Source organism: Couchioplanes azureus (genome assembly GCF_014648355.1).
Lineage (GTDB): Bacteria > Actinomycetota > Actinomycetes > Mycobacteriales > Micromonosporaceae > Actinoplanes > Actinoplanes azureus.
The window spans coordinates 57672-113502 of the sequence record NZ_BMQY01000007.1; the positions used below are offsets into that span (position 1 = coordinate 57672).

54 protein-coding genes (2 of these 54 only partly in view) are annotated in these 55831 nt (G+C 73.5%); 23 read left to right on the forward strand and 31 right to left on the reverse strand.

Annotation, left to right across the window (positions count from 1 at the left end):
- Positions 1-549, reverse strand: partial view of a 3-ketosteroid-9-alpha-monooxygenase, oxygenase component gene (locus IEY99_RS23880; RefSeq protein ID WP_189206297.1) — the 5' end (the start) only. The gene continues 588 nt to the left of window position 1, outside the view; the window shows 549 of its 1137 coding nt (coding positions 1-549); it begins with the start codon at positions 547-549; the stop codon falls past the left edge of the window.
- A 95-nt stretch (positions 550-644) separates the two neighbouring features.
- Between IEY99_RS23880 and hsaA the strand changes: the two genes are divergently transcribed.
- From hsaA to IEY99_RS23905, 5 genes are all read left to right on the forward strand, one after another.
- The gene (gene hsaA / locus IEY99_RS23885; protein ID WP_189206298.1) at positions 645-1826 is read left to right on the forward strand and encodes a 3-hydroxy-9,10-secoandrosta-1,3,5(10)-triene-9,17-dione monooxygenase oxygenase subunit; all 1182 of its coding nucleotides are present in this window, start codon (positions 645-647) and stop codon (positions 1824-1826) included.
- A 7-nt stretch (positions 1827-1833) separates the two neighbouring features.
- Positions 1834-2691 (forward strand): 4,5:9,10-diseco-3-hydroxy-5,9,17-trioxoandrosta-1(10),2-diene-4-oate hydrolase, encoded by an 858-nt coding sequence (hsaD, locus tag IEY99_RS23890; RefSeq protein WP_189206299.1) that lies wholly within the window; start codon positions 1834-1836, stop codon positions 2689-2691.
- Positions 2688-3590 (forward strand): iron-dependent extradiol dioxygenase HsaC, encoded by a 903-nt coding sequence (hsaC, locus tag IEY99_RS23895; RefSeq protein ID WP_189206300.1) that lies wholly within the window; start codon positions 2688-2690, stop codon positions 3588-3590. The genes hsaD and hsaC overlap by 4 nt, the downstream gene beginning before the upstream one ends.
- A gap of 25 nt (positions 3591-3615) precedes the next feature.
- On the forward strand, positions 3616-4167 hold the full coding sequence (gene hsaB, locus IEY99_RS23900; protein ID WP_189206529.1) for a 3-hydroxy-9,10-secoandrosta-1,3,5(10)-triene-9,17-dione monooxygenase reductase subunit: 552 nt from the start codon (positions 3616-3618) through the stop codon (positions 4165-4167).
- A 61-nt stretch (positions 4168-4228) separates the two neighbouring features.
- Positions 4229-4885: a class I SAM-dependent methyltransferase gene (locus tag IEY99_RS23905; RefSeq protein WP_189206301.1), complete on the forward strand. Its 657-nt coding sequence runs from the start codon at positions 4229-4231 to the stop codon at positions 4883-4885.
- A gap of 10 nt (positions 4886-4895) precedes the next feature.
- Here IEY99_RS23905 and IEY99_RS23910 read toward each other — a convergent pair whose 3' ends face one another.
- Entirely contained in the window at positions 4896-5864 is a 969-nt protein-coding gene (locus tag IEY99_RS23910; RefSeq protein ID WP_189206302.1) for a zinc-binding dehydrogenase, read from the reverse strand.
- A 177-nt stretch (positions 5865-6041) separates the two neighbouring features.
- Here IEY99_RS23910 and IEY99_RS23915 point away from each other — a divergent pair, with 177 nt between their 5' ends.
- The 4 genes from IEY99_RS23915 to IEY99_RS23930 all read left to right on the forward strand — a co-directional run bounded on the left by IEY99_RS23915 (position 6042) and on the right by IEY99_RS23930 (position 8780).
- On the forward strand, positions 6042-6677 hold the full coding sequence (locus tag IEY99_RS23915; protein WP_189206303.1) for an RICIN domain-containing protein: 636 nt from the start codon (positions 6042-6044) through the stop codon (positions 6675-6677).
- Positions 6678-6788: 111 nt separating this feature from the next.
- A complete protein-coding gene (locus tag IEY99_RS23920) occupies positions 6789-7475 on the forward strand; it encodes a hypothetical protein (RefSeq protein ID WP_229799183.1) in 687 nt (228 codons plus the stop codon).
- Positions 7472-8143, forward strand: a complete 672-nt coding sequence (locus IEY99_RS23925) for a DUF4166 domain-containing protein (protein ID WP_189206305.1) — start codon at positions 7472-7474, stop codon at positions 8141-8143. The genes IEY99_RS23920 and IEY99_RS23925 overlap by 4 nt, the downstream gene beginning before the upstream one ends.
- Before the next feature lie 10 nt (positions 8144-8153).
- Positions 8154-8780: a TetR/AcrR family transcriptional regulator gene (locus tag IEY99_RS23930; protein ID WP_189206306.1), complete on the forward strand. Its 627-nt coding sequence runs from the start codon at positions 8154-8156 to the stop codon at positions 8778-8780.
- 88 nt (positions 8781-8868) lie between these two features.
- On the opposite strand, the gene IEY99_RS23935 is transcribed toward IEY99_RS23930, so the two are convergent.
- The 5 genes from IEY99_RS23935 to IEY99_RS23955 are packed head-to-tail and all read right to left on the reverse strand — an operon-like array spanning position 8869 to position 14467.
- Complete coding sequence (locus IEY99_RS23935) at positions 8869-9960, reverse strand: acyl-CoA dehydrogenase family protein (RefSeq protein ID WP_189206530.1); 1092 nt, start codon at positions 9958-9960, stop codon at positions 8869-8871.
- A gap of 8 nt (positions 9961-9968) precedes the next feature.
- Complete coding sequence (locus tag IEY99_RS23940; RefSeq protein ID WP_189206307.1) at positions 9969-10961, reverse strand: acyl-CoA dehydrogenase family protein; 993 nt, start codon at positions 10959-10961, stop codon at positions 9969-9971.
- Positions 10958-12085: an acyl-CoA dehydrogenase family protein gene (locus tag IEY99_RS23945; RefSeq protein WP_189206308.1), complete on the reverse strand. Its 1128-nt coding sequence runs from the start codon at positions 12083-12085 to the stop codon at positions 10958-10960. The genes IEY99_RS23940 and IEY99_RS23945 overlap by 4 nt, the downstream gene beginning before the upstream one ends.
- The gene (locus IEY99_RS23950; protein ID WP_189206309.1) at positions 12082-12918 is read right to left on the reverse strand and encodes an enoyl-CoA hydratase; all 837 of its coding nucleotides are present in this window, start codon (positions 12916-12918) and stop codon (positions 12082-12084) included. Before IEY99_RS23950 ends, IEY99_RS23945 begins: the two co-directional genes overlap by 4 nt.
- Positions 12911-14467 (reverse strand): FadD3 family acyl-CoA ligase, encoded by a 1557-nt coding sequence (locus tag IEY99_RS23955; protein WP_189206310.1) that lies wholly within the window; start codon positions 14465-14467, stop codon positions 12911-12913. Before IEY99_RS23955 ends, IEY99_RS23950 begins: the two co-directional genes overlap by 8 nt.
- 90 nt (positions 14468-14557) lie before the next feature.
- Between IEY99_RS23955 and IEY99_RS23960 the strand changes: the two genes are divergently transcribed.
- Together IEY99_RS23960 and IEY99_RS23965 are read left to right on the forward strand one after the other, a co-directional pair.
- The gene (locus tag IEY99_RS23960) at positions 14558-15715 is read left to right on the forward strand and encodes an acyl-CoA dehydrogenase family protein (RefSeq protein WP_373293427.1); all 1158 of its coding nucleotides are present in this window, start codon (positions 14558-14560) and stop codon (positions 15713-15715) included.
- Positions 15712-16506 (forward strand): SDR family oxidoreductase, encoded by a 795-nt coding sequence (locus tag IEY99_RS23965; protein WP_189206312.1) that lies wholly within the window; start codon positions 15712-15714, stop codon positions 16504-16506. Before IEY99_RS23960 ends, IEY99_RS23965 begins: the two co-directional genes overlap by 4 nt.
- Positions 16507-16543: 37 nt before the next feature.
- Here the strand turns inward: IEY99_RS23965 and IEY99_RS23970 are convergent, their stop codons facing one another.
- Together IEY99_RS23970 and IEY99_RS23975 are read right to left on the reverse strand one after the other, a co-directional pair.
- Positions 16544-17254: a GAP family protein gene (locus IEY99_RS23970; RefSeq protein WP_189206313.1), complete on the reverse strand. Its 711-nt coding sequence runs from the start codon at positions 17252-17254 to the stop codon at positions 16544-16546.
- Positions 17255-17305: 51 nt separating this feature from the next.
- Positions 17306-17830: a GNAT family N-acetyltransferase gene (locus IEY99_RS23975; protein WP_189206314.1), complete on the reverse strand. Its 525-nt coding sequence runs from the start codon at positions 17828-17830 to the stop codon at positions 17306-17308.
- A 6-nt stretch (positions 17831-17836) separates the two neighbouring features.
- Between IEY99_RS23975 and IEY99_RS23980 the strand changes: the two genes are divergently transcribed.
- Positions 17837-18436: a GNAT family N-acetyltransferase gene (locus IEY99_RS23980; protein ID WP_229799185.1), complete on the forward strand. Its 600-nt coding sequence runs from the start codon at positions 17837-17839 to the stop codon at positions 18434-18436.
- Positions 18437-18450: 14 nt separating this feature from the next.
- On the opposite strand, the gene IEY99_RS23985 is transcribed toward IEY99_RS23980, so the two are convergent.
- From IEY99_RS23985 to IEY99_RS24010, 6 genes are all read right to left on the reverse strand, one after another.
- Positions 18451-19245, reverse strand: a complete 795-nt coding sequence (locus IEY99_RS23985) for a hypothetical protein (protein ID WP_189206315.1) — start codon at positions 19243-19245, stop codon at positions 18451-18453.
- Positions 19246-19340: 95 nt separating this feature from the next.
- Positions 19341-20315: a hypothetical protein gene (locus IEY99_RS23990; RefSeq protein ID WP_189206316.1), complete on the reverse strand. Its 975-nt coding sequence runs from the start codon at positions 20313-20315 to the stop codon at positions 19341-19343.
- Positions 20316-20685: 370 nt separating this feature from the next.
- A complete protein-coding gene (locus IEY99_RS23995) occupies positions 20686-21537 on the reverse strand; it encodes a substrate-binding domain-containing protein (RefSeq protein ID WP_229799187.1) in 852 nt (283 codons plus the stop codon).
- A 173-nt stretch (positions 21538-21710) separates the two neighbouring features.
- A complete protein-coding gene (locus tag IEY99_RS24000) occupies positions 21711-22835 on the reverse strand; it encodes an ABC transporter permease (protein ID WP_229799189.1) in 1125 nt (374 codons plus the stop codon).
- A gap of 297 nt (positions 22836-23132) precedes the next feature.
- On the reverse strand, positions 23133-23861 hold the full coding sequence (gene pyrF, locus IEY99_RS24005) for an orotidine-5'-phosphate decarboxylase (RefSeq protein ID WP_229799191.1): 729 nt from the start codon (positions 23859-23861) through the stop codon (positions 23133-23135).
- 113 nt (positions 23862-23974) lie between these two features.
- The gene (locus IEY99_RS24010; RefSeq protein WP_189206319.1) at positions 23975-25138 is read right to left on the reverse strand and encodes a steroid 3-ketoacyl-CoA thiolase; all 1164 of its coding nucleotides are present in this window, start codon (positions 25136-25138) and stop codon (positions 23975-23977) included.
- A gap of 109 nt (positions 25139-25247) precedes the next feature.
- On the opposite strand from IEY99_RS24010, the gene IEY99_RS24015 reads away from it, so the two are divergent.
- A complete protein-coding gene (locus IEY99_RS24015) occupies positions 25248-26480 on the forward strand; it encodes a cytochrome P450 (protein WP_189206320.1) in 1233 nt (410 codons plus the stop codon).
- Between the two features lie 6 nt (positions 26481-26486).
- Here the strand turns inward: IEY99_RS24015 and IEY99_RS24020 are convergent, their stop codons facing one another.
- The 3 genes from IEY99_RS24020 to IEY99_RS24030 are packed head-to-tail and all read right to left on the reverse strand — an operon-like array spanning position 26487 to position 29649.
- Positions 26487-27638: a thiolase family protein gene (locus IEY99_RS24020; RefSeq protein WP_189206321.1), complete on the reverse strand. Its 1152-nt coding sequence runs from the start codon at positions 27636-27638 to the stop codon at positions 26487-26489.
- Complete coding sequence (locus IEY99_RS24025) at positions 27635-28693, reverse strand: thiolase family protein (protein WP_189206322.1); 1059 nt, start codon at positions 28691-28693, stop codon at positions 27635-27637. Before IEY99_RS24025 ends, IEY99_RS24020 begins: the two co-directional genes overlap by 4 nt.
- Positions 28690-29649 carry a Zn-ribbon domain-containing OB-fold protein gene (locus tag IEY99_RS24030; RefSeq protein ID WP_189206323.1) on the reverse strand — a complete coding sequence of 320 codons (960 nt, stop codon included), beginning with the start codon at positions 29647-29649 and terminating at the stop codon, positions 28690-28692. Before IEY99_RS24030 ends, IEY99_RS24025 begins: the two co-directional genes overlap by 4 nt.
- A gap of 87 nt (positions 29650-29736) precedes the next feature.
- Between IEY99_RS24030 and IEY99_RS24035 the strand changes: the two genes are divergently transcribed.
- Positions 29737-31284, forward strand: a complete 1548-nt coding sequence (locus tag IEY99_RS24035; protein WP_189206324.1) for an acyl-CoA synthetase — start codon at positions 29737-29739, stop codon at positions 31282-31284.
- Here the strand turns inward: IEY99_RS24035 and IEY99_RS24040 are convergent, their stop codons facing one another.
- Positions 31285-32085, reverse strand: a complete 801-nt coding sequence (locus tag IEY99_RS24040) for a crotonase/enoyl-CoA hydratase family protein (protein WP_189206325.1) — start codon at positions 32083-32085, stop codon at positions 31285-31287. It lies immediately after the preceding gene.
- 65 nt (positions 32086-32150) lie between these two features.
- Here IEY99_RS24040 and IEY99_RS24045 point away from each other — a divergent pair, with 65 nt between their 5' ends.
- The 3 genes from IEY99_RS24045 (at position 32151) to IEY99_RS24055 (ending at position 35418) form a co-directional block, all read left to right on the forward strand.
- Complete coding sequence (locus IEY99_RS24045) at positions 32151-33770, forward strand: acyl-CoA synthetase (RefSeq protein ID WP_189206326.1); 1620 nt, start codon at positions 32151-32153, stop codon at positions 33768-33770.
- Positions 33760-34854, forward strand: coding sequence for an NAD(P)H-dependent flavin oxidoreductase (locus tag IEY99_RS24050; RefSeq protein ID WP_189206327.1), 1095 nt, complete (start codon positions 33760-33762; stop codon positions 34852-34854). Before IEY99_RS24045 ends, IEY99_RS24050 begins: the two co-directional genes overlap by 11 nt.
- A gap of 81 nt (positions 34855-34935) precedes the next feature.
- Positions 34936-35418, forward strand: coding sequence for an SRPBCC family protein (locus IEY99_RS24055; protein WP_229799192.1), 483 nt, complete (start codon positions 34936-34938; stop codon positions 35416-35418).
- Between the two features lie 69 nt (positions 35419-35487).
- On the opposite strand, the gene IEY99_RS24060 is transcribed toward IEY99_RS24055, so the two are convergent.
- Entirely contained in the window at positions 35488-37323 is a 1836-nt protein-coding gene (locus IEY99_RS24060; RefSeq protein ID WP_189206329.1) for a hypothetical protein, read from the reverse strand.
- A gap of 70 nt (positions 37324-37393) precedes the next feature.
- Entirely contained in the window at positions 37394-38509 is a 1116-nt protein-coding gene (locus tag IEY99_RS24065) for an alcohol dehydrogenase catalytic domain-containing protein (RefSeq protein ID WP_229799193.1), read from the reverse strand.
- 89 nt (positions 38510-38598) lie between these two features.
- Between IEY99_RS24065 and IEY99_RS24070 the strand changes: the two genes are divergently transcribed.
- The 3 genes from IEY99_RS24070 to IEY99_RS24080 are packed head-to-tail and all read left to right on the forward strand — an operon-like array spanning position 38599 to position 41729.
- Positions 38599-39756 (forward strand): hypothetical protein, encoded by a 1158-nt coding sequence (locus IEY99_RS24070; RefSeq protein WP_189206330.1) that lies wholly within the window; start codon positions 38599-38601, stop codon positions 39754-39756.
- Between the two features lie 5 nt (positions 39757-39761).
- Positions 39762-40535, forward strand: a complete 774-nt coding sequence (locus tag IEY99_RS24075) for an SDR family oxidoreductase (RefSeq protein WP_189206534.1) — start codon at positions 39762-39764, stop codon at positions 40533-40535.
- A gap of 15 nt (positions 40536-40550) precedes the next feature.
- Entirely contained in the window at positions 40551-41729 is a 1179-nt protein-coding gene (locus IEY99_RS24080) for a sulfotransferase family protein (RefSeq protein ID WP_189206331.1), read from the forward strand.
- Here IEY99_RS24080 and IEY99_RS24085 read toward each other — a convergent pair.
- Genes IEY99_RS24085 through IEY99_RS24095 form a run of 3 tightly spaced genes read right to left on the reverse strand, consistent with a single transcriptional unit; the run spans position 41710 to position 44802 of the window.
- A complete protein-coding gene (locus tag IEY99_RS24085; RefSeq protein ID WP_189206332.1) occupies positions 41710-42582 on the reverse strand; it encodes a TIGR03619 family F420-dependent LLM class oxidoreductase in 873 nt (290 codons plus the stop codon). The genes IEY99_RS24080 and IEY99_RS24085 overlap by 20 nt on opposite strands.
- On the reverse strand, positions 42579-43613 hold the full coding sequence (locus IEY99_RS24090; protein WP_189206333.1) for an acyl-CoA dehydrogenase family protein: 1035 nt from the start codon (positions 43611-43613) through the stop codon (positions 42579-42581). Before IEY99_RS24090 ends, IEY99_RS24085 begins: the two co-directional genes overlap by 4 nt.
- A 10-nt stretch (positions 43614-43623) precedes the next feature.
- Entirely contained in the window at positions 43624-44802 is a 1179-nt protein-coding gene (locus IEY99_RS24095) for an acyl-CoA dehydrogenase family protein (protein WP_189206334.1), read from the reverse strand.
- 45 nt (positions 44803-44847) lie between these two features.
- Between IEY99_RS24095 and IEY99_RS24100 the strand changes: the two genes are divergently transcribed.
- Positions 44848-45999: an acetyl-CoA C-acetyltransferase gene (locus tag IEY99_RS24100; RefSeq protein WP_189206335.1), complete on the forward strand. Its 1152-nt coding sequence runs from the start codon at positions 44848-44850 to the stop codon at positions 45997-45999.
- Positions 46000-46101: 102 nt separating this feature from the next.
- On the opposite strand, the gene IEY99_RS24105 is transcribed toward IEY99_RS24100, so the two are convergent.
- Positions 46102-48582, reverse strand: coding sequence for a sensor histidine kinase (locus tag IEY99_RS24105; RefSeq protein ID WP_189206336.1), 2481 nt, complete (start codon positions 48580-48582; stop codon positions 46102-46104).
- Between the two features lie 264 nt (positions 48583-48846).
- On the opposite strand from IEY99_RS24105, the gene IEY99_RS24110 reads away from it, so the two are divergent.
- Complete coding sequence (locus tag IEY99_RS24110) at positions 48847-49287, forward strand: response regulator (protein ID WP_189206337.1); 441 nt, start codon at positions 48847-48849, stop codon at positions 49285-49287.
- A gap of 47 nt (positions 49288-49334) precedes the next feature.
- Here the strand turns inward: IEY99_RS24110 and IEY99_RS24115 are convergent, their stop codons facing one another.
- The 6 genes from IEY99_RS24115 to IEY99_RS24140 form a co-directional block, all read right to left on the reverse strand.
- Positions 49335-50510: a zinc-dependent alcohol dehydrogenase gene (locus tag IEY99_RS24115; RefSeq protein ID WP_189206338.1), complete on the reverse strand. Its 1176-nt coding sequence runs from the start codon at positions 50508-50510 to the stop codon at positions 49335-49337.
- Positions 50507-51493: an SRPBCC family protein gene (locus IEY99_RS24120; RefSeq protein ID WP_229799194.1), complete on the reverse strand. Its 987-nt coding sequence runs from the start codon at positions 51491-51493 to the stop codon at positions 50507-50509. The genes IEY99_RS24115 and IEY99_RS24120 overlap by 4 nt, the downstream gene beginning before the upstream one ends.
- 144 nt (positions 51494-51637) lie before the next feature.
- On the reverse strand, positions 51638-52738 hold the full coding sequence (locus IEY99_RS24125) for an NAD(P)H-dependent flavin oxidoreductase (protein ID WP_189206339.1): 1101 nt from the start codon (positions 52736-52738) through the stop codon (positions 51638-51640).
- On the reverse strand, positions 52735-53460 hold the full coding sequence (locus tag IEY99_RS24130) for a CoA-transferase subunit beta (RefSeq protein ID WP_189206340.1): 726 nt from the start codon (positions 53458-53460) through the stop codon (positions 52735-52737). The genes IEY99_RS24125 and IEY99_RS24130 overlap by 4 nt, the downstream gene beginning before the upstream one ends.
- Positions 53457-54290, reverse strand: a complete 834-nt coding sequence (locus tag IEY99_RS24135) for a CoA transferase subunit A (RefSeq protein WP_189206341.1) — start codon at positions 54288-54290, stop codon at positions 53457-53459. Before IEY99_RS24135 ends, IEY99_RS24130 begins: the two co-directional genes overlap by 4 nt.
- Before the next feature lie 15 nt (positions 54291-54305).
- Positions 54306-55043 carry an enoyl-CoA hydratase family protein gene (locus IEY99_RS24140; protein WP_189206342.1) on the reverse strand — a complete coding sequence of 246 codons (738 nt, stop codon included), beginning with the start codon at positions 55041-55043 and terminating at the stop codon, positions 54306-54308.
- Positions 55044-55089: 46 nt separating this feature from the next.
- On the opposite strand from IEY99_RS24140, the gene IEY99_RS24145 reads away from it, so the two are divergent.
- A protein-coding gene (locus IEY99_RS24145) for an SDR family oxidoreductase (RefSeq protein WP_189206343.1) crosses the window boundary here: on the forward strand, positions 55090-55831 show its 5' portion. 35 nt of this gene lie beyond the right edge of the window; 742 of the gene's 777 nt are visible here — the first part of the coding sequence; it begins with the start codon at positions 55090-55092; its stop codon lies beyond the right edge, outside the window.

The window sequence follows — 55831 nt, forward strand, 5'->3', positions numbered from 1 at the left end:
GTGGATGTAGAAGAAGTGCGCCATGTCGACCACGTTGTCGATGACCTCGCGGCAGTTGGCGCCGTCGATGCGGATCGAGTCCCAGGTCCAGGGGCTCCAATCGGCGGAGAACGCGCCCTCGACGCGCGGGATGGTGACCTCCGGCGGGGGAGCGGCGCCCTGGGGGTCGTTCCAGACGAAGAGCTGGCGGTTCTCCTCCAGGGTGGTCCAGGAGCGGGTGCGGGCACGCATCGGCACCCGGTGGGCGTAGGGCACCGCGTCGCACCGGCCGTCGCCGCGCCAGCGCCAGTCGTGGAACGGGCAGGCGACCGTGTCTCCCTTGATCGTGCCCATGGTGAGGTCGCCGCCCATGTGCCGGCAGTATCCGTCGAGGACGTGCAGCGCGCCGCCGGAGTCGGCGAACACCACCAGCTTCGTGCCGAACGCCTCGACGGCGTGCGGCCGGCCGTCGCGGAACGAGTCGGCCAGCCCGAGGCAGTGCCAGCCGCGGGCGAATCTCGTCGGCGGCGCGCCGGCGTCGATCGTTCGTGCCCCGTCGCCGTTGCGCATGAGCCGCACCCCATTTCCGATGGTGGCCGCCAAGGTAGAACGTGTTCTAGTATAGGGACCGTCGAGTTCGTCGGCCAACCCGCTGGAGGGATCCCATGGAGGCAAGCGCCGGCGCGGCGGTGCTGACCGCGGTGCGCGACCTGGTGCCGGCCCTGCGCGAGCGGGCCCAGGAGACGGAGGACCGCCGGGCGCTCTCCGCCGAGACCGTCAAGGCGCTCGCCGAGACCGGCTTCTTCCGGCTGCTGCAGCCGGCCCGGTTCGGCGGGTACGAAGCACACCCGCTGACCTTCCTGCGGGGCGTGCGCGAGCTCGCCGCCGCCTGCGGGTCCACCGGCTGGGTCGCCTCGGTGATCGGCGTGCACAACTGGCAGCTCGCCCTCTTCCCGGAGCAGGCCCAGCACGACGTGTGGGGTGACGACCCGGGCACCCGGATGTCCTCCTCCTACGCCCCGACCGGCACGATCCGTGCGGTCGGCGGCGGCTACCTGGTGAACGGCCGGTGGAGCTTCTCCTCCGGGTGCGACCACGCCGGCTGGGCGCTGCTCGGCGGCATCATCCCGCCCGGCGACGGCGGGACCCCGGCCGACTTCCGCACCTTCCTGCTGCCCGCCACCGACTACACCATCGAGGACGTCTGGCACACCGTCGGGCTGCGCGGCACCGGCAGCAACGACATCGTGGTGTCCGACGCCTTCGTCCCGGAGCACCGCACGCTCAGCTTCAACGACACCGCCCGGTGCCTGTGCCCCGGCCAGCAGGTGAACACCGCGCCGCTCTACCGCATCCCGTACGCGTCGATCTTCTCCTATGCCATCACCACCCCGATCATCGGCATGGCGACCGGGGCTTACCACGCGCACGTCAGCTACCTGCAGAAACGGGTGCGCGCCTCGTACGTCGGGGTGAAGGCCGCCGAGGATCCGTACTCGCAGGTGCGGGTCGCGAACGCGGCCGCCGACCTGGACGCGGCCTGGCTGGCCCTGGAGGCCGACCTCACCGAGCTGATGGAGCTGGCCGCGGCCGGCGACAAGCTGCCGATGCGGCTGCGCCTGCGCACCCGCCGCGACCAGGTGCGCGGCACCGAGCTGGCGATCGGCGCGGTGGACCGGCTGTTCGAGAACTCCGGCGGCCGGGCGCTGGCCACCGGCACCCCCATCCAGCGGTTCTGGCGCGACGCGCACGCCGGCCGGGTGCACGCGATCAACGACCCCGAGCGGGCGCTGTCGCTCTTCGGCCGCGGCGAGTTCGGCCTGCCGATCACGGACGCGATGGTGTGAGGCGGCCATGACGACCAGCAGCGTCTCCGTCGACTTCGCCGGCAGCAGCGCGCAGGCCGCGGGCCTGCACTTCCACCGCGCCGGCCCGTCCGGCGCCGCGCCGGTCGTCCTGCTGCACGGCGGCGGGCCCGGCGCCTCGGCCTGGAGCAACTTCGCCCGGACGCTTGCGGCCTTCGCGGAGCGCTACGACACTCTCGCCGTCGACCAGCCGGGCTACGGCGGCTCGGTGGGCGTACCGATCACCGGGCAGTACTTCACCGCCTCCGCCGGCGCGTTGCTCGGCCTGCTCGACGAGCTCGGCCTCGACCGGGTCGACCTGATCGGCAACTCGCTGGGCGGCGGCACGGCGGTCCGGTTCGCCCTCGACCACCCGCACCGGGCCGGGCGACTGCTGCTCATGGGTCCGGGCGGGCTCAGCCTCAACGTCTTCGCCGCGGATCCGACCGAGGGTGTCAGGCGGCTGTCCTCGTTCGGCGCCGGTCCGAGCCGGGAGAAGATGGCCGCTTTCCTGCGTACCCTCGTCTTCGATCCGAAGCTGGTCACCGACGAGCTGGTCGACGAACGCTTCCGGGCCGCCACCGACGCGGCGGCGATGCGCGCCATGCGCGCGATGGGCGCTTCCTTCGCCGATCACGTCGACGAAGGACTGCTCTGGCGCGACGCGCACCGGCTGCGCCACGAGGTGCTGCTGGTGTGGGGCCGCGAGGACCGGGTCAACCCCCTGGACGGCGCCCTGGTGGCGCTCAAGCTGATCCGCCGGGCCCGGCTGCACGTCTTCGGCGGCTGCGGGCACTGGGCGCACCTGGAGAAGTTCGACGAGTTCAACCGCCTGGCGTTCGACTTCCTGGAAGGTGACACACCGTGAGTCTCATTCGATCGCTCGGATACCTCCGCGTCGAGGCCACCGACGTGGGCGCCTGGCGGGAGTTCGGCGTCGGCGTGCTCGGCATGGTGGAGGGGCGCGGTCCCGACCCGGACAGCGCCTACCTGCGCATGGACGACCTGGCCGCGCGCATCGTGGTGGTGCCCGGCGAGCGGGACCGGCTGACCGCCACCGGCTGGGAGGTCGCCGACCCGGCGGCGCTGGGCCGGCTCACCGCGGTCCTGGAGGAGGCCGGCGCCGCGGTCAAGCCGGCCGCCGCCGACGAGCTCGCCGACCGCCGGGTGGCGCAGCTCGTCGCCGCCGACGACCCGTTCGGCAACCGCCTCGAGTTCTTCTGCGGCGCCGCGCTGGACAACCGTCCCGCGCTGAGCCGCTACGGGACCAGGTTCGTCACCGGCGAGCAGGGCATGGGCCACGTGGTGCTGCCGGCCGGCGACGACGCGGCGGCCCTGCGGTTCTACACCGAGGTGCTCGGCTTCCGGCTGCGCGACTCGATGCGGCTCGTCCCCGAGACCGTCGGCCTGCCGCCCAGCGACCAGCCGCTGTGGATGCGCTTCCTCGGCTGCGGTCCACGTCACCACAGCGTCGCGCTCGCCCCGATGCCGGCACCCAGCGGTCTCGTGCACCTCATGGTGGAGACCGAGACCATCGACGACGTGGGCCTGGCGATGGACCGCTGCGCCAAGCGCGGCGCGCCGCTCGTCTCGACGCTCGGCCGGCACGCCAACGACCGGATGATCTCGTTCTACGTGCGCACGCCGAGCGGCTTCGACATCGAGTACGGCACCGGAGGCTGCACCGTGGACGACCGGACCTGGGTGGCCCGGCAGACCACCGCGCACAGCGTCTGGGGCCACCGCTTCCTGCGCGGCGCGCACTGAGGCCCCGGTGACGATCCTCCCCGCCGTGACGACCGAGGTGGACGGCCCGCGCTTCCGCCGGGCGTTCGGGCACTTCTGCACGGGCGTCGTCGTCGTCACCACGGCCGACGGCGACGGACCGGCCGGCTTCGCCTGTCAGGCCTTCGTCCCGCTGTCGCTGGATCCGCCGCTGGTGCTGTTCTGCCCCCAGTCGGGCTCGGACACCTGGCGGCGCATCCGCGGCACCGGCGTGTTCGGCATCAACGTGCTGGCCGTCGAGCATCGCGAGGTGTCGCGCGTCTTCGGCACCCGGCGCGCCGACAAGTTCGCCGGGATCGCCTGGGCACCCTCCCCGGCCGGCGCGCCCATCCTGACGGACGCGCTGACCTGGGCGGAATGCCGGGTGGAGGCGATTCACCCGGGCGGCGACCACGCCATCGTGGTGGGCCGGGTGACGGCGCTGGGGGAGTGCCGCGACGGTGCGCCGCTGCTGTTCCACCGGGGGCGCTACACGGGGACGGCGGCGGTGTCGCCGTACGAGTCGCCCGAGGTGGTCGACACCCTGCTCGCCTGGCCCCGGCACACCGACTGGATCTGACGCTGTTGCCGGAACGGCAAGATAGTTTGTCATCCTCCCCGGCATTGCGGACGCTGGTGGCATGAGCGAACACAGCCACCAGACCACCGAGGAAGAAGCGGCCCGCATGTTCGAGCCGGAAGGCTGGGACGAGCGGTACTCGGGCGAGGAGAAGGTCTGGAGCGGGGACCCCAACCCGCAGCTCGTGGCGGAGGCGTCCGGGCTGGCCCCGGGCACCGCGCTCGACGTCGGCTGCGGCGAGGGCGGCGACGTGATCTGGCTGGCCCGCCGGGGCTGGACGGTGACCGGCGCCGACTTCTCCGCGAACGGGCTGGCCCGCGCCGCCCGGCACGCCGAGCAGGCCGGGGTCGCCGAGCGTACCGACTGGTGGCAGGTCGACGCCCGGGCGTTCGAGGCCGGCGGCCGCTCCTACGACCTGGTCACCAGCCACTTCCTGCACGCACCGGACGGCGGGATGGTGGAGGTGACCCGCCGGCTGGCCGGCGCCGTCGCGCCCGGCGGGCACCTGCTCGTCGTCGGCCACGCGCCCTCGGAGGTGTTCGCCCACCTCACCGCCGCCCAGCACAAGGCGATGTTCGTCGCCGAGGAGCTGCTGCCCGGCCTGCCGGAGGACTTCGAGGTCCTCGTCGCCGAGCAGCGCCCGCGCACGATCACCCGCGGCGAGCGGACCATGGACGTGGAGGACGCCACGCTCTTCGCCCGCCGGGCCGGTCGCTGAGCACCGGCGTTCAGCCGCCGAGCAGAAGCAGGGACTTGCCGACCGACGTCCGCGAGGCCAGCGCCCGGTGGGCGTCGGCGGCTCGCTCCAGCGGATAGGTGGCGGTGACCGCCGGTCGCAGCCGTCCCTGTGCCGCTCGGTGCAGCACCAGGCCGAGCAGCTCCCGCACGGTCGTCCGGTCGGGGCGGCCGTCCCGCAGGGGCGTGAACACCCGGACGCCCCGGCGCGCGGTGGCGGTGGCGTCCGGGGCGGCGAAGCCCTCGGCGGTTCCGTAGGTGACATACCGGCCGCCGTCGGCCACCGCGTCCACGGCGGCGGTGCCGAGCGCGCCACCCGCCCCGTCGTAGACCAGGGCGGCGCCGCCACCGGTGGCCGCACGGACCCGGCCGATCCAGTCCGGGCGCGTGTAGTCGACGGTGATCTCGGCGCCCAGCTCGCGGGCGAGTGCGCGCTTGGCGTCGCTGGACGCGGCGGCCACGACCCGCGCTCCGGCGTCGGCGGCCAGCTGCACCAGCAGTGTCCCGGCTCCACCGGCGGCCGCCAGGACCAGCACCCACTCGCCCTTGTCGGGCGCACCCAGCCGGTCGAACCGCAACGCGGTGACGCCGTCGTGCACCAGCGCCGCGGCCGCCTCGACGTCCAGCCCGTCCGGCACCGGTACGACCTCCTCGACGTCCGCGACGATCCGTTCGGCGTAGCCGGTGCCGGCGCGTGCGGCCACGCGCCGGCCGATCCACGCCGGATCCACGCCGTCGCCCACCTGCACCACGGTGCCCGCCCCGCCGCCACCCGGCACGTACGGCAAGGTCCGCGGGAAGAAGTCCTGACCCCAGCCGCCGCGCAGCAGGGTGTCCAGGAAGATGACGTCCGCCGCGGCCACATCCACCACCACCTGACCCGGCCCGGCCACGGGCTCGGGCAGCTCCGCGAGGGACAGCACCTCCGGACCGCCGAACGAGGCCACCTCGATTGCGCGCATGTGCAGACACCTTTCCGCTGGGAACGCCGTCCCCGCAGTGTCCGAACTCAACCATGGTTGAGGTCAAGCGGCCTCCGGCGGCCGCTCGAAGTGTTTCGACGCTGCTCGAATGTCTCTGTCCCGGCGGCCGCCCGGCACCGAGGCTGACGGGAGTCGACAGAGAAGGGGTTGGTCAATGTGAATCGCAAGGGCTCACTCAAGCTGGCCGCGGGGGCCGTCGCCGCGTTCCTCGTGGCATCGCTCGCCGTGGCGACGCCCGCCGCGGCGGCGCCGGGCGCGGAGAAGGTCACCCAGGTCTCCAGCCTCGCCGACTACGTGCGGGCCCGCGCCGCCGGCACCGCGGCCCAACGCGTGGCGCTGGTGTACGGCTCCGTGCACAGCCGCGGCCCCAACGGGCAGGAGACCCACGTCCTCGACGTCAAGAACTGGGGTACCGCGGACCGCTCCGTCGTGCACCTGTGGGAGTACCGGACCTCCGGCAACGTCGACAACCAGCGGTGGGACCTCCTCGACGCCGGGACCTGGGGCGGTTACCCGCTCGTCGCGCTGTCCGACCGCAACTCCACGAACAAGTGTCTCGACGAGTCACGCGACCACCAGGCGGGCAACGGCACGGCCGTGTACATCTACGGATGCCACTTCGAGGCGAACCAGTTGTGGCGCCTGCAGCCGCATCCGCTCGGCGGGGGCTACGTCCGGATCGCGAACCATTACGACGGGCGGTGCCTGGACGTGCGGCAGTACAACTACTCCAACGGCGCCACCATCCAGGTGTGGGACTGCCACGGTGGCTGGAACCAGGCCTGGGCCTGACGGCCCGGTCGGCCGGCGCGAACGCGCCTGATCCTCCTCGATATTGAGCAGTCGCTCAACAGGGGCGTAGGCTCCTGGTTGAGCGACTGCTCAATGCGGGGAGGACGAATAGTGCGTGCCATCTACGTCGAGACCGTGATCGACGCACCGCTGGCGGCGATCTGGCAGGCCACGCAGGACCCGGCGGTCCACTGCCGCTGGGATGCGCGGTTCGGCCGCATCGAGCCCGTGCCCGGCACCACGCCCGCCCAGTTCCGGTATGCCACCGCGATCCTGCCCGGCCTCGAGATAGACGGATTCGGCATCCACGCCGGGCAACGCGATCGGCCCGACGGCACCCGCACCTCGGCGCTGCGCTTCGGCTCGGCCGACCGGCGCTCGTTGATCGCCGCCGGCCGCGGCTACTGGCGCTACCTGCCGGGTCCGCACGGCGTGCGGTTCCTGACCGGTTACACGTACACGCCGCGGTGGGGTCTCCTGGGCCGGATGATCGACGCCGTGTTCCGGCCGCTGTTCGGCTGGGCGACCGCGTGGTCGTTCGACCGGCTCCGGCTGTGGCTCGAACGCGGCATCCCGCCGGAGCGGGCGCTGCGCCACGCCTGGGGCCAGGTGGCCGTGCGCGCCGCGGCGGTGGCGATCGTCGCCGCCCTCGGCGCCGGCGCGGCGGCCGTCGTGCTCACCTCGTTGGTCCTGCTCGTCCTGCCGCCCGGGCGGAACACGCCGGCCGCGCGCCGGTGCCGCCGTCAACCGCTCGACCGCCTGGCGGCCCGGGCGCCTTCCCTTCTGGAGACGCTGTGAACTCGATCTTCGAGCGTGCACTCGGCGACGACTTCGGCCTCCTGCACCCGCGGCTGCAGGACCGCTTCGGCGTGACGGCGGGCGCGCGCCGCGGCTGCGTGGGCACCGGGGTGATGGACCGCATCTGGCGCGGCCCCGCGTACGTGAAGCCGTTCCTGCACCTGGGCACCGCGCGGCACGTCCTGTTCCCGGAGACCGGCACGGCGGTCCCGTTCACCATCGAGAACTATGCCTACACCGACTCGTACGGCCGCCCGACGCTCACCTTCGTCCGCACGTTCGAGGTCGGCGGGGCCCGCCGGCGCCGGTTCGACGCCACGATGGTCTGGAGCGAGAAGCGGCAGGTCCTCGTCGACTTCCTCGGCACCCACCAGCACATCGCCGTGGACCTGCACCTGTCCGTCGACGCGGCCGGCGGCCTGCACATCCGCAGCGGAACCCAGCGCTTCCGCGGCGGTGTCCGCTGCCCGCGACCGCTCAGCGGCGATGCCCGGCTGCACGAATGGTACGACGACGCGACCGGCCGCTTCCGGATCGAGGTGGCCGTCGAGAACCGCCACTTCGGGCCGATCTTCGGATATTCCGGCAGCTTCACCACCCGGTACGTCGACGACACCGCCCCGGTGCCGGCCGCCGTCCGCCCGCTGCGGGAGAATCCCCGCGAGTGAGGGAGGGCTGGTGAGCGCCGACACCCGCGCGAAGCTGATCGACGGAAGCCTGCAGGCGCTGCGCGCCCACGGCATCGCCGGCGTGTCCGCACGCACCATCGCCGCGGCGGCGGGCGTCAACCAGGCGCTCGTCTTCTACCACTTCGGCACGGTCGACCAGCTGCTCGCCGCGGCGTGCCGCTCGGCGACGGAGGCGCGCATCGCGGCGTACCGCGAACGCTTCGCCGCGGTCCGCTCGCTGCGGGAGCTGCTCGACCTGGGCCGCGACCTGCACCGGGAGGAGCGGGCGGAGGGCAACGTGACCGTCCTCGCCCAGCTGCTCGCGGGCGCCCAGGCCGAGCCGCGCCTCGCACCGGCGGTCGCGGGCGCCCTCGCCCTGTGGACCGCGGAGATCGAGCGGGTCCTCACCCGGCTCCTCGCGCAGTCCCCGGTCGCGGAGCTCGCCGACCCGGCCGGTCTGGCCCGCGCCGTCTCCGCCGCCTTCGTCGGCCTCGAACTGTTCGAGGGTGTCGACGAGCCGGCAGCGGGGTCGGCTTTCCTCGCCCTCGAACGCCTCGCCGTGCTCGCCGAGGTGGTGGACGACCTCGGCCCGGTGACCCGGCGGGCCCTGCGCGCCAAACTCCGCCTGCGCGGCTAGCCGGCTCGAGAAGCGACGTGCACAGGCGAGGGCGAGCGGCCCCGCCGAGCTCGCGCCGCTGTGCCGGCGATGCCGGTGGTCATGTCCGTCAGGCGTGCGCTTCCCGGCGCAGGCCGCGGGTTTCGAGCGGCATCAGGATGTCGGCCAGGCGGGTGAGGTGCCGGCCGGGTGCGCCGAAGAGCTGGGCCGAGGCGTACGCCCGGCGCACGTACAGGTGGGCGTCGTGTTCCCAGGTGATGGCGATGCCGCCGTGCATCTGGACCATCTCGGCGGCGATCGCCTGCAACGTCTCGGTGCAGGTGACCGTGGCGACCGCGGCCAGCACCGAGGTGTCGGCGGCGCCGGACACCAGGGCGTCGGCGGCGGCCGCGGACGCCGAGCGGGCGGCCTCCAGCCGTACGTGTGCCTCGGCCAGCCGGTGCTGCAGCGCCTGGAAGGTGCCGATCGGGCGGCCGAACTGCTCGCGGACCTGCACGTAGCCGACGGTCGCCGCCAGTGCCTGCGACGCCGCGCCGACCTGTTCGGCGCTGAGCGCCACGCAGGCGACGTCGCGCAGGCCGTCGAGGGAGGGGACCTCGCCCAGGCGGCGGGCGGGTGCGCCGTCCAGCCGGAGCACCCCGAGCCGGCGGGTCTGGTCCAGCGGGGTCGTCGGGTGGCGGGTGACGCCGGGAGCCCTCGCGTCCACTTCGTACAGTGCCGTGCCGCTCCCGGCGCGGGCGGGGACGAGCAGGGTGTCCGCGGTCGCCAGGTCGAGGACGTGGGACACCTCGCCGGTGAGCCGGCCGGTCGCCGCGGCGGTGCAGGACAGGTCGTCCGGGTCCCCGCCCCACGCCAGCGTGGCCGGCCGCTCTCCGGCGCAGATGCCGGGCAGCAGCCGCGCGCGGGCGTCCGCGTCGCCGTACCGCAGCAGGGCCTGGGTGGCCAGGACGGCGCAGCCGAGCATCGGGCCCGGGGTGAGCGTGCGGCCCAGCTCCTCCAGCACGACGAGGGACTCCCGCAGGGTGGCGCCCTCGCCGCCGTACGCCTCGGGCACGGCCAGGCCGGCGACGCCGATCTCCTTGCACAGCCGGGCCCAGAGGCCGGTGTCGTAGCCGGCCGGCGTGTCGATCGCCGCGCGCGTCGAGGATCCGGCGAGCAGGCCGCGCAGGGCGTCGCGCAGCGCGTTGCGTTCCGTGGTCAGGTCCATGGTCACCTCGTCAGCTCCGCCATCACCCGGGCCCGGTGCTGCGCCGGCGTGCCCCACGCCAGGGTCAGCACCCGGACCTTCGTCAGCCACCGGCCCAGCCCGTGCTCGCGGGTGTAGCCGATGGCGCCGTGCACCTGCAGTGCCGCGCGGGCGGCCTGGTGCGCCGCGGTGCCGCAGGCCACCTTCGCCGCCGAGACGTCCCGGGCGGCGGTGTCCGCGCTGCCGACCGTCACCGCGGCCGCGTACAGCAGCGGACGGGCGAACTCCAGGCCGACCGCGACGTCGGCGAGCCGGTGCTGGACCGCCTGGAAGCGCCCGATCGGGCGGCCGAACTGCACCCGGGTCCGGGCGTGCGCCACGGCCGCCTCCAGCAGCGCGCACCCGGCGCCCAGCAGTTGCGCGGCGGCGGCGAGCACGCCCAGGTCGAGGGCGCGGGTCACCGCGGCGGCCGCGTCGGGTCCGCAGGCGAGCGCGCCGCCGGGCGAGACCTCGAAGAGCCGCCGGGTGTGGTCCATCGAGGCGTGCGCGGCACCGGTGCGGGCCGGCCGGACGGCGCCGTCCTCGGCGAGCAGCACCAGGTCGGCGGCGTGCGCGTCGGCCGCGTACGGCAGCCAGGGCGGCGCGGCGAGGGTGCCGACCACCCGCCCGGCGGCCAGCTCGGGCAGCCATTTGTCGCACAGCCGGTCGTCGCCGAGGGCGACGAGCAGGGCCGGGACGGCGGCCAGGGTCTCGGCCAGCGGTCCGGGCACCGCGTGGTGGCCCAGCTCCTCGGCGGCGATGACGAGGTCTGCCGGCCCGGCCTGCGTCCCGCCCCAGCGTTCCGGCACGACGAGCCCGGCGACCCCGGCCTCGGCCAGCCGCGACCAGACGGCCCGGCCCGGCGCGGTGTCGCCCTGCGCCCAGCGCTCCGCCGCCGCGGGCACGTCGGCGGCGCTCAGCAGGTCGTGCAGGACCGCCGCGAACCGGTCCTGCTCCGCCGTGGGCACCAGCCTCATCGCGCCACCTCGCGGGGCAGGCCCAGCATCCGTTCCGCGACGATCCCCCGGTGGATCTCGTTGGTGCCCGCGTAGATCGGCCCGGCCAGCGCGAACAGATACCCGTCGGTCCAGGCGGCGTCGGTCTCGGCCCGGGCGCCCAGCACGTCGAGCGCGGTCTCGTGCAGGGCGACGTCCAGCTCGGACCAGAACAGCTTGGTGGCGCTGGCGGCGAACGGCCCCGCGGGCGCGTCCAGCGCGGCGAAGGTGTGCATGCGGTACGCCTGGGCGCCGATCCACGCGTCCACCACCCGGTCGCGGGCCGCCGTGTCGCGCGTGTCGCCGGAGTGCCAGAGGGCCACGAGCCGCTCGGCGGCCGCCACGAACCGGCCCGGGCTGCGCAGCGTCTGCCCGCGCTCGTGGCCGGCCGTGCTCATCGCCACCCGCCAGCCGTCGCCGGGCCGGCCGATCACGTCGGAGTCCGGCACGAACACCTCGTCGAGGAAGATCTCCGCGAAGCCGGGGTCGCCGTCGAGCTGGCGGATCGGGCGTACGGTCACGCCGGGCGCGCGCAGGTCGAACATCACGCAGGTGAGGCCGCGATGGCGGGACGCCTGCGCGTCGGTGCGGAACAGCCCGAACGCCCGGTCCGCCACGGCCGCCCGCGAGCTCCACGTCTTCTGCCCGGACAGCAGCCAGCCGCCGTCGGTACGCCGGCCGCGGGAGCGGATCGCGGCCAGGTCGCTGCCCGCCTCCGGCTCGGACCAGGCCTGCGCCCAGACCTGCTCGGCGCGGACCATCGGGGGCAGCACCCGGTCGCGCTGCTCCGCCGTACCGTGCCGCATCAGCGTCGGGGCGAGCAGGAACAGGCCGTTCTGGTTGATGCGGGCCGGTGCTCCGGCGGCGTGGTACTCCTCCTCGAAGAGCAGCGCGTGCAGCGGCGGTGCGGCGCGCCCGCCGTACTCGGCGGGCCAGGAGACGACGGCGAGGCCGGCGTCGGCGAGCAGGCGCTCCCAGGCCCGGTGGGCGGCGTCGCCCTGCGGCGTGTCCACGCTGGGCAACCGGTCGGCGGGGACGTGGGCCGCCAGCCAGCCGCGGACCTCGTCCCGGAAGGCGCGCGCGGCGGCGTCCAGGTCGAGGTTCACGACGCGGACCGCTTCATCGCCGCCGGGTCGAGCCCGGCCAGCGGGTCCTTGCCGACCTCGACGTTGTGGGCGTGCGCGACGTGGTGCAGGCCGAAGACCGAGTCCATCCCCGCGCGCATGCCCATCTCGTCCTCGCACTGGTTCACCGCGCGCTTGGCCAGGGCCAGCCCGAACGCCGGCATCGCGGCGATCCGCCCGGCCAGCGCGAAGGTGACCGCCTCCAGTTCGGCGCGGGGCACGACGCGGTTCACCATGCCGATCTCGTACGCCCGCCGCGCATCGAACCGGTCGCCGGTGAACAGCACCTCGCGGGCGAACCGGGGGCCGAGCACCCAGGGGTGGGCGAAGTACTCGACGCCGGGAATGCCCATGCGCAGCACCGGGTCGGCGAAGAACGCGTCCTCGGCCGCCACGATCAGGTCGCAGACCCAGGCCAGCATGAGGCCGCCCGCGACGCAGGCGCCCTGCACCATGGCGACGGCCGGCTTGGGCATCTCCCGCCACCGCCGGCACATGCCGAGGTAGACCTCCAGCTCGCGGGAGTAGCGCCGGTCGGCGCCGGCCTTGCCGGTGTGGTCCCACCACAGCGCCGCCCGCCGGGGGAACGAGGTGTCCGCGTCGCGCTCCGGGGTGCCGATGTCGTGCCCGGCCGAGAAGTGGTCGCCGGCGCCGGCCAGCACGATCACCGCGACGTCGTCGTCGTCCACGGCCCGGGTGAACGCCGCGTCCAGCGCGTACGTCACCGCCGAGTTCTGCGCGTTGCGGTAGCGGGGGCGGTTGACGGTGACCAGGGCGACCCGGTCGCGGCGCTCGTACAGGACGACGTCAGTCATCCGTTTCCTCCCGGAGCAGATACTTCAGGACCTTGCCGGAGGCGTTGCGGGGCAGCTCGGTGCGCAGCTCCACCGTGCGCGGCACCTTGTAGGCCGCGAGCCGGCCCCGGCAGAACTCGATCACGTCGGCGCCGGTGAGCTCGTGCCCCGGCCGCGCGACGACGTAGGCCTTGCCGACCTCGCCCAGCCGCGGGTCGGCCACCCCGACGACCGCGGACTCCGCCACCGCGGGCAGGTCGGCCAGGGCCCGCTCGACCTCGGCGGGGTAGACGTTGAAGCCGCCGCAGATGAACATGTCCTTGAGCCGGTCGGTGATGCTCAGGTACCCGCGCTCGTCCAGCCGGCCGACGTCGCCGGTGTGCAGCCAGCCGTCGGCGTCGATGGCCGCGGCGGTCGCGTCCTTGTCGTCCAGGTAGCCGAGCATGACGTTGGGGCCGCGCAGCAGTACCTCACCGGTGGGCGCGCCGATCGCGACCTCGAAACCGGCGGCGGCCCGCCCGCAGGTGTACGCCACGGTGCGGTCGTCGTCCCCCGGCCGGCACATCGTGGCCACCACCGCCTCGGTCAGCCCGTACGCCGTCAGCACGGTCCGCACGCCCAGCTCCGCGCGCATGCGCGCGATGAGCGCGGGCGGCACGGTGGCCGCCCCGGTCACCGCCAGGCGCAGCGAGGACAGGTCGTGCCGGGAGCGCTCGGGGTGGTCGAGCAGGCTGAGGTAGAGCGTCGGCGGGCCGGGCAGCACGGTGATGCGCTCCGCGGCGATCAGGGCCAGCGCCGCGCCCGCGTCGAAGACCGCCTGGGGTACCACCGTGGCCCCGCTGACCAGGCAGGCGAGCAGGCCGGCCTTGAGCCCGAAGCTGTGGAAGAACGGGTTGACCACCAGATAGCGGTCGTCCGGGACGAGCCCGCCGATGCCGGCCCACGCGGCCGCCACCCCCAGCGACTGCCGGTGGGCGCTCATCGCGCCCTTGCTGCGTCCGGTGGTGCCGGAGGTGAAGAGGATGTCGCTCACGTCGTCCGGGCCGACGGCCTCGGCGCGGGCGTCCGCCACCCCCGGCGGCACGTCGGCGGCGCGGCCCAGGAAGTCCGTCCACTCCAGCACGTAGGGCTCGGGCGGGACCGCGGTGCCGGTGGGCATCCGGACGACGAGGTGGGGCAGGGGAAGACCGGCGTGCCCGGCGGCGGCCTGCAGCGCCGCGAGCCGGTCCTCGCCCAGGAACGGGCCGGTGACGACCAGGCCGCGCGCGTCGCTGCGGTGCACCACGTCGAGCGCCTCGACGGCGGTGAACCGGGTGTTGACCGGCACCAGGGTGGCGCCGGCGTAGCTGGCGCCCAGCGCGGCGAGCACCCAGTGGCGGGTGTTCGGCGCCCAGACGGCGAGCCGGTCGCCCGGCCGCAGGCCCCCGGCGATCAGCGCGCGGGCCACGACGCGCACCTGGGCCAGCAGCTCCGCGAAGCTCAGCCGTGCCGCACCCGGCTCCACCAGCGCCGGTGCCGACCCGAAGGAGCGGGCCGCGCTCAGCACGGCCGCCGGGATGGTCGATGCCACGGTGACCTCCCGGACCCACCGATGACGACGTAGCCTACCAAGCAAGTGCTTGGTAGGGTGACTTTACCCGCGGCCCGGGAGGTGGCGCCAGTGGACGGTGACGAGGAGTTCCGGCGCGAGGTCCGGGACTGGCTCGCGGCGAACGTGACGGACGAGCTGCGCGGCGTGGGCGGCCCGGGCCGGGAGAGCGAGGCCTATGCGCAGCGCCTGGCCTTCACCCGCCGCCTGGCCGCGGCGGGCTGGACCACGCTGGCCTGGCCGGTGGCGCACGGCGGCCGCGGCGCGTCGCTCGAGCGGCAGATCATCTTCCACGAGGAGTACGCCCGCTCCGGCGCGCCGTCGCGCGTCGACCACATCGGCACCACCATGGTCGGGCCGACCCTCATGGTGCTGGGCACCGAACGGCAGCGCCGCCGGTTCCTGCCCCGCATCGCCGCGGTCGACGAGCTGTGGTGCCAGGGCTACTCCGAGCCGGGCGCCGGTTCCGACCTGGCCGGCGTCACCACCCGGGCCCGCCTGCACGGCGACCACTGGCTGATCACCGGGCAGAAGGTGTGGACCTCGCTCGCGCAGGTGGCCGACTGGTGCTTCGTGCTGGCCCGCACCGAGCCGGTCCCGGACGGCGGCCCGCGCCACGCCGGGCTGTCCTATCTGCTGGTGCCGATGCGCGCGCCCGGCATCACGGTACGCCCGATCCGGCAGCTCACCGGCGACAGCGAGTTCAACGAGGTCTTCTTCGACGACGCCCGCACCGACCGCGACCTCGTGGTCGGCGAGCCCGGCCAGGGCTGGCGGGTCGCGATGGCCACGCTGGGCTTCGAGCGGGGTGCCGCCACGGTGGGCCAGCAGATCGGTTTCCAACAGGACCTGGAGGAGCTGGTGGAGCTGGCCCGGCGCACCGGCGCGGCCGCCGACCCGGTGCTGCGCGAACGGCTCGCCCGGGCCTGGATCGACCTTTCCGTGCTGCGCTCGCACACCCGGCGCGCGCTGAGCGAACCGGCCTCGCCCGGAACCGCCTCGGTGATCAAGCTGCTCTGGTCGCGGTGGCGGCAGGGCCTCGGCGAGCTCGCCATGGCCGTGCTCGGCCCGGCCGGCGCCGCGGCCGGGCCCGGCGACCGCGACGTCGAGCGCTGGTGGCGGCTCTTCCTGTTCAGCCGCGCGGACACCATCTACGGCGGCTCCAACGAGATCCAGCGCGGCATCGTCGCCGAACGGGTGCTCGGCCTGCCGCGGCAGAACCGCCGATGACGGCACCGGCCGAACCGCCGGCGACGGCACCGGCCGGGCACGGCCTGCTGGCCGGCAAGGCGGTGGTCGTGACGGCGGCCGCCGGCACCGGGATCGGCTCCGCCGTCGCCCGGCGGTGCCTCGACGAGGGCGCCCGGGTGGTGCTCAGCGACAGCCACCGGCGCCGCCTCGGCGAGGCACACGAGGACCTGACCGCGGCGTACCCGGGCCGGGTGTTCTCCGTACCGTGCGACGTCACCGACGAGGCCGAGGTCCAGGCGCTGGTCACCGCGGCGGCCGCGCACTGTGGACGCCTCGACGTCATGGTGAACAACGCCGGGCTGGGCGGCACCCGCTCGGTGGTCGAGATGACCGACGACGAGTGGCGCCGGGTCCTGGACGTCACCCTGACCGGCACGTTCCGCTGCACCCGGGCGGCGTTGCGGCAGATGGTCGCCCAGGGCGGCGGCGGTGCGGTGGTCAACAACTCCTCGGTGCTCGGCTGGCGCGCCCAGGCCGGGCAGGCCCACTACGCCGCCGCCAAGGCCGGGGTGATGGCGTTCACCCGGTGCGCCGCCCTGGACGTGGCCGCGCACGGCATCCGGGTCAACGCGGTGGCGCCCAGCCTGGCGGCGCACCCGTACCTCGCCAAGGTGATCGCCGAACAGGAGCTGGCCGGCCTCGCGCTGCGCGAGGCGTTCGGCCGGGCCGCGCAGCCCTGGGAGGTGGCGACCGTGGTGGCGTTCCTGGCCAGCGACTACGCCTCGTACCTGACCGGCGAGGTGATCTCGGTGAGCAGCCAGCACCCGTGAGGCGCTCGCGCCGTCGTCCGTCTTGCGGCGGGCAGCGTCAGGCACCGCCGAGAAGCTCGGGAAACCACAGGCGGGCGGCCGCGTCCCTGGCCACCAGGAAGCCGGCGATGCCCAGCACCCAGCCCAGCAGGCCGCCGCCCTTGGCCACCATCCACCCGTCCAGGCGTTGCAGCACCTTCCCGATCCACCCGGGTCCGTACGCCCGGGCGGTGAAGAGCGCCAGCGCGGGCAGGACCATCACCCCGCAGTAGCCGGCCAGCAGGGCCGGGATCGACCAGCCCGGCAGATCGGCGGTGGCCATCATGCCGACGGCCCCCAGATAGGGAAGCATCGTGGCCACCTCGGCCAGCGCCGCCAGCAGGGCCAGCCCGGTCAGGGCCCCCGCCCCGGAGGCGCCGGTCACGGCCCGGTCCCGCCAGCGCAGGACCGCGGCGGTCGCGGCGGTCCTGCGCTTCTCCACCCAGAAGCTCAGCACGAACAGGGCCACGCCGACGGCGAACTGGGCGACGAGCAGCGGCCGGCTCGCCACCCCGGACGCCACCACGGACGCGATGCGGCTGCCGCCCACGGCCAGCACCAGGCCCACGACGAAGTAGAACCCGGCGATGGTGCCGAGATAGCCGAGAAGACGCCGGGCACCGACCCCGCCCGGCGCAAGCAGCAACCACACCGGAATGAACAGCGTTCCGATGCTCGTACTGTCGACGACGGCCAGACCGGCGAGGGAGAGCAGCAGGGTGGCATCCATAGTGATCATGGTGCCAAGCGCCCGGAAGGCCGGCGACCCCGCGGCTTGTGGTCAGGCGAGTTTGTCGTTGATCACCTGGTACATGATGTGGTCCTGCCACTTGCCGGCGATGTTGAGGTACGCCGGCGCCAGGCCGAAGCGGACGAACCCGTTGCGTTCCAGTACGCGTTGCGACCTGATGTTGGGTACCAGCGTGCCGGCCTCCACCCGGTGCAGTCCCAGCTCGTCGAAGGCGATGCGCACGGTCTCGCGGACGGCGGCGGTGGCGATGCCGCGGCCGTTGTCGGCCTGGTTCAGCCAGTAGCCGAGGCTGCAGGACTGGAAGGGGCCCCGCACGATGGTGTTGAGGTTGACCCGACCGATCACCTGACCGGAGTCGTCGAGGACGACCTGGGGCAGGCAGGCTCCTTGCTGATGGGCGTCGAGCGCGGATCGTACGACGGCCAGCTGCCCTTGCGCGGTGTAGTAGTCCTCGTCGCGGGTTGGCTCCCACGGTGCCATGAAGTCACGGTTGGCCCGCAGCAGCTGGGCAAGGCGCGGGGCATCGTCGAGGGCCAGCAGGCGGGTCACACGCATCGTTCCATGATCGCAGTGCCGGTACCGGCGATCGAAGGCCGCCCACGCGTCCATGAGAGAGTTGCGGTCATGACCGCCAGGGTGACGCCGGACCGCGAGGTCGTTCTCGAGACGGATCGCCTGTTGCTCCGGCCCTGGCGGGTCGCCGAGGCTGTCGTTCAGCGTGAGCTGTGGACCGAACGTGATCCGCGCGTGCCGCCACACCGTCGCATCGGCGCGGATGGACGGCCCACGGTGGCGGAGCTGGCGGAATCGATCCGCGCCGAGCAGCCGTCGCCGATCGGGTTGCTGGCGGTCGAGCGCAAGGCCGCTCGGGACGTCGTCGGCTACTGCGGGCTGATCGACGGCGGACGAGGCTCGCCCGGCGAACCCGAGCTGGCGTTCGAGCTGTTACGCCGGGTCTGGCGTCAGGGATACGCGACCGAGGCCTCCTCGGCGGTTCTCGACTGGGCGAGATCGTCCGGGTACGCCCGCCTGTGGGCCACCGTCTGGGACTGGAACACCGCTTCGCGCCGCGTGCTGGCCAAGCTCGGGTTCACCGAGACCGGGCGTCAGGAGGTGGACCCGGTTCACGGGACCACCCTGTTCACCACGAAAGAGCTCTGAACCCGGGGACGAGCTCAGCCGGGCGGGGGCGCAGCGGACGGACCGGGATGCGGCGGGTACGGCAGGGCCGGGCCGCCGTACCAGGGGTGCGGCGGCGGCAACGGGTAGCCGGGTGCCGGCCAGGGAGCCGCCGGCGGGGTGGGCGGAGGCACCCACCGCCGGGGCCGGAAGTGCCGGTCGGACGGGCCGATGAGCAGCAGGATCGCGGTCGCGGCGCCGAGCAGGAGGGCGAGCATGCCCACGGTCGTCCCGATCACGTCGAGGGCTGTCGACCAGCCGCCGGTGTCGAGCCGGGTCATCTCCTCGTACAGGGCGATCTCGCCGTCGCTCGCGAATTCCTCGACCACGAAGCCGCTGTCGTCCTCGGCGAAGGAGTCGTCGGGCGGCCCGGCCAGCAGTCCCACCGCCAGCACGCTGCCGAGCAGGCCGCCCAGCACACACACCAGCAGACCCAGGGCCAGCGGCATGCCGACCCCCACCACACTGAGGATCCGGGCGACGTTGCTGCCCCGGCGGACGCCCACCGCGGCGAGGCCCAGCCAGACGGCCAGCACCACGAGCGGCACGGCGATGGCCAGGGTGCTGGACAGGTTCATCGCCCGCTCGGCCGACACGTCGGCCGGGCTCGCACCGACCGTCCGCGCCGCCCGGCCGATCAGGGCGTTGTACCGGACCGCCTGGGCCACGGCCGTCGCGGTGATCAGCAGCAGCGTGCCGACCAGGGCGACCTGACACGCGAACGCGGCGGTCACCGTCGTCGGCCGGGGCACGGCCGCGGGGCCCGCCGGGTCGATAGCTGTCTGGATCACGGATGGCACGGTACGTGCCCCGCACCGCGAAGCGGCAGAGCCGTACGGGTGTATCCGATCCTCTGACGGGACACCGGCTCGACGACCACCGGCCCTCAACTCCGGACGACGACCTTCTTGCCGGAGGCGGTGACCGTGTAGGCGACGGTCCTGTGCGTCCACGGGTTGGTGGCGTAGACCCGTACGCCGCGGCGCACGTCCTTGACCTTGATCATCTTGAGCTGTGCCTTGGTGTTGAACGCCGACACCTCACGGCGCACGGCCTTACGCAGCGATGCGACCTGCACCGTCGCGCCCCGTGCCGCCCGTCGCGCGTTCGCGGCGCCGGTGTGGCTGACGTACTTGACGTCGGCGGGCATCTGCAGGTACCACACGCCCAACGTCAGCTGGGCCTCGCTGATCACGGTGCTCGCGGCCGGGAGCGTGATCTTCTGCGGTGCGTACGTGTACGTCACCGTCACGGCCAGACTGCCGTACTGGACCTGGGCGCCGCTCAGCGTCCCGGCGGGGCCGACCCGAAGGGTGATCTTCTGGCCCTCGACGACCTGGACGTAGTCGGCGGACCCGTCGTCGTGCACGGTCCTGGTGCCCGCGTGGTCGACACCCTCGCTCAGCAGCGAGGCCGGTGCCGGGGTCTGCTCGAGGTGCTCGGCGAGGGTGAGTGACCGGTCGGGGGTGAACGCGTACTTGACGGTGGGACGGCCCATCATCTTCACCGCGGCCCGGGACGCGCGGTCGGGCAGTGTGTGGAAGTAGCCCTTTCCGGCGACGGCGTAGCTGTCCTCGTCGGTTCCGGCGAAGCGCAACCTGTCGTGGGAGACGCCGTGGGACGGGTCGACGACGAACGAACCGGATCCCGACTCCGTGTCGTCGCTGATGACCAGGTCGGTCCGCAGGCCGCCGTCGGCTGCGGCCGTGGACGCGGTGGCCACCGTCTTCAGGGCCGCGGCCATCTGCGTGGCGGACAGGTTGGTCGTCGTGTCGGCGGCGTACGCGGCGCCTGGCGTGAGCACGCCGCCGGCCATCGACAGCGCGGCCACCAGCAGAGCGGACCGGGACAGACGGAACATGGACACCCCAAGCGGAAAGAGGTCGGCGCAGCGACCACCACGATTACGCAGCGCAACGATACGGAGCGTGAGACCGCGGCGCCATGGCCGAACGGACTAGCCTTCCCAACTGGGAAGATGTGCCCTGAGGCACAGTCGCGCCCTGGCGCGGCGGCACCTGCCTTGCGACTTTCCGTAGTCGGCGTTGGTGTGCGACCCTGGGTCCTTCTCTCGCGTCGAACGTCCCGCGCGAACCCGACATCGCCGCACCTGGCGAGCTCACCCGGGCACTGGGCGCCCGGAAGGCGGTGCCAGGTCGGCGAGGTCGGCGAGCGGGGAGCGAGATAGCCGGCAAGTTCGGCGCTGCCGATCCTCAGTGTGTGCGAATCGGTCAGAACTCGCTGTGGGGATCGTAGTACTGGCCCGCGTTCTCCTTCGTGATCATCGGTGAGGGCACGATCGTGTCCTTCTCCGCGGTGCCGCCGTCCAGCAGTGTGATGAGGCGCTGATAGGCGGCCTTGCCCATGGTGACCGCGTTGTTCAGGCCGGTCACCTCGTAGTTGGTGCCGGCGTTGATCGCGGCGAGCGCCTCCTTCTGGCCGTCGACACCGGCCAGGAACATGTCCTTGCTGCGGCCCGCGTCGCTGATGGCCTTCTGCGCGCCGAGACACATCGAGTCGTTCTCGCAGAAGACGGCCTTGATGTCCCGGTGCCGGGCGAGCAGGTTCTCCATCACCTTGAGGCCCCCGTCGCTGCTCCATTCGCCGAACTCCGGCGCCACCACCAGCTCGATGCCCGGCTGCTTCTGCAACACCGAGGTCACCCCGCCGGTCCTGGCCAGCCCGATGGAGTTGTCGGCCGGACCACCACGGATGATCGCCACCTTGCCCCGGCCCTTCAGTCTGTCGTTGATGTACGTGCCGTCCTGGTGGCCGATCGCAGCGTTGTCCGGCCCGACCCAGCTGGTGTACTCGCCCGGCTTGAGCTTGCGGTCGACGAGTACGACCGGGATGCCCTTCTGTTTGATGGCGGCCAGGGCCGCCGGGGCGGCCTCCAGCGGACCGCCGGAGATGATCATGCCGTCGACGTCCTTGGCCAACAGGTCGGCGACGTTCGAGGTCAATGCCGGGGCGTCGCCCTTGGCGTCGGTCACGGACACGGTGACGCCGCCCTCGGCGGCCTCCCGCTCGACGGTCTTGGAGATTCCGATGAAGTACGGTGCGCCCAGGGTGAAGTTCGCCATTCCGATCATGCGGCTGCGGGATCCGGAACCTCCGTCGTCAGATCCGCACGCCGTGGCTGCGAACACGCAAGCTCCAACGGCCACCGATGCGATCAGTCGTCTCATCTTCAGCCTCCTCCGGTGAGACCGGTGGGTAGTCCGTATGCCGGCACGCCGGCCGCTATGTGCGGACTTCATGGGGTTTCTCGCCGGCGTGCGAGCACGACGGCGGCGATGATCAGGCCCTTGAGGACCTGTTGCCAGTAGCTCTGGACGTCGTGAAGGGTGAGCAGGTTGTCGATCAGTGCCAGCAGCACGACGCCGCCGAGGGTGCCGACGACGCTGCCGCGTCCACCTGCCAGGCTGGCGCCGCCGATCACGCAGGCGGCTATGGCGTTGAGCTCGAAGGCGACGCCGACACTCGGCTGCGCGATGCCGACCCGCGAGGCGAGGATCACGCCGGCCAGGCCGGAGCAGAACCCGCTGATCAGGTACGTCAGCAGGACATGGCGCGGCACATGGATCCCGGCCAGCCGGGCCGCCTGGCGGTTGCCGCCGATCGCCACGATCGCACGTCCCGGCGTGGTCCGGGTGAGGAAGACCCAGGCCGCGCCGAACAGCGCGACGACGACAAGGGTCGCGTACGGGATCGGCCCGATCGACGCGGTACCCAGCGTCAGGAAGCCGATGTCGGCCGGCGTGATCGGGGTTTCGGAGTAGACGTACGCCAGGCCACGGATCGTGGTGAGCGCTGCGAGGGTCACCACGAACGGCGCCAACCGGAACCAGGCGACCAGCACGCCGTTGACCGCGCCGCAGGCGATGCCGACCGTGACCGCGAGCGCCATCGCGACCGACACCGGCAGCTCGGCCGCGAGCCCCGCCGCTATCAGGCCGGTGAGGGCCACGATGGAGCCGACGGACAGGTCGATGCCGCCGGTGAGGATCACCATCAGCATGCCGAGCGCGAGCAGGGCGGTGGGCACCGACTGGCGCAGCAGGTTCGTCACGTTGTCGTCGGTGCGGAACGAGTCGCTGGTCGTTACGGCGAACACCAGCAACACCAGGAAGACGACCGCGAAACCGCCGTTGATCAGCTGGCTGCGGTCGAACCGCCGCCGCGCCGAGGCGTCGTCGCCGGTGCGTAGCATCAGCCGCTCGCGCAAGGACGCGGCCATGTCCCGGCGGCCCTGCCGCGCCGCGGCGATCACCTCTGCGGTCCGCGCAGGACCGGTGGCCGGCATCTCGCCGATCGGCTTGCCGGTGGCGGGGTTGCGGATCTCCGTCGTGGCGGGCGTGGACCTCGGCAGTCGGGTCATCCGCTTGCTCCCTGCCAGGCGATCGCTACCGTCGGCGGCGACCGGATCGCCGTGCGCCGGCAACCGGCCCGGGAATCCGGTCACCCGACGTGAGGCGCATCAGCGGACCAGCGAAACAGGTTCGTCCGCTATCTCCAATCTCGTCCTGTCGGCAGTGGATGTCAACGGTGAGCTATCGACACCGTGGCGGTCATCGGCCGGTCATGCGCGAACCCTGGTTCCAGCGGCCGAGAGAGTTCCTGGAGACCGCCTGCCTCGAGCACGCCGAATCCGGTCAACTGCGCTGCATGCAGAGCATCATCCCCGGCGTGTCGCGGCGATGTTGCCGAGCTCATCCGTGAGGTCGGCGAGCACTGTGGCCGGGTCTGGTGCCCGGGTCAGGGACCGGCCGATGACGATGTGTGAGGCGCCCGCCCGGATGGCGGCGACCGGGTCTGCCGGGCGGGCATGCTCGGTTGCGGCCTGACCGGCCAGTTCGGCGCGCAGCCTCACACCCGGCGTGACGATCAGCATGCCGGGGTGGAGGTGTTCGCGCAGTGTCGCCGCGTCCTGGGCGGAGGCGACGACGCCGTGGCAGCCGGCATGCCGAGTGAGCCGGGCCAGCCGGGGGACCTGCTCGGCGGTCGTGGCTCGCACGCCCACGTCGGCGAGGTCGGCGTCGGTCAGGCTCGTGACGACGGTCAGCGCGATCACCCGTAGCTGGGGGAAGTCGGCCGCGGCCCGCACCGCGGCTTCCATGATCCGGATGCCGGCCATGGCGTGCACGGTTACCATGGTCGCTCCGAGCCGGCCGGCCGCCCGAACGGCACCCGCGACCGAGGTCGGGATCTCGAACAGTTTGAGATCGAGGAAGACGTCCTTGCCCTCGGCGGCCAGCCTGGCGGCCAGTGCCGGGCCGGCCGCGGTCAGCAGCTCCAGGCCGATCTTGTACGCCTGACCGGCGTCCCCGAGCCGAGCCACGATCGCCTCGGCGTCGCCGGCGGTGTCGAAGTCGAGCGCGACGATGATGCGGCGTGCAGCGTCCACATCCATGATCTTGCCATTGCTGCGCCGCACTCACCGGGTCGGATCCGGTGCTCGTGCGATCCGGCCGTCTCACTCGCCTGGTGACCGTGACGGTCACCGGCTGACGCCGGAGTTCAGATCCGTTCGAGGATGGTCGCCGTGGCCATGGCGCCGCCCGCGCACATGGTGACCAGTGCGGTGCCCTGGCCGGTGCGTTCCAGCTCGTGCAGGGCGGTGACGATCAGCCGGGAGCCGGTGCTGCCGACCGGGTGCCCGAGCGCGATCGCGCCGCCGTTCACGTTGACCCGGTCGACGTCCGCGCGGTGCACGGCCAGCCAGGAGAGCACCACGCTGGCGAAGGCCTCGTTGACCTCGCACCGGTCGATGTCGTCGATCTTCATGCCGGTGCGGGCCAGCACCCGTTCGGTGGCCGCGATCGGGCCGTCCAGGTGGTAGTAGGGCTCGGCGCCGACCAGGCACTGGGCCAGGATCCGGGCGCGCGGGCGCAGGCCCAGCTCGCGTGCCCGGCCGGCGTCCATCAGCAGCAGGGCCGCGGCGCCGTCGGAGATCTGCGAGGCGGTGCCGGCCGTGTGCAGGCCGCCGTCGAGGACGGGGCGCAGGCCGGCCAGGCCCGCCGCGGTCGTCTCGCGCAGGCCCTGGTCGCGGTCCACGGTCCGGATCTCGCCGGTGGGGCGGCCGTCGGCGTCCAGCACCGGGGCGTCGACCGGGGTCACCTCGGCGGCGAAGTGCCCCGCGTCCCAGGCGCGGGCGGCGTGGTGCTGGGAGCGTACGCCGAAGCGGTCGAGGTCGGCGCGGGTCAGCCCGCGCCGCGCCGCGATGCGGTCGGCGGCCACGTACTGGTTGGGCAGGTCGATGTGCCAGGAACCGGGGCGGGGGAGTCCGGCGTCCTTGCCGAGGTTGGCGCGCAGCGGGACCCGGCTCATCGACTCGACCCCGCACGCCATGCCGACCTCGACGGCGTCGGCGGCGATGAGCCCGGCGACGAGGTGTGCGGCGTGCTGCGCCGATCCGCACTGCGCGTCGACGGTCAGGCAGCCGGTCGGGTACGGCAGGCCGGCGTGCAGCCACGCGGTGCGGGTGATGTTGTTGGACTGCTCGCCGCCCTGGGTGACGCAGCCGCCGGCGACCTGCTCGACGAGGGCCGGGTCGATGCCGGTGCGGTCGAGGACCGCGCGTTGCGCCGCGCCGAGCAGCTCGGCGGCGTGCAGCCCGGCCAGCCGGCCCCCGCGGCGGCCGATCGGCGTGCGGACCGCGCCGACGATCACCGGTACGCCCACGACGGCCTCCCAGTTGTAGAACGTGTTCTACCAACGCTGCATCAGAGGTATACCACAGGGAACCTCGACGTGTTTCAATCTGGTGGAACCTGTTTCTGGAGGAGGAGCCGTGGCTGAGCCTCGCATCCCCGAGGGTTTCGACTTCACCGATCCGCAGATCTACGTCGACGGCATACCGCACGCGGAGTTCGCCGAGCTGCGGCGCACCGCGCCGGTGTGGTGGATCCCGCAGGCGCGCGGCAGCGCCGGCTTCGACGACGAGGGCTACTGGGCGGTGACCCGGCACGCCGACGTGATGACCGTGTCCCGGGACAGCGACACGTACTCCAGCTGGGAGAACACGGCCATCGTCCGGTTCCAGGCGGACCTGCCCCGGGACCGGATCGACATGCAGCGCCTGGTGCTGCTCAACATGGACCCGCCGCAGCACACCAAGCAGCGCGCCATCGTCTCCCGCGGCTTCACCCCCCGCGCCATCAACAGCCTGCGCTCCGCGCTGGCCACCCGCGCCGAGCGGATCGTGCGGGCGGCGTCCGGCGCCGACGGCGGCGACTTCGTCACGGAGGTCGCCTGTGAGCTGCCCCTGCAGGCCATCGCCGAGCTGATCGGCGTGCCGCAGGACGACCGCCGGCAGGTCTTCGACTGGTCGAACGCGATGATCGGGTACGACGACCCGGAGTACAGCGGCGGCGCCGACGCCATGGAGCCGGCGATGGAACTGCTCGGCTACGCCATGAAGATGGCCGAGGAGCGCCAGACCTGCCCGCGCGACGACATCGTCACCACGCTGGTGAAGGCGGAGATCGACGGCGAGCACCTGTCCGCCGACGAGTTCGGCTTCTTCGTGCTGCTGCTGGCCGTGGCCGGCAACGAGACCACCCGCAACGCGATCTCGCACGGGATTCTGGCCCTGCTCGAGCACCCCGAGCAGTGGGAGCTGTTCAAGGCCGAGCGGCCACGGACCGCGGTGGACGAGATCGTCCGCTGGGGCACCCCGGTGAACGTCTTCCAGCGCACCGCGATGCGCGACACCGAGCTGGGCGGGCAGGAGATCGAGGCGGGCCAGCGGCTGGCGCTCTTCTACGGCTCGGCGAACTTCGACGAGGAGGTCTTCGACCACCCGGAGCGGTTCGACATCACCCGCAGCCCCAACCCGCACCTCGGCTTCGGCGGCAGCGGCGCGCACTTCTGCCTGGGCGCCAACCTGGCCCGGCTGGAGATCGACCTCATCTTCAACGCCATCGCCGACCACATGCCGGACATCAGCCTGGCCGGTCCGCCGCAGCGGCTGCGCTCCGGCTGGCTGAACAGCATCAAGCACCTGCCGGTCCGGTACCGCTGAGCTACCTCACGGCTCGGTCGCGACCACCCACATCGAGAAGAACTGCGAGCCTCCACCGTACGCGTGCCCGACCGCGGTGCGCGCCCCGGCGACCTGGTGCCCGCCCGAGCGGCCCATCACCTGCATGGCCGCCTCGGCGAAGCGCAGCAGCCCGGAGGCGCCGATCGGGTTGGAGCACAGCACGCCGCCGGACGGGTTGACCGGCAGCCGCCCGCCGATCCGCGTCTCGCCGGCCTCGGTGAGCTTCCAGCCGTGCCCGGGCTCGGCGAAGCCGAGGTTCTCCAGCCACATCGGCTCGAACCAGGAGAACGGCACGTACAGCTCGGCGACGTCCACCTCGTCCAGCGGGTCGGCGATGCCGGCCGCGTCCCACAGCGCCCGGGCGGCCTCGGCGCCGGCGCGCGGGTTCACGTGGTCCTTGCCGGCGAAGAAGGTGGGCTCGGTGCGCATCGCGGTGGCCCGGATCCACGCCGCCTGCCGGTCGCTGGCCTCGGCCGCCGCCTGGTCGCCGAGGACGACCGCGCAGGCGCCGTCCGAGGAGGGGCAGGTCTCGTCGTAGCGGATCGGGTCCCACAGCATGGCCGAGGAGCGCACCGACTCCGGCGTGATGTCCGGCTGCCGCAGGTGGGCGTACGGGTTGAGCGCCCCGTTGCGCCGATCCTTGACCGCCACCAGCGCCCCGATGTGCTCCGGCGCCGAGCTGCGCCGGATGTACGCGCGGATGTGCGGTGCGAAGTAGCCGCCGGCCCCGGCGCCGATCGGCGCGCTGAAGGGCGGCTGGATCGACAGCGCCCACATGGCGTTGGACTCGGACTGCTTCTCGAACGCGACCGCCAGCACCCGCCGGTGCACCCCGGCGCGGATCAGGGTGGTGGCCACGTTGGCGGTGGCGCCGCCCACCGAGCCGGCCGTGTGTACCCGCAGCAGCGGCCGGCCCGCCGCACCGATCGCCTCGGCCAGGAAGAGCTCGGGCATCATCACGCCCTCGAACAGGTCCGGCGCCTTGCCCAGCACGACCGCGTCGATCTGCGACCAGTCGGTGCCCGCGTCCACCAGGGCCCGGTCGACGGCCTCCCGGCACAGCCCGGCCATCGACACGTCGGTGCGCCGGGTGCGGTGGTGCGTCTGTCCCGTGCCCAGTACGGCCGCCCTTCTCATCGTCCCGCCTCCAGCACGCAGACCAGGTTCTGTTGCAGGGCCGGGCCGCTCGTGGCATGTGCCGCCACCCGGGTGGCCCGTCCGGACATCACCAGCGTGGCCGCGGCCCCGATCCGGGCCAGGCCGGCGGAGAACATCGGGTTGCCGCACAGCGCGCCGCCGGACGGGTTGATCCGCACGCCGTCGCCCAGCCCGAGTGCCGTGCGCAGGAGCAGCTCCTGATGGGTGAACGGGGCGTGCAGCTCGGCCGCGTCGAGGTCGGCGGGCAGCCCCGCGGCGGCGGCCGCGGCGGTCGCCGAGGGTACGGCGGTCAGGTCCCGCTCGCCGAGTCCCTGGGGATCGATCCGGTGCGCCGCGCCGGTGATCCAGGCCGGACGGTCGCGGTGCCGGCGGGCGCGGTCCTCCGCCGCCAGCACCAGCGCCGCGGCGCCGTCGCCGACGGGTGCGCAGTCGTGCGCACGCAGGGGGTCGGCGAGATACGGCTCGGCGAGCAGCCGCTCGGCCGTGGTCTCCCCGGCCACCTGGGCGTACGGGTTGCCGGCCGCGTCGGCCCGGCTGCGCGCCGCCACCTCGGCCATGTCCCGCTCGCTGAGGATCCCGGCGTCGAGGGCGAGGCGTGCCTGCAGCGCGGCGACGCTCACCGAGTCGGGCCACAGCGGCGCCGTCGCGTACGGGTCGAGCTGCAGCGCCAGCACCCGGCGCAGCCGGCCGGCCGAGGACTTGCCGAAGCCGTAGACCAGCGCGGTCTCCGCCTCGCCCGCCAGGATCTTGACGTACGCCTCGTAGCACGCCCAGGCCGCGTCCATCTCCACGTGCGACTCGCAGATCGGCGGGAAGGCGCCGATGGCGTCGACGGCGTTGACGAACGAGAACGCCCGCCCGGCCAGGTAGTCGGAGGAACCCGAGCACCAGAAGTCCACCTCGCGCCGGTGCAGCCCGGCGCCGGCCAGCGCGTCCCGCAGGACCGGCACGAGCGTCTCGACGCCGCTGGTGGTGCCGGCCTCGCTCAGGCACGGGGACTGGGCGAACCCGATGACGGCGACCCGGCGGTTCACAACTGGTCCGCGTACGACTCGTAGGGCGCGTCGGGCTCCCCGGTGGGCGCGAAGTGCGCGATGTTCTCCGGGGTGGTGGACCAGCGCTCGGGTTCGCGCCAGACCGCGGCCACCCGCATGCCCATCCGGACCTCCGCGGCCGGGCAGCCGACGATCAGGTGCGGCAGCGGGATGTCGGCGCCGTCCAGCAGGACCTGCGCGACCACGTACGGCGGTTCCAGCCGCTGACCGGCGAACGGGACGTTGACCACGCAGAACGTGGTGACCGTGCCGCGGTCGGCCACCGCCACCTCCTCGTCCGGTGGCACGCCGTCGGCGGGGCAGACCCGCGGCGGGACGTAGACCTTGCGGCAGACCGGGCAGCGCTGGCCGAGCAGCCGTCCCTCGGCCAGCGCCCGCAGGTAGCGGCCCTCCTCGGCCGAGGTGGTGTGCCGGTAGTGCAGCCGGATCGGGGTGGTCACCATGGTCACGGGGGCCGCCGTCCGCTCGCCGGGCTCGCCCGGGGGCGCCTCCCCGGGCTCGAAGCACGCGATGTCGCGGATGTGGCCGATGCGCTCGCCGGCCCAGCGGATGCGGACCCGCATCCCGGTGCGCATCCGGCCGGGACCGCCCGCGTCCACGGCGTGCAGCAGGGCCGTGTCCGCCCCGTCGAGCCGGATCAGCGCCCAGGCGAACGGGTGCTCCAGCGGCTGTCCCTCCAGTGGCCGGCTCATCCAGCTCCAGCTCGCCACGGTCCCGGCGGTGCCCACCTCGACCAGGTCGGTCACCGGGGTATGCGTGTGCGGGTCGTACTCCAGCGGGGGGACGTGGACGCGCCCGTCCGAGGTCCGGCCGCCGAGCACGCGGCGGTCGCGCAGGGCGGTCATGAACCGGCCCAGCACCGGGCCGAGCGAGCGGGTGTAGTCGAAGGCGATGTCCATCGGGGCGGACAGCGGCGGCGCCTGCGCGATATCCACCAGCGAAGTGAAACACGTTCTATCGGCGCGGGCAAGACGCCCCGGCGGCCCCCTTCCCATCGATAGAACGCGTTATAGAATCGCGGCATGACGGACATCGGGCTGTGGACCATCGCGGCGCGGTCGCCGCGCCGCGCGGCCATCGTGGACACCGACGGCCGGACCGTGACCTACGGGGAGCTGGCCGCGGAGGCCGACCGCATCGGGCGCGGGCTGCGCGACCTCGGCCTGGAGCCCGGCGACGCCGTGGCGGTCCTGTTGCCCAACGGCGCGGACATGCTCGCGGCCTTCTTCGCCGCCTTCCAGACGGGGCTCTATCTCGTCCCCGTGAACTGGCACCTGACCGCCCCGGAGATCGCCTACATCCTGCGGGACAGCGGCGCGCGGGTCTTCGTCGCCCACGAGCGCTTCGCCGCCGCGGCGGCGGCCGCGGCCGACCAGGCCGGGACGGCGCCCGGCGGGCGTCTTGCGGTGGGGGAGATCCCCGGCTTCCGCCCGCTCGCCGCGCTGGGCGCCGGCGAGCCCGGCCGCCCGCAGGCGCGCACGGCCGGCGCGCTGATGGTCTACACCTCGGGCACCTCGGGCCGGCCCAAGGGGGTACGCCGGCCGCTCACCGGCGCCGACCCGGACGACGTGCCGGAGGCCTCGACGAGGTTCTTCGGCCTGTTCGGCCTGGAGCCGTTCGACGACCACGTGCACCTGTGCGGCTCTCCGCTCTACCACACCGCCGTCATGAACTTCGCCGTCATCTCGGTCCTGCTCGGGCACACCGTGGTGGTGATGGACCGCTGGGACTCGCACGAGGCGCTGCGCCTCATCGAGCGCCACCGGGTCACCCACAGCCACATGGTCCCGACCCAGTTCGCCCGCCTGCTCGCGCTGCCCGAGAAGGTACGCACGGCGTACGACCTGTCCTCGATGCGGGTGATGATCCACGGCGCCGCGCCCTGCCCGCCGCACGTCAAGCGGCGGATGCTGGACTGGTGGGGACCGGTGGTGGTGGAGTACTACGCGGCCTCGGAGGGCGGCGGCACCGTGATCACCGCCGACGAGTGGCGCGAGCGGCCCGGCTCGGTGGGGCGTCCCTGGCCCGGGTCGGTGATCCGGGTGCTGGACGCCCACGGCGACGACGTGCCGGTGGGCCGGCCCGGGCAGGTCTACCTGCAGATGGGCGACGCCCGCTTCGAGTACCTCGGCGATGCCGCGAAGACCCGGGAGTCCTGGCGCGGCGCCATGTTCACGGTCGGCGACATCGGCTACCTGGACGACGACGGCTACCTGTACCTGTGCGACCGCAAGAGCGACGTGATCATCTCGGGCGGGGTGAACGTGTACCCCGCCGAGATCGAGGGCGAGCTGGCCGGTCACCCCGCGGTCGCCGACGTCGCGGTGTTCGGCATCCCGCACGAGGAGTGGGGCGAGGAGATCAAGGCGGTGGTGCAGCCGGAGCCGGGCGTGCGGGCCGGCGCCGAGCTGACCGCCGAGCTGCTCGCGTACCTGTCCGGCCGGGTCGCCGGTTTCAAGCTGCCGCGCAGCATCGACTACGTCGACCAGCTCCCGCGCGACCCGAACGGCAAGCTCTACAAGCGACTGCTGCGGGAGCCGTACTGGGCCGGGCGGGAGCGGGCGATCTGATCAGTGGCCGTGGAAGTGGGGGGTGCGCTTCTCGGCGAAGGCGCGGGGGCCCTCCTTGGCGTCGGCGCTCAGGAAGACCGCGGTGCCCAGGCGTGACTCCACGGCGAACGCCTCGTTCTCCGGCATCCCCTCGGTCTCGCGCATGGTGCGCAGGATGGCCTGGACCGCCAGCGGGCCGTTGGCGGCGATCGTCCCCGCCAGCTCCAGCGCCGTGGCCAGCGCCTGCCCGTCCGGCACGACGTGCCCGACCAGGCCGATGCGCCGGGCCTCCTCCGCGCTCAGGTGCCGGCCGGTGAGCAGCAGCTCGGCCGCGATCGTGTACGGCAGCTGCCGCGGCAGCCGGACGGCCGAGCCACCCAGCGGGAAGAGCCCCCAGCACGCCTCGGAGACGCCGAAGCGGGCGCTCGCCCCGGCCACCCGCACGTCGGTGGCCTGGAGGATCTCCGTGCCCCCGGCGACCGCCGGCCCCTCCACGGCGGCCACCAGCGGCTTGGTCAGCCGGCGTCCCTTGAGCAGCGCGTCGATGCGCGACAGGTCGGTGCCGCCGGCGCGGAAGCCGTCGCCGGGGTGCTCGCGGGTCATCGCCTTCAGGTCGGCGCCGGCGCAGAAGGCGCCGCCGGCGCCGGTGAGCACGCAGACCCGGATCTCCGGGTCCTCGTCCACCCGGTCCCACGCGTCGCGCATGAGGGCGAGCATCGGCGCGGACAGCGCGTTGCGGGCCCGCGGCCGGTTCATCGTCACGATCAGGACGGGCCCGCGCTGCTCGACGAGGGCGTGCGGTTCCTCGGTCTCGGCTGCCACGCCGTCCCCCTCCTCGCGCCGATCCAGGGCTTGCCCGGCACGATAACACGTTCTACTTTCAAGTGATGGCGGCCAATATTGCGGATCTGTTCGAGCACGCGGTCGACGCGTTCGGCACGCGCGTCGCCGTGGCCTGCGGCGAGCGGGCGGCGACCTATGCGCAGCTCGAGGCCGACGCCAACCGGCTGGCCCATTTCCTCCGGGCGCGCGGCGTCGGGGCGGGCGACCACGTCGGCCTGTACGCGGGCAACTCGATCGACGCCGTGACGGCGATGATCGCCGTGTACAAGCTGCGCGCGGCAGTCGTGAACATCAACTATCGATATGTCGAGAACGAGTTGCAGTTCCTGTTCGCCGACGCCGACCTGACGGCCCTGATCCACGACCGCAGGTACGCGCCCCGCGTCGCCGCCGTGCTGCCCAGCGCGCCGGGCGTGCACACGGTCGTGGCGCTGCCGGACGGCACGGACGCCGGGATCGCCGCGTACGGCGGAGTGACCTGGGCCGACGCCCTGGCCGCCGGCGACCCCGGCCGCGACTTCCCGGAGCGCTCCGGCGACGACCTCTACCTGCTCTACACCGGCGGGACGACCGGCTATCCCAAGGGTGTGATCTGGCGCCACGAGGACGTCTGGCGCGTGCTCGGCGGCGGCGTCGACTTCATGTCCGGCATCCCGCTCGCCGACGAGTGGGCGCAGTCCCGGCGGGGCGTCGAGACGGGCGGGATGGTGCGCCTCTGCCTGGCCCCGCTGATCCACGGCAACGCCCAGTGGGCGGCGCTCGCCGCGCTCTTCGGCGGCGACACCGTGGTGATGCTGCCGCACTTCGACGCCGACGAGGCGTGGCGGGCGATCGAGCGGCACCGGGTCAACGTGGTGGTGCTCATCGGCGACGCGATGGCCCGCCCGATGATCGAGGCGTACCTGGCCGGCGGCTACGACGGCTCCTCGCTGTTCGCGATCTCGTCGAGCGCCGCGCTGTTCTCGCCGGTGGTCAAGCGCCAGTTCCTGGAGACCCTGCCGGACGTGCTGATCACCGACGCGATCGGCTCGTCGGAGACCGGCTTCGCGGGGCTCGGCGTGGTCGCCGAGGTCGAGGGCGGCGCGGTGGACGGGCCCCGCTTCACGCCCGGCCCGGACACCATCGTCATCGACGAGCACGGCCGGCCCGCCGAGCCCGGCGTGATCGGCCGCCTCGCCCGCGGCGGCTATCTGCCGCTGGGCTACCACAAGGACCCGGAGCGGACCGCCGCCCTGCTGACCGAGGTGGACGGCGTGCGCTACGCCGTGCCGGGCGACCTGGCCCGGCTCGAGAAGGACGGCACCATCACGCTGCTCGGCCGCGGCAACACCTGCGTCAACACCGGCGGCGAGAAGGTCTTCCCCGAGGAGGTGGAGGGCGCGCTCAAGGCCCACCCGGGCGTCTTCGACGCGCTCGTCATCGGCCTGAGCGACGAGCGGCTCGGGCAGCGGGTGGCCGCGCTGGTGCAGCCGCGCCCCGGCCACCGGCCCGACCCGGCGGAGTTGGACGAGCACCTGCGCCGGCGGATCGCCGGATACAAGGTGCCCCGGGAGCTGTGGTGGGTGGACGAGATCAGCCGCACGCTCAGCGGCAAGGCGGACTACGGCTGGGCCCGCCGGTACGCCGAGAGCCACCGCGGCGAGGCCGTGAGCCATGCGGACTGAGCTGTGCGACCTGCTCGGCATCGCCCACCCGGTCGTCGCGTTCAGCCCGTCGGAGCACGTGGTGGCGGCCGTCAGCCGGGCCGGCGGCCTGGGCGTGCTGGGCTGCGTGCGCTTCAACGACCCCGCCGAGCTGGACGCCACCCTGTCCTGGCTGGACGCCGAGACGGCGGGCCACCCGTACGGCGTGGACGTGGTGATGCCCGGTCACGGCCCGCCCGAGGGCGCCCCGGCCGACCTCGACCGCCTGATCCCACCGGGACACCGCGACTTCGTGGAGCGGACCCTGCTGCGGCTCGGCGTGCCGCCGCTGTCCGCGGGGGAGAAGGACCGCCCGGGCGTGCTCGGATGGCTGCACTCGGTGGCGCGCTCGCACGTCGAGGTGGCGCTGACCCACCCGGTACGGCTGATCGCCAACGCGCTCGGCCCGCCGCCCGCCGACGTCGTCGCCCGCGCGCACCAGCAGGGCCTGCTGGTGGCCGCGCTGGCCGGCCGGGCCGACCACGCCCGCAGCCACGTGGCCGGCGGCGTCGACCTGGTCGTGGCCCAGGGCTACGAGGCCGGCGGGCACACCGGCGAGATCGGCAGCATGGTGCTGGTGCCGGAGATCGTCGACGCGGTGGGGGACCGGGTGCCGGTCCTGGCCGCGGGCGGCATCGGCAGCGGCCGCCAGATCGCCGCCGCGCTGGCCCTCGGCGCCCTCGGGGTGTGGACCGGCTCGGTCTGGCTCGGCACCGAGGAGTACCGCAGCCCGCCCGCCCTGCGCGAGGCGCTGCTGCGGGCCGGCTCCGGCGACACGGTCCGCAGCCGGGTCTACTCGGGCAAGCCGGCGCGCCTGCTGCGCAACCGCTGGACCGAGGCCTGGACCGGGCCGCAGGCGCCGGAACCCCTGCCGATGCCCCTGCAGAACATGCTGGTGGCGGGCGCGCACTCCCGGCTCATGGCGGCCGGGGACCCGAGCGTCGTGCCGATGCCGGTGGGCCAGGTCGTGGGCCGGATGAACCGGGTCCGCCCGGTCGCCGAGGTCCTGGCGGACCTGGTCGCCGAGGCCGACGAGACCCTCACCCGCCTGCGCAAGCTGCGGTGACCGTACGGCATGAACAACGTCATAGGTGGGAGTGGTCACTCGCGGCTGTCACGGCACCGGCGCGGCGTTATGTTCGGGTTCGTGGCCAGTACCGCGCGGGGAGACCGGGAGCGGGAGCACGCGCGGCGCCGGGTGTTCGCCGAGCGGGTGGTCGCGGCGCCGGCGGGGCGCATCTTCGATCTGCTCGCCGACCCTGCGGCCCACGCGCGGTTCGACGGCTCCGGCACGGTGGTCGCGGGCCATCCGCGCAATCCCCGCCGGCTCGGTCCCGGGGCGCGGTTCACGATGGACATGCGCGTCAGGGTGGCGTACCGGATGTGGAACACGGTCGTCGAGTACGAGCCGGACCGGCGGATCGCCTGGCGGCAGGAGCTCGGCCACCACGTCTGGCGGTACGAGCTGGAGCCGGTGACCGCGACCGCCACCCTGGTCCGCGAGACCTTCGACTGGGCCACCTGCCGGGCGAAGTGGCTGATCCGGGTGATGGATTGGGACACGCGCAACCAGCGGTCGATGGTGGCGACGCTGGAGCGGCTGGCGGCCCTGGTGGAGCCGGCGGGCTAGGCCGGTGGCCGGGGCCCGTCCCATTCCCCCCTCGGATCTGGGATGCGCCCCGGCCGGTGCGGGGTCAGGTCAGGGGGCGGCGGTCGTGAAGATCGCGACCCCGTTGGCTGCCACGCTCAGTTCCTTGCCGTTGTCGAAGTTCGCGGTGAGGTGCTCGGCCGGCTTCGGGAAGCCGGTGGCCGGGTCGACCGGCGCGTTGCCCTCGGTGTAGACGTACTTGTCCAGCTCGATCCTGCCGGTCGGCGCGGTGATCGACACCCGGGCGGCGGAGCTGTTGCGGTTGACCAGGACGAACGTCCAGCCCTTGGCGCCCGGCAGCTTGGCCTTGAGCACCCGCACGCCGGCCGGCTGCGGGGGTGCGTACATCGTCGAGCCGGCCGGCAGGTACCGGCTGAGCAGGCTCCAGGTGTAGAACCAGGGCCGCAGCGTCGTGGGATCGAGGGATTCGTAGTGGTCCCACATCCCGCAGCCGGTCTTCTCGGCGTACCCGTCGAGGCACCACGCCAGGGCGCCGTCCACGCCGGCCCGCGCCTCCTGCACCGCGAGGTCCGCCATCCGGACGGCGTGGGCGGGCTCCTTGACGAAGCTGTAGTCCTTGTCGGGGTCGTCGGCCGGCGCCTTCATGCCGGTCTCGCCGAGGATCACGGAGCCGCCGCCGCTGGCCTGCTTGAGCTGCTTCACCGCCTCGGTCAGCGTCGCCTCGGGGTATTCGGGCGGCGTGCCGGGGATGTCCACCTCGTGCACGTAGAAGTGGGCCTGGTACTGGGCGACCTCGCGGTCCAGGGCGGACTGCAACCACCAGTCGCTGACCGTGGTGCCGCCGCCCGGGAAGGTCCAGCCGGAGCTGTGCGAGTCCGTCTTGGTGAGGTCGTTCATCGGATCCGTGGTCGCGCCGGACGCGGTGAACAGGGTGACCTTGGAGACGGCCCGCTCGATGCCCTGGACCGGCGGCATCGTCAGCCGCAGGAACTTGGCGCCGTCCGGGAACGCGCGCGGGGAGACGTCGACGCGGTACCACGGCTTGGTGGCGTAGGTCCGCACCGGCGCGGTCTCCTGCACGTCGACGTCGGTCCAGTCCGTGCCGTTCCTCGAGGCCTGGAACGTCCAGTGGGTGCCGCGGGCGTCCGGCGTGCGGTAGAGGCGGGCCGAGAAGCCGGTCAGCCCCGCCTTCTTCCAGACCAGGTGCTGCGGTGTCCCGGCGTGCTCCTTCGGCACGGACATCGAGCCGAGGTCGCCCTCCTGGGCGGCGATGCTCGCCTCCGCGGTGTCCGGCCCGCCGATCAGGTCGAGCGCCAGGCCGGCGCGGCCGAACGCCGTGCGCAGGTTCGCGGTGGCCTTCACCCAGTCCGTGTACTTGAGACCCTTGTCGTTGTTGGGCTCGTTGATGCCGTTGTACCGGACGACGTTGGTGAAGCCCTTGTCCTTGACGAGCTTGCGCATCAGGTCGGCCTGGAGCGTGGCGGCCTCGGGCGAGGTGTAGAAGTCCTTGCTGTTCAGACCCCACATGCCGGTCACCACCTTGGTGCCCTGCTTCTGGTAGTGCTCCAGGATCCGGAAGACGTTCCTCATCTGGGTGGTGTCCCAGTCGTACTCGCCGACCTTGTCGGACGGGTTGAACCACGGGCGGTTGAACATGATCCGCACCAGGCCGGGGTTGATGTAGTCCGTACGCTTGATCAGCTTCTTGAACTCGGAGTCGGGCCACTCGCCGTTGCCGGGCGGGATGTCGGCGCGGCCGCGGTACAGCGGGTCCTGGTTGTAACCGAACCCGAGCCAGTCGCTGCCGACGGCGTCGTCCACCGGGGCGGCCTGGGTCGGCGCGGTCGGTGAGAGCGCCATGCCGGCGAGGGCCAGGGCGGCCACCGGCACGGCGAGCGTACGCCGGAGCGTGGATCTGGTGTGCATGGAGTCTCCTGCGGGGTGGGCAAAAAACGACGAACCGGAGGTCCGCCGAAAGCAGGAAACCCGGTCCGGGTCAGGACTCTACGCGGATATTGTTCGCGTTCGGTAAGGGCTCCACACCGGAGGGTTGCGGCGGACGACGATCGAAAACGACCACGGCGCGACCTGTAAGAGATCCCGCGGCCAGCCGGGAGTAGGCCTCGTCGACCGCGTCGAACCCGAACTCCTCGACCCGGTTGTGGATCAGGCCGGCGCCGGCCAGGGCGATCGCCTCCTGGGTGTCCGCGATCGTGGCGCCCTGGAAGGTGTAGACCTCGCCGTCGCGCGGCAGCGTGCCGAACCAGGGCTTCGCGAGCCGGCCGCCCGCCGACCCCACCAGCCCGTAGGCCCCGCCCGCCCGGACCGCCGCGACGCCCGCGGCGATGGTCTCGTCGGTGCCGACGAAGTCGAGCACCGCGTCCGCGCCGGCGCGCCCGGTGAGCTGCCGCAGGCGCCCGGCCGTCGAGGCGTCCACGCCGTCCACCGGCACCGCCCCGGCCTCCTGCGCGAGCGCGCGCCGGTCCGGGCCGGGATCGACGGCCACCACCCGGGCCGCGGTGAGCGCCCGCAGGAACTGCACCGCGAACAGCCCCAGGCCGCCTGCGCCGAGCACCACCGCGGTGCCGCCGGCGGTGATCCGCGGCAGCGCCCGCCGGACCGCGTGGTAGGCCGTGGCGCCCGCGTCGGTCAGCGGGCCGGCGTGCGCCGGGTCGAGCCCGCCCAGCGGCAGCAGGCCGCGGCGGCCGGTCACCAGGACGTAGTCCGCGAGGCCGCCGTCGCGCCCGTACCCGCGGCCGGCGAGTCCGTGCGGGCAGTCGTTGTCCAGTCCCCGGACGCAGAACCAGCAGGTGCCGCAGGAGGCCGCGGCGGCCAGCGCGACCGCGTCGCCCTCGGCGAGGCCGTCGACGCCGGCGCCGAGCGCGGCGACCCAGCCGGCGGTCTCGTGGCCCAGGGTGAACGGCACCGTCCAGCCCAGCCGCTCGCCGCCCGAGCGCGGCATCCGCCGCATCGTCAGGTCCGAGCGGCACAGCCCGCAACCGGCCACCCGCACCAGCACCTGCCCGGCTGCCGGCGCCGGCACCGGCACCTCGGCCGCCCGCGGCGCGCCGCCCCACTCGACCATCCGGTACGCCCGCATCGTCTCGGCCACGCGCCAAGAGTGGAACACGTTCCTGATGCGGTCAAGTCGCTGCATGGCCGCTCGTTGACCCAATAATAGAACCAGTTCTACCATGAGCCGTGCTCACCCAGCCGTTCACGGAAGCGATCCACCAGGCGGAGAAGATCATCGCCGGGGCCCCGCACGTCCGCGACGACCAGGACCTCGCCGAGGGGTACGACTACCTCGCCGGCAGCATCCGGGCCTCGCTGCAGATGGCCTGGGCCTACGACCGCGACTTCCCGTACTTCGTCCGGTCCACCGGGCCCTACACCAAGCTGGGTCTGGACAACCCGGACACGCTCTACTTCCACGCCTGGCTGCGCGACGACGCGGAATACGTGGTCACCGGCCGCCGCGGCACCACGAGCGACCTGAGCTTCCAGGTCCTCGACGGCGACTACTCACCGCTGGAGGTCCCGGGCAGCCTCGCCGCCTTCGACGACCGCGAGATCGAGATCGGCGACGACGGCGCGTTCCGGATCCGGTTCGGTCCCGGGCCGTCCGGCCGCAACGCCGTCGCGCTCGCGCCGGGCTCGGCCATGCTCGTGGTGCGCGAGGTGTTCAGCGACTGGGCCACGGAGCAGCCGGGCATGCTGCGCATCGCCCGTGCCGACCGGATCGGCCTGGCCCCGCCGCCACCGAGCCGCGACGCCCTCGCCAAGCGCTACCGGGTGGCCGGCAAGATCCTCATCAGCCGGCTGCGCACCTTCCTCGCCTTCGCCGAGCGGTTCTATCTCGGGCTGCCGGTGAACACCCTCACCGCGCCCCGCCCGACGCCCGGCGGCCTGGCCACCCAGTATTCCTCGGTGGGCCACTACGACCTCGGCGACGACCGGGCGATGGTGCTCACCGTGCCCGCCTCCGACGCCCCGTACCAGGGCATCCAGCTGGGCAGCATGTGGTACGTCTCGCTGGACTACATCCACCACCAGACGAGCCTGACCGTGCCGCAGGCGCGCGTCGATCCCGACGGGATGATCCGGTACGTCGTCAGCGAGCGCGACCCGGGCGTGGCGAACTGGCTGGAGTGCACCGGCCACCGCCGCGGCTACATCCAGCTGCGCTGGCAGCGGCTGTCCCGCGCGCTGACCGCCGAGGACGGGCCGCAGGTGGAGGTCGTCGCGGTGGAGGACGTGCCGAAGCTGCTGCCGTACGCCGAGCCGGTCGAGCCGGCCGCATACCGGGAGCGGATCGCCGCCCGGCAGGCCGCGGTGGCGTCCCGGATGCTGGGGTGAGCGCGATGCTGGCGGACAAGGTCGTGCTGGTCGCCGGGGTCGGGCCGGGGCTGGGGCGGGCCGTCGCGGTCCGCGCCGCGCAGGCCGGCGCGGACGTGGTGCTGGCCGCCCGCACCGAATCCTTCCTGGCCGAGGTGGCGGGGAAGGTGACCGCCGCGGGCCGCCGGGCACTGGCCGTGCCCACCGACCTCACCGACGACGCGGCCGCCCGGCGGCTGGCCGACGCCGCGCTGGCCGGGTTCGGCCGGGTCGACGCGCTGGTGAACAACGCCTTCGTGATGCCGCCGATGCGCGGCCTGGGCACGGTGGACCTCGACGACCTGCGGGCCGGCTTCGAGACCAACGTGCTCGCCGCGCTGCGGCTGACCCGGCTGCTCACCCCGGCGCTGGTAACGTCCGGCGGCTCGGTGGTGATGGTCAACTCGGCGGTGCTGCGGCATTCCCGGCACCCGTTCGGGCCGTACAAGCTCGCCAAGGCGGGGCTGCTCGCCGTGGCGCAGAACCTGGCCGGCGAGCTGGGCCCGCACGGCGTCCGGGTCAACTCGGTGGCGCCCGGCTGGATCTGGGCGGACAGCCTGCGGGCCTGGTTCGACCACCAGGCCGCCCGGCGCGGGGTGCCGGCCCGGCAGATCTACGACGAGACCGCGGCCACCACGGACCTGCGCCGGCTGCCGGAGCCGGACGAGATCGCCGACGCCGTCCTCTTCCTCGCCTCCGACCTCGCCCGCGGCATCACCGGCCAGTGCCTCGACGTCAACTGCGGAGAATTCCACCACTGAGCCCGGGGGAGCGGCATGCACACCACCCGCACCGACGTGGGTACGGTCGACGACCTGCACGCCGCGGCCACCCGGCTCACCGGCCTGGACGACTTCGGCGGCGACGACTACCTCGACGGCCTGCGGGTGCTGCTGGCCTCGTACGCGAGCGAGAGTGCCCTCACCCCGGCCGGCAGCAAGGCGACCCGGGCGATGGTCCGCGCGGCGCTGGTGTCCCGACTGCTCAGCGAGGCCGCCTGGCGGCAGCGTCCGGAGCACGCGTCGGTGGCCGTGACTCGCCCGATCTTCGTGACCGGCCTGCCGCGCACCGGCACCACGGCCCTGCACCGCCTGCTCGCCGCCGACCCGGCCCACCAGGGCCTCGAGCTCTGGCTCGCCGAGGCGCCGCAGCCCCGCCCGCCGCGCCGGGACTGGGAGTCCCATCCCGTCTACGCCATGCTGCAGGCCGGGTTCGCCGCGCACCACGAGTCGGACCCGGAGTTCACGGGCATCCACTACACCGCCGCGGACCAGGTCGAGGAGTGCTGGCGGCTGCTGTGCCAGTCGATGCGGTCGGTGTCCTTCGAGTGCCTGGCCCACATCCCGTCGTACTCCGCCTGGCTCGCCGCGCAGGACTGGGCGGCGGCCTACCGCCGGCACCGGCGCAACCTGCAACTGATCGGCCTGCCCGACCGCGACCGCCGCTGGGTGCTGAAGAACCCGAGCCACCTGTTCGCCCTGGACGCGCTGCTGGGCGCCTATCCCGACGCCGTGGTGATCCAGACCCACCGGGCGCCGCGCACCGCGATCGCGTCGGTGTGCAGCCTGAACGCCCGGGCCGCGCGCGGCTGGTCCGAGCGGTTCGCCGGCGCGACGCTCGGGCGCGGGCAGCTCGCGCTCTGGTCGCGGGGCGTGCGCCGGTTCCTCGCCGACCGGGCGCGGCACGCCCCGGAGCACTTCGTCGACGTCGGCTACGACCACTTCGTGGCCGATCCGCTCGGGACCGTCGCGGCGATCTACGACCGGCTGGGTCTCCCGCTCACCCCGCAGGGGCGGTCCGCGATGGAGGCGCTGCACGCCCGGAGCCGCTCGGGTCCCGCGCGCCCCGCGCACCGGTACGAGCTCGCCGACTTCGGGCTGACCGCGGCCGAGGTGGACGACGCGTTCGGCGACTACCTGGCCGCCCACCCCGGCGTCAGCCCATCGGGCCGATGATCTCGTCCGCGAACCGGCGCAGCGAGTCCACCTTGGCGGCCACCGGCGCGTCGAAGCCGATCCGCTGCGCCAGCCAGGGCATCACGATCGCGTCGGTGACCCCGATGTCGGCCTGCCGGCGGAAGCCGTCGAGGCCGGGGGCGTCCACGCACACCGCCTGGATCTCGAACGGCTCGCCGTCGCGGCCGTACTCGCCGCGCCACCGGGCCAGGCGCGCGATGGTATCCGCCAGGTCGTCGAAGCGGATCATGGCCGAGGTCCAGCCGTCGCCGGTGCGCGCCGCGCGGCGCAACGCCGGCTCGGCGTGCCCGCCCACGTAGATCGGCACCGGCTCGCTCGGCGCGGGGCTCATCTGCAACCGGCCGAAGTCGAAGTGCTTGCCGTGGTACTCCACCATGCCGCCGCCGAGGATGAGCCGCAGCACCTCGATCGCCTCGTCGGCCCGGCCCGCCCGCTCCGCGAACGGGGCGCCGCACCACAGCGACTCCTCGGGATTCCAGCCGAGCCCGACGCCGAGGCCGAACCGGTTGCCGGTCAGGTTCGCCACCGAGCCGACCTGGCGGGCCAGCAGCACCGGATTGCGCGGCCCGAGCTTGAGGACCTGGGTGTAGAAGCGGATCCGCCCGGTGACCGCGCCCAGCGCCGCGGCGGTGACCATCGGGTCGGCCCACGGCGTGTCGGCGGTCCAGAACCGCCGGCCGTCCGAGGTGTACGGGTAGGCCGCGCCGGCGTGCTCACCGTAGAAGATGGAGTCCGGCAGGGCGATCGCCGAGAAGCCGCACTCCTCGGCGGTCCGGGCGAGCTCGGCGAGCTGGTCCAGCGGGTTCAGCGCGATGCCGAGGGTGAACTTCATTCGAAGACCCCCGCACGTTCGACCGGCGACCGCAGGGTGTCGCCGAGGGCCAGCAACTGCGCCGTGGCACCACCCAGCAGGAACTCGTGGTACTTGGCGGCGAGGAAGTACCGGTGCAGCGGATAGTCGGCGTCGATGCCGACCCCGCCGTGGACGTGCACCGCGGTGTGCGCCACCCGGTGCCCCGCCTCGGTGGCCCAGAAGCCGGCCGTGGCGACCTCGGCGGCGGCGCTCTGGTGCTCGCAGAGCCGCCAGGCGGCCTGCCACAGCGTGACCCGCAGGGCCTCGACGTCGATGTAGGCGTCGGCCAGCCGCTGGGCGACGGCCTGGAACGCCCCGATCGGCCGCTCGAACTGGACCCGGGTGCGCGCGTACTCCGCGGTCATCTCCAGGGCCCGTTCCACCACGCCGAGCTGCGCGGCGCACGTGCCGACCGTGGCGGACGCGGCCAGCCACGGCCTCGCCGCCGGGTCGGCGAGCAGCCGGTCGCCGGCGACGACCGTGCCGGCGACCCGCAGCAGGCCCGCGCCGGGGCCGCCGGCCACCTGCTGTTCCTCCACGGTGACGCCGTCGTCGTCCGGCCTGACCAGGAAGATCCCCTCGGCCGCCGGCACCAGCAGCAGACCGGCGGCGGGCGCCGCCGGGACGGACGGGACCGTGCCGTCCAGCCGCCAGCCGTCCTCGACCCGCTCGGCGGTCACCGTGCCGGTCGTGGCGGTGAGCACGATCTCGCCCCGGCTCGCCGGCACGGCCCACCGGCCCACCTGCTCCTCGGTGCCGAACCGGGCCAGCGTGCCGGCCGCCACCACGATCGACGGCAGGTACGGCACGGCGGCCGCGGCCCGGCCCAGCTCGACCAGGACGGCGCACTGCTCCGGCAGCCCGTACCCCTCGCCGCCGGCCCGCTTGGGCAGGGCGGCGGCGAGCACGCCCGCGCCGGCCAGCGCCGGCCACAGCGGACGGCCGGAGGCCGCCAGGTCCCGCGTGAGGGCGGCCAGCTCCCGCGCCTCGTCGCTCACCGAGAAGTCCACGTCAGCACCCCTATCGGCGCACGGGCAGGCCGAGCGGCCCGGCCGCGATGATGTCCCGCTGCACCTCGTTGGTGCCGCCGCCGAACGTCAGGATCAGCGACGCGCGGTGCATGCGCTCGATCCGGCCGTGCAGCAGCGCGCCGGGCGAGCCGGCCCGGACCGTGGCGGCCGGGCCGAGCACCTCCATGAGCAGGCGGTACGCCTCGACCGCCAGCTCGGTGCCGTACACCTTGCCGGCCGAGGCCCCGGCTGCGGCGAGCGTGCCGTCGCCGTCGGACGCCGTGCGCCAGTTGAACAGCTTCAGCACCTCGGTACGGGCGTGCACCCGGGCCAGGTGCAGCCGGACCCACTCCTGGTCGATCACCCGCCGGCCGTCGCCGAGCCGGGTCTGCCCGGCCCAGTCGGCGACCTCGCGCAGCGCCCGGCGCAGCGGCGCGGCCGGGGTGAGCGCCACCCGCTCGTGGTTGAGCTGGTCGGTGATCAGCCGCCAGCCCTGGTTCTCCGCGCCCACCAGCGCGGTCGCCGGGACCCGGACGTCGGCGTAGTAGGTCGCGCTGGTGGTCGGCCCGGCCACCGTGCGCACCGGCGTCCAGGAGAAGCCGGGCGCGTCGGTGGGGACGATGAGGATGGACAGCCCTTTGTGCCGGGGGGCGTCCGGATCGGTCCGGCAGGCGAGCCACACGTAGTCGGCGTACTGGATCAGGCTCGTCCACATCTTCTGGCCGGTGACGACGTAGTGGTCGCCGTCGCGGACCGCCCGGGTGCGCAGCGCCGCGAGGTCGGTGCCGGCGTCCGGCTCGGAGTAGCCGATGGAGAAGTGGATCTCGCCGGCGGCGATCCGCGGGAGCAGTTCGGCGCGCTGCGCGGGCGTGCCGTGGCGCATGATCGTCGGGCCGACCGTGTAGAGCGTCAGGAACGGCACCGGGACGCCGGCCATCGCGGCCTCGTCGGCGAAGACGAGCTGCTCCATCCGGGACCGCCCGCCACCGCCGTGCTCCACCGGCCAGCCGAGCGCCAGCCAGCCGTCGCGCCCCAGCTGGCGCACCACGCTCCGGTACGCCTGGCCGTCGCCGTACTCGCCGTTCTCGTCGGTCAGTGCCGCGCGCAGCGCCGGCGTCATCAGGTCGGCGAAGTACGCCCGGAGCTGCCGGCGCAGCTGCACGTGCTCCGGCGTGTATCCCACGTGCATGGCATGCCCCGATCCGCTAGATTAGAACAGGTTCTAGTAGAGACGATGGGGCGGAGGGCGTCAACCGTGGAGGCGTTTCTGGTCGGTGCCGTCCGCAGCCCCGTCGGCCGCCGCGGCGGCGCGCTGTCCGCGGTCCACCCGGCGGACCTGGGCGCGCACGTCATCTGCGCACTGCTGGCACGCACGGGTGTCGATCCAGGCGCCGTCGACGACGTCGTCTTCGGCTGTGTGGACACGATCGGCCCGCAGTCCGGCGACATCGCCCGCACCAGCTGGCTCGCCGCGGGGCTGCCCGAGCACGTGCCCGGCGTGACGGTCGACCGGCAGTGCGGTTCCGCCCAGCAGGCGGTCCACTTCGCCGCGCAGGCGGTGCTGAGCGGCACGGCCGACCTCGTCGTGGCCGGGGGCGTGCAGAGCATGAGCCAGGTGCCGATCGGCGCCGCCATGGCCCCGCACGGGCCGTACGCGGGCTCCGCCGGATGGACCGCCCGCTACGGCGACCGGGAGATCTCGCAGTTCCGCAGCGCCGACGAGATCGCCGCCAAGTGGGGCCTGGCCCGCACGGAGCTGGAGGCGTACGCGCTGACCAGCCACCGGCGGGCGATCCGCGCGATCGACCAGGGCCGGTTCACCGCCGAGATCGCGCCGCTGGACGGGTGCGGCACCGACGAGGGCCCGCGCCGGGACACCTCGGCCGCGCGGATGGCCGCGCTCGCACCGCTGCGCCCGGACGGCGTCACCACCGCGGCCACCTCCAGCCAGCTCGCCGACGGTGCCGCCGCCCTGCTCGTCGCCTCCGCGGCCGCCGTCCGCACGCACGGGTTGCGGCCCCGCGCCCGGATCCACCACCTCAGCGCCCGCGGCGACGATCCCGTCCTGATGCTCACCGCCCCGTTCGAGGCCACCGCGCACGCGCTGCGCCGCACCGGGCTGGCGATCGGCGACATCGACCTGTGCGAGGTCAACGAGGCGTTCGCCGCCGTGGTGCTCGCCTGGCTGCGCGAGACGGGCGCCGACCCGCAGCGGGTCAACGTCAACGGCGGCGCGATCGCGCTCGGGCATCCGCTCGGCGCCACCGGCGCGCGGCTGCTCACCTCGCTGCTGCACGAGCTGGAACGCACCGGCGGGCGCTACGGCCTGCTGACCATGTGCGAGGGCGGGGGACAGGCGAACGTCACGGTCATCGAGCGCTGCTGAGCTTGCCGTTCCTCCTCCGGCACCAGCCGGGCGGTCGCGCGAGACCAGCAGAGGGCTGGGCGCGGCCGCGGTGCAGTCTGGCCGGCTCCGTGCTGCGCGGCACTAGTCCGTGGCGGCGGCGGTTGCGGGGAGTCGGATGGTGAAGGTGGTGCCGGGGTCGTTGTGGGTGGCGGTGACGAGGCCGTGGTGGGCTTCGACGATGGCGTGGGTGACGACCAGGCCGAGGCCGGTGCCCGGAATGCTGGTGTGGCGGGCGTTGGTGGCGCGGAAGAAGGTCCGGAACAGGTGGGTGCGTTCTTCGGTCGGGATGCCGATACCGGTGTCGCAGACGCTCAGTATGACGGTGTCGGCCGATGTGGTCAGGCTGACGTGGACGGCTCCGCCGTCGGGGCTGTACTTGACGGCGTTGGACAGCAGGTTGTCGATGACCTGGCGCAGTCGTTGCGGGTCGGCGTCGATGGTGAGGTGGTCAGGCAGGTTGAAGGTGAGGCGGACGTGGTTGGCGTGGGCGGCAGGCCGGATCGCGTCGAGGCTGTCGCGTACCAGGGTGGTGACGTCGGTGGGGCGCAGTTGTAGGCAGGCTCGGCCGCTCTGCAGCGCGGCGAGGTCGAGCAGGTCGTCGACGATGGCGGTGAGCAGGGCGGTGTTGCGGTCCACCGCGCTGAGCATCTCGTGCAGCTCCGGGTCGAGGTGCTCGTCGGTCAGCAGGAACTGGATGTAGGAGCCGATCGAGGTCAGCGGCGTACGCATTTCATGGCCGACCAGGGCGATGAAGTCGTCGCGGGTACGGTCCAGTTGCGCGGCGAGGCCCTCGATGTGTGCACGGGAAAGGAACCGGGCGATGTGCCCGGCGACGGAGGCCAGTCCGCTGACGATTTCCGCCTCGTCGTATTGACAACTGTCGGCGAAACAGGTCAGCACGCCGACCACGGCACCGTCGCCGATGGGTACGCCCACGGCGGTGTGCAGCCCGGCGCGCGCGCACGCCGCGGCGAGGTCGGCCGGCACGGCGGGTCCCGAACCCGTGGTGTCGGCGACGTCCCGCACCCATACCGGACGGTTGTCGGCCCAGACGGTGCCGGTGATGCCCTGGCCTTCGACGACGGGACCGTTCAGCGGGTCGTCGATGTGCACGTCGGGCGTGAGCCAGTGCCCGACGTTGCGCAGGGTGTCGCTCACCGGATCGAGCAACCACAGTTCCGCGTACGGCCAGCGCAGCGTCTGCGCCACGGCCCGGACGATCTGCGGCCCGACCTGGGTGACCTCGTCCGCGCCGCTGAGAATGGTGGCGACCTGGAGCTCGCAGCTCCGGAACCGGTCGGCGCGCCGTTGCATGGTGATGTCGTGCAAAGCGACCACGGCGCCGGCCGGCGTGCCGTCGGGCTCGCGCATGGGTTCGGCGTTGGCGGCGAAGGTCAACGCCGGCGTGTCAGCGGCTTTGAGTACCACCTCGGTACCGCGGACCACACTGCCCTGACACGCGCGCGTCAGCGGCCCCTCGCCTGGGCGCAGCGGTGCACCGTCCGGCGTGAACAAGGCGTTCTCCCACTCGGCGACGTCGACCGGCGGGCCGTCGCCAGGCAGACTTTGTGCCTGCCGCAAGGCCCGGTTGATCAGGACGATGCGGCCGTCGGCGTCACAGGCGGCTATTCCGGTGTAGAGGCTGTCGAGTACGGCGTGCAGGAAGCCGGATCGTCGCACGGAGAGCCGGTCGGCTGCGGCGCGTTCGGCGCCGTCGAGCAGCACCATTCCCCACCGCCGTCCGCTCGGTGTGTCCAGAGTCGTGACGAGCAGTTCGACCGGGAAGGTGTGACCGTCCCGGTGCCGGGCGCTGCACTGCTGCCGCCACGGCGACCCGGTGGTGCAGTCACCGGCCGCGGCGCGAATCCGGGTCCAGTCACCGGCCGACAGCATCAGGTGTTCCACCGACCGCCCGAGCGCTTCCCCCAGTGACCAGCCGAACATGCCGGTCGCGGCGGCGTTCCACTCCGAGATCCGGCCGTCGTCGTGCAGGCTGACCAACGACTCACCGAGCGCGTCGAGCACCGCCGCGGCGCCGGCGTGGTGATCGGTCAGCGGATCGCCCTCGGGCAGCGGGCCCAGCATCTCGGCCAGTTGCTGCAACGCCGTGAGGTCGTCGTCGGTCCACGACCGCGCAGCGGTGTCGGCGGCGGCGACCGCCCCGAGTGGCCTGCCGCGCCGGTCGCGCAGCGGTACACCGATATACGCCTGGACGTTGTAGCGCACGACCGCGGCGAAGGTGGCGTACTCCGGATGCGTCGAGAGGTCGCTGAGCACCAACGGGCGGCCTGCACTGGCGACCAGGGGACACAGCGACCCGGTCAGCGGCAACGTTCGCGACATCATCAGCTCGTCGGGCGCGCCGAACAGGCCGGCACACCGGATGGCACCGTCGCTGACCAGCGTCACGAACCCCATCGGCGCCGCCAACGCCCGCGCCGCCAGATGCGCCGCCGCGTCCGCCGACACCGCCCGGCCCGGCAGCGCCAGCTCCGCCCGCCGGACGGATGCCAGTCGAGATGCATCCGACAGCACAGCGTGATCGATCAACAATCCGGTCACCGGATCACCCCGTCACCAACGTCGAGCACAGAACCGGCAGCCGGTGCCGCGCTACCAGGCAAAATATACGCTTCTCGGCGGCGTCCCCGGTAAGGGTCGGCAGCCTCACGGCCCCGGCCGCAGCGCTGGCATGTCACGATCAGTGATGGCAGCCGCCGGAAAGGAGTAGAGTCCGAGGCATCCGACATGTCACGCCTCAACCGAGGCGCTCACCGCCGGCGTGCCAGGAAGAGCCGGACCGCTCTTCTGGAAAGCGTGCCCGTCATGGCCACCCTCCTGCTCGGCGAGATCGACACGGACATCCGCATCGCGTTCACCATGCTCTTCCGGCGCGCCGGCTACCATGTGATCACCGCAGCGGACCCCCGATCGATCCTCGAGACCGCCCAGCGGCAAGGACCGGACCTGGTGATCCTGAACCTGCGCGACGACGACGGCCCCGACACCTGTCGGATCCTGCGCGCCGATGCCCTCACCAGCGACACACCGGTTCTGATGCTGTCTGCCGACCTCTATCCCGACGCCGGCGCTGCGGCCGCCGCCGGCGCCGACGCCTACCTGGCCAAACCGTTGAACAACGACGACCTCCTGCACCAGGTCCACAGTCTGCTCACCGCCAGAACCGGGGAGTGCCCGACCGGCAGACGGGACCGGCCCGCCGACGCCGACGCCGGTGTCTTCGGTCACGAGGTTCCGGTGAGCTGAAGCATCGGGCCACCGTGCTCGCCGCGGTGGCCCGATGCGGGCGGGCGTCAGGGCTTGAGGACGATCTTTTCGCAGTTGTCCTGTTTGTTCTTGAAGATGTCGTAGCCGTGCGGGGCGTCGTTGAGCGGTAGCCGGTGGGTGATGATGCGGGTCGGGTCGATCTCGCCGCGTTCGATGCGTTGCAGCAGCGGTTTCATGTAGCGCTGGACGTGGCACTGGCCGGTGCGCAGGGTCAGTGACCGGTTCATCCAGGCGCCGGCGGGGAACTTGTCGAGGAAACCGCCGTACACGCCGACGACCGAGACCACGCCGCCGCTGCGGCACGACATGATCGCCTGGCGCAGGGCGTGCGGGCGTTCGGTCTCCGACCGGACGGCCTGCTTGATCCGGTCGTAGGCGTGCAGGTGCGCGGCGCCGTGGCTGGCCTCCATGCCGACCGCGTCGATGCACTTGTCCGGGCCGCGTCCACCGGTGAGTTCCAGCAGCCGCGAGCGCACGTCGACCTCGTCGAAGTTGATCGCGATGTGTCCGGCCTGTTCGGCCATCCGCAGCCGGTACGGCTCCTTGTCGATGGCGATGACCTTCGCGGCGCCCAGCACCCGGGCGCTGTCCATGGCGAACTGGCCGACCGGGCCGGCGCCCCACACCGCCACCACGTCGCTGGGCGCGATGTCGCACATCTCGGCGCCCATGTAGCCGGTGGGCAGGATGTCGGACAGGAACAGCACCTGCTCGTCGGTCAGGTCCGACTCGATCTTCAGCGGGCCGACGTCGGCGAACGGCACCCGCGCGTACTGCGCCTGACCGCCGGCGAAACCGCCGGTCAGATGCGAGTAGCCGAAGATCCCGGCGACCGGGTGGCCGAACATCTTCTCCGCGATGCCGGCGTTGGGGTTGGAGTTCTCGCAGCAGGAGTACATCTCGTTCGCGCAGGCGGCGCAGGCGCCGCAGGCGATCGGGAACGGCACGACGACCCGGTCGCCGACGCGCAGCTTGTCCGCGGGCACCCCGGACCCGACCTCGATCACCTCGCCCATGAACTCGTGGCCCATGATGTCGCCGTCCTGCATGGTGGGTACGTACCCGTCGACCAGGTGCAGGTCCGAGCCGCAGATCGCGGTGGAGGTGATCCGTACGATGGCATCGCGCTTGTTCAGGATCTTCGGGTCCGGCACGTCACGTACCTCGACCTTGTTACGGCCCGCCCAGGTGGTCGCCTTCACGCGTCCTCTCCCTTCGCGAGTTCGGCGTCCGACAGCGGTTGCGCCGGACGCTGCGGGAACTCCTTGCGGGCCCGTTTGCCCCACGGGGCGCCGTCGGAGCGGACCACCTCCCCGGTCTCCAGCACCTGCTTGAGCCGGCGCAGGTCGTCGTCGAGCTGCTGGTGCGGTTCCTCACCGAAGTACTTCGCGACCGCCTTGCCGACCGCGCCGCCCGGAATCTCGTAGGTCAGCACGACGTGGACCTCGGTGCTCACCGCGTCCGGGGCCGGCACGAACCGGACCGTACCGGCGTTCGGCACGTCGGCGTGCCCGGTCGAGCGCCACGCGATCTTCTCACCGGGTACCTCGTCGACGATCTCCGCGTCCCACTGGACGTTCTTGCCGAACGGGGCGTCGGCGACCCAGTGGCTCGTGCGGTCGCCGGTGGTGCGGACCTGCTCGAGATGCGCCATGAACGTCGGCAGGTTCTCCAGATCACGCCAGAACGCGTACACCTCCGACGCGGGTTTACGGATGGTCGTCGTGGCCGTCAACTCCATGGGTCCTCCTTGGCGTGTGCCCCGGGCACCGGCGCCTTTCGCTCTGGTGGCCTGTACGGCGGTCAGTAGGTCCAGCACGGTGATCCCGGCGACGGCACCGGTCACGGCGAGCAGCCGTCGGCGGCGCCGCCCGCCCCGGTGGGCGAGGGCCATCCCCAACGCGGTCAGATCCATCGCGTCGCCCACCACCCGGGTCCACGCCCACGCACTCTTGCGCCGGCTCGTCAGGAGCCCGGCCGCGTGGACCAGCTCCCGCGCCCCGACCAGCGGCACCACCGCCCGCGAGGTCGCAGAGTCGTCCACGCCGCTCAGCCGGCGCACTGTCTCCGGCGCCGCCAGTTGTGCGACACCCAGCCCCAGACTCATCCAGCCGAGCCCGCGGCCCCGCCGCTGCACCTCGTCCTGCCTGTCGTTCGCTGCTTCTCGGGTTGCCAGTTGCGTCACGGGTAGCCTCCGTGTGGGATCGCGCCCCGTCCGACGTATCGGTGCACCGCGACCGGGGGCGCGTCGGGTTCGACCCCGGCTACCCGCCGACAAAACGCTTAAACCGCCTGGCTTCCGCCGCAGAAGAACGACGAAAACGCAGTCTCATCGGCAGGTTTGTGCACTCCCCGAGGAAGGCGTACGCCCCGGCGGCTTCGACGCCGTGTGCCTGAGCGCGGCGAGCCGGTCCTCCGCCTCCCTCATGATGCGGTCGATGAGCTCGGCGCAGGACGGCAGGTCGTCGATGAGCCCGGCCACCTGGCCGGCCGGCATCACCCCGGACTCGGGCCGCCCGTGCACCATCGAGGTCCGCAGCAGCGCCGGGGTGTTGGCCGCCATCACCGTCTGCGCCCACGACAGCCCCCGCGCCCGCCGGGTGGCGCGACCCGCACCCAGCAGCGCCGCCCAGGACAGGCGGGTCTCGCGCCGGAACGCGGCGGCGTGCCGCAGCGACCGGACCAGGCCGCAAACGCGCCCGGAGCGTTCGAGCGCCTCGACGAACGGGGTGCGCAGCACCCGGTGCGGCACGCCGTCGACCCGGGTGGTGACCACCGTGCCGGTGACCTGGGCGGCCAGGTAGTGGCGCTTGACCTCCGCGCCGACCGGGCTGTCCGAGGTGAGCAGGAAGCGCGTGCCCATGGCGATGCCGGCGGCGCCGTACGCCAGCGCGGCCACCAGCCCCCGGCCGTCGAAGAAGCCGCCGGCCGCCACCACGGGCACGTCCACGGCGTCGACCACCTGGGGCAGCAGCAGCGTGGTGGGCACCGGCCCGGTGTGCCCGCCGCCCTCCCCGCCCTGCACCAGCACCGCGTCCACCCCCCAGCCGTGCACCTTCTCGGCGTGGCGCAGCGCGCCGACCGAGGGCATCGTGAGCACGCCGCCGTCGGCGCAGCGGCGGATCAGCTCCCGGCTCGGCGCGAGGGCGAAGGAGGCCAGCCGTACCCGCTCGCGGACCAGCAGGTCGATGCGGTCCGCGGCGTCCGGGGTGTCGGCGCGGACGTTCACCCCGAACGGCGCGCCGGTGCGCCGCCGGACCTCGCGGACGGCGGCCCGCAGCTCGTCGAGGCTCAGGGCGGCGGAGGCGAGGATGCCGAAGCCGCCCGCGGCCGAGGTTGCGGCCACCAGCGCGGGTGTGGACACGAATCCCATGCCGGTCTGCACGACGGGGTGCCGGCAGCCGAGCAGCTCGGTGAGGCGGGTCCTCATCGCACCTCCTTCTCCCGCAGCCCCTCCGGGTCGAGGTCGCGGATCAGGGCGAGCTCGGCCGCCGTCGGCAGCCGGGTCCGCGGCACGTCGGCCGGCGCGGCGAGCGGGAACCCGGTGGCCCGCGCGACCTCGGCGGCGGTGACGCCGGGGTGCACCGAGCGCAGCCGCATGCGGTGGTCCGGGGTGGCGAAGTCCAGCACGGCGAGGTCGGTGACCACCGTACGGATCTCGTGGAACCGGTTGGCCGGCGCGCCGAGCGCGCCCGCCCGGTCGTAGCCGATGCCGCAGACCATGTCGACCCGCTCCACGAAGACCCTCGGCGAGTGTCGTGGCACCCAGTAGCTGACGACGTGGTTGACGGTGTTGCCGGGCGCGCCGCGCACGCCGAGGAGCTGGGCGCTCGGCCGGGACCAGTCGCCGATGCAGGAGATGTTCTGGTTGCCGTGGCGGTCGAGCTGGCTCGCCCCCATCATCGCGTGCCGCCGGCCCGCGGCCACCACCTGGAACACCGCGCGGTACGGCAGCCAGCCCTCGACCGTGCCGCCGTGCACGAGGGTCGCCTCGCCGTCGCTCAGCACGAGGTCCGGGGCGAAGGTGAGCTGCGCCAGCCGGGCGCCGAGGCGGGGGACGAGCGCCATGGGGGCGGCGAGGATCGCGCCGTCCCCGCGCCACGCCTCCGCGCACGCGACCACGCAGACCTCCGCGCGGGTCGGCTCGCTCATCGTGCCCGCACCGCCTTCTGGTAGTCGTCCTCGTCGCCGTCCAGGTAGGTCTCGCGGAACCGTTCCCAGCCCGCCGGGCTCGCCGCGGCGGACGCGTACTCGCGCTGGAACGCCTCGTCCCGGCCGTAGTCGGGCACGCAGCTGGTGAAGTGCGCGCCGTTCGGGGTGGCCACCACGCCGTCCACCATCATCCGGTTGACCAGCAGGCCCTGCGGCGGCCCGGCGTCCACCAGCTCGGTCGTGCCCACCACCCGCTCGCAGGACAGGTAGCGGCGCCGCGCGGCCAGGCAGAACAGGTCGTCGAAGTAGGGATCGGGCCCGAGGTAGCGCCCGTTGCCGCGCTCGTCGGCCCGGTTGAGGTGGATCAGCGCGGCATCCAGCGGCAGCGCCGGCACGGCGAGGAACTCCTCACCGTCGGGGTACGGCGAGCGCACGGTCCGCAGCTCCGGGACGACCCGCGGCACGTCGGAGCCCAGCCCGGCCCGCATCGGCAGGAACGGCAGCCGGTGGGCGGCGGCCAGCAGTCCCCAGTAGAGCATTCCCTCGTCCAGCTCGGTCAGCGCCACCGTGCCCTCCTGCCGCGCCCGGCGGAAGTGCGGCTCCAGCGGGATGCTGTCCAGCGAGACGAAGCCGGTGACGACCCGGCGTACGCAGCCCGCCGCGATCAGCAGCCCGACGTCCGGCCCGCCGAAGCCGACCACCGTCAGTCCGGTCAGGCCGGCCCGGGCGATCGCGCGCACCAGCGCCATCGGCTTGCGCCGCGAACCCCAGCCGCCGACCCCGATCGTCATCCCGGACCGCAGCTCGCCGACCACCTCCGCGACGGACATCCGGGTCCCCACGCCTCACCGCCCCTCGACGAAGCGCTGCCGGGCGCGGTCTCCGGCGCCGCTGAGGTTCAGCTCGAAGGTGAAGCCCTGCTCGAACCGGTACGACCGCCTGACGTCGACCGGATCGATGCCGTTGAGGGCCTCCTTGGCCCGCCGGATCACCACCGGGTCCTTGGCCGCGATCTCCTCGGCCACCTCGCGGGCCGCCTTGCGCAGCTCGGCGGCGGGCACCACGGCGAGCACCGTGCCGTACCGGTGCAGGTCGTGGGCGGAGACCGGGCGGCAGGTGTAGACCATCGTCCGCATCAGCTGCTGCGGCACCAGGCGGGACAGGTGGGTGGCCGCGCCGAGCGCGCCCCGGTCCACCTCGGGCAGCCCGACGACGGCGTCGTCGGCCGCGACGACCAGGTCGGCGTTGCCCGCCAGGCCGACGCCGCCGCCGAGGCAGAAGCCCTGCACCGCGGCGATCACCGGGACCGGGCACTCGTAGACCGCGGCGAACGCCGCGGCGCAGCCCCGGTTGGCGGCCAGCAGCGCGTCGTGCCCGGCGGAGCGCTGCATCTCCTTGATGTCCACGCCGGCACAGAAGCCACGGCCCTCGGCGGCCAGCACCACCGCGCGGGTGCCCGGTTCGGCGCCGGCCGCGGTGAGGGCCCCGGCGAGCTCCGTCCAGCCGGCCGCCGGCAGCGCGTTGACCGGCGGGAAGTCGAGGACCACCTCGGTGACGGCGCCGGGATGCAGGTGTACGCCCACGCCGGCAGCCTAACCTAGCGCTTGCTTGGTGGTCTACGATCGGCGGATGGACCCCCTGGACCTCACCGGCCGCGCCGTGGTGGTGACCGGCGGGACCCGGGGCATCGGGGCCGCGATCGCCGGCGCCTTCCTGTCCGCCGGCGCCCGGGTGCTCGTGTGTGGCCGGCACGAGCCCGCCGAGCTGCCGCGGGCCGGCGACGCGACGGCCGGGTTCGTGCGCTCGGACGTGCGGGACCCGGAGCAGGCCGCCGCGCTCGTCGCCGCCGCGGTCAAGCGGTTCGGCCGCCTCGACGTGCTGGTGAACAACGCCGGGGGAGCGCCGGGCGCCCCGGCGGACTCCGCCTCGCCCCGGCTGCACGCGAAGATCCTCGAGCTCAACCTGCTGGCGCCGTTGCACGTCTCCCAGGCGGCCTGCCCGGTGATGCGGGAGCAGTCGGACGGCGGGCTCATCCTCATGGTGGGCAGCGTCAGCGGGGTGCGCCCGTCGCCCGGCGCCGCCGCGTACGGCGCGGCCAAGGCCGGGCTGCACCATCTGGCGACCAGCCTGGCCATGGAGTGGGCCCCGAGGGTGCGGGTGAACACCCTGGTCGTCGGTCCGGTGGACACGGGAGCCCCGGGGTCGCAGGTGGACCCGCGGGCGGTGGCGCGCACCGTGCCGCTGGGCCGGGCCGCGACGCCGGGCGAGGTTGCCGGCGCCTGCCTGCTGCTGGCCTCACCGCTGGCCGGCTATCTCAGCGGTGCCGCGCTGGCCGTGCACGGCGGCGGCGAATGGCCCGGGTATCTGGCAG

Excerpts from the sequence above, each read along its gene's own strand:
- IEY99_RS24060 (WP_189206329.1), bottom strand. The coding sequence starts at position 37,323 with ATGCACACCAGATCCACGCTCCGGCGTACGCTCGCCGTGCCGGTGGCC.
- IEY99_RS23940 (WP_189206307.1), bottom strand. The coding sequence starts at position 10,961 with ATGAGGCTGGTGCCCACGGCGGAGCAGGACCGGTTCGCGGCGGTCCTG.
- IEY99_RS24095 (WP_189206334.1), bottom strand. The coding sequence starts at position 44,802 with ATGCACGTGGGATACACGCCGGAGCACGTGCAGCTGCGCCGGCAGCTC.
- IEY99_RS24135 (WP_189206341.1), bottom strand. The coding sequence starts at position 54,290 with ATGTCCGTCGCGGAGGTGGTCGGCGAGCTGCGGTCCGGGATGACGATC.
- IEY99_RS23980 (WP_229799185.1), top strand. The coding sequence starts at position 17,837 with ATGATCGCAGTGCCGGTACCGGCGATCGAAGGCCGCCCACGCGTCCAT.
- IEY99_RS23970 (WP_189206313.1), bottom strand. The coding sequence starts at position 17,254 with ATGGATGCCACCCTGCTGCTCTCCCTCGCCGGTCTGGCCGTCGTCGAC.
- hsaD (WP_189206299.1), top strand. The coding sequence starts at position 1,834 with ATGACGACCAGCAGCGTCTCCGTCGACTTCGCCGGCAGCAGCGCGCAG.
- IEY99_RS24080 (WP_189206331.1), top strand. The coding sequence starts at position 40,551 with ATGCACACCACCCGCACCGACGTGGGTACGGTCGACGACCTGCACGCC.
- hsaA (WP_189206298.1), top strand. The coding sequence starts at position 645 with ATGGAGGCAAGCGCCGGCGCGGCGGTGCTGACCGCGGTGCGCGACCTG.
- IEY99_RS24035 (WP_189206324.1), top strand. The coding sequence starts at position 29,737 with ATGACGGACATCGGGCTGTGGACCATCGCGGCGCGGTCGCCGCGCCGC.
- IEY99_RS23905 (WP_189206301.1), top strand. The coding sequence starts at position 4,229 with ATGAGCGAACACAGCCACCAGACCACCGAGGAAGAAGCGGCCCGCATG.
- IEY99_RS24045 (WP_189206326.1), top strand. The coding sequence starts at position 32,151 with ATGGCGGCCAATATTGCGGATCTGTTCGAGCACGCGGTCGACGCGTTC.
- IEY99_RS23910 (WP_189206302.1), bottom strand. The coding sequence starts at position 5,864 with ATGCGCGCAATCGAGGTGGCCTCGTTCGGCGGTCCGGAGGTGCTGTCC.
- IEY99_RS24085 (WP_189206332.1), bottom strand. The coding sequence starts at position 42,582 with ATGAAGTTCACCCTCGGCATCGCGCTGAACCCGCTGGACCAGCTCGCC.
- IEY99_RS23975 (WP_189206314.1), bottom strand. The coding sequence starts at position 17,830 with ATGCGTGTGACCCGCCTGCTGGCCCTCGACGATGCCCCGCGCCTTGCC.
- IEY99_RS23965 (WP_189206312.1), top strand. The coding sequence starts at position 15,712 with ATGACGGCACCGGCCGAACCGCCGGCGACGGCACCGGCCGGGCACGGC.
- IEY99_RS23950 (WP_189206309.1), bottom strand. The coding sequence starts at position 12,918 with ATGACTGACGTCGTCCTGTACGAGCGCCGCGACCGGGTCGCCCTGGTC.
- IEY99_RS24130 (WP_189206340.1), bottom strand. The coding sequence starts at position 53,460 with ATGAGCGAGCCGACCCGCGCGGAGGTCTGCGTGGTCGCGTGCGCGGAG.
- IEY99_RS24020 (WP_189206321.1), bottom strand. The coding sequence starts at position 27,638 with ATGAGAAGGGCGGCCGTACTGGGCACGGGACAGACGCACCACCGCACC.
- IEY99_RS24000 (WP_229799189.1), bottom strand. The coding sequence starts at position 22,835 with ATGACCCGACTGCCGAGGTCCACGCCCGCCACGACGGAGATCCGCAAC.
- IEY99_RS24075 (WP_189206534.1), top strand. The coding sequence starts at position 39,762 with ATGCTGGCGGACAAGGTCGTGCTGGTCGCCGGGGTCGGGCCGGGGCTG.
- IEY99_RS24100 (WP_189206335.1), top strand. The coding sequence starts at position 44,848 with ATGGGGCGGAGGGCGTCAACCGTGGAGGCGTTTCTGGTCGGTGCCGTC.
- IEY99_RS24050 (WP_189206327.1), top strand. The coding sequence starts at position 33,760 with ATGCGGACTGAGCTGTGCGACCTGCTCGGCATCGCCCACCCGGTCGTC.
- IEY99_RS23995 (WP_229799187.1), bottom strand. The coding sequence starts at position 21,537 with ATGGCGAACTTCACCCTGGGCGCACCGTACTTCATCGGAATCTCCAAG.
- IEY99_RS24125 (WP_189206339.1), bottom strand. The coding sequence starts at position 52,738 with ATGAGGACCCGCCTCACCGAGCTGCTCGGCTGCCGGCACCCCGTCGTG.
- IEY99_RS23990 (WP_189206316.1), bottom strand. The coding sequence starts at position 20,315 with ATGTTCCGTCTGTCCCGGTCCGCTCTGCTGGTGGCCGCGCTGTCGATG.
- IEY99_RS24110 (WP_189206337.1), top strand. The coding sequence starts at position 48,847 with ATGGCCACCCTCCTGCTCGGCGAGATCGACACGGACATCCGCATCGCG.